This window comes from Pseudomonas sp. CCNWLW23 (genome assembly GCF_037095675.1).
Taxonomy (GTDB): domain Bacteria; phylum Pseudomonadota; class Gammaproteobacteria; order Pseudomonadales; family Pseudomonadaceae; genus Aquipseudomonas; species Aquipseudomonas atacamensis.
This window is the reverse complement of record NZ_JBAWKM010000001.1, coordinates 117,925-174,383: the sequence shown is the minus strand read 5'-3', so window position 1 is coordinate 174,383 and position 56,459 is coordinate 117,925. Positions and strand designations below refer to the sequence as shown.

Sequence of the window (56,459 nt, the reverse complement as noted above, 5' to 3'; positions counted from 1 at the left end):
GAATTGTCCCTGGAAGGCAAGATTCTGCGGCGCATCGCTCTGGTGGGGTTTGGCGATCCGGAAGCCGTCGAGTACATCAGCGCCGACACCTACGTGATCACCGACGAGCGTCAGCAACGGCTGATCAAGATCCACCTCGAGGCCGACACCACTTTTCTCGATGCCGAGGATGCCGAGCAAATGACCCTCGGCGTGCACATGTCCGGCAACAAGGGTTTCGAAGGGCTGGCTTACGATTCAGTGGGCAAGCGGCTGTTCGTGGCCAAAGAACGCGACCCGATGCTGATCTACGAGGTCCACGGTTTTCCGCACTTCAAACCGGACAAGACCTACGCGGTGCACGTGATCAACAACCCCAAGCGCGATGCCGGGATGTTCGTGCGTGATCTGTCGAGTCTGCAGTACGACGAACGCAGCGGGCACTTGCTGGCACTGTCGGACGAGTCGCGGTTGATTATCGAGCTGGATGTCGACGGGCGCCCCTTGAGCACCATGTCGATCAGCGGCGGGCGTCAGGGTTTGCAGAAAACCGTGCCGCAGGCGGAGGGAATTGCGATGGATGATGACGGCACGTTGTACCTGGTGAGCGAGCCGAATCTGTTCTACGTCTTCAAGAAGCCCACACAAAACTGACCAACACCACAAAACACTGTGGGAGCGAGCCTGCTCGCGAGTGCGGTTGGCCAGTCAATGAAGATGTTGGCTGAACAGGCGCATTCGCGAGCAGGCTCGCTCCCACAGGTTTATTTGTCTGCCCATGATTCGGGCAGTCTGTTACTCAGCCTTCAGGGTTTTCACGCCTTCACTGGTGCCCAGCAACAGCAGATCCGCCGGGCGCGCGGCGAACAGGCCGTTGGTGACCACGCCGACGATGGCATTGATCTGCGCTTCCAGCTCCACCGGGTTGGTGATCTGCAGGTTGAACACGTCGAGGATGATGTTGCCGTTGTCGGTCAACACGCCTTCGCGGTACACCGGGTCGCCACCGAGTTTGACCAGTTGGCGGGCTACGTGGCTGCGGGCCATCGGGATTACTTCCACCGGCAGCGGGAACTCGCCGAGTACCGGCACCAGTTTGCTGGCGTCGGCGATGCAGATGAAGGTCTTGGCCACAGCGGCGACAATCTTCTCGCGGGTCAGAGCGGCGCCGCCGCCCTTGATCAGGTTCAGGTGCGCATCGCTTTCATCGGCGCCGTCGACGTAGAACTCCAGATCGCTGACCGTGTTCAGCTCATACACCGGAATGCCGTGGCCCTTGAGGCGCGCGGCGGTGGCTTCGGAGCTGGCGACCGCGCCATCGAACGCGCCCTTGTGCTGGGCCAGTGCATCGATGAAGCAATTGGCGGTGGAGCCGGTGCCGACGCCGACGATGCTCTTGTCGTCGAGTTTCGGCAGGATGAAGTCGACGGCGGCCTGGGCCACGGCCTGTTTGAGTTGATCCTGGGTCATGCGGGCTCCGGAAGCGGGCAAGGGTTGGGCAGAAAGGCCGGCATTATAGGCCTCGCGGTGGTACAGGGGGAAACAAGCTGTGGTGAGGGGATTTATCCCGTTCGGCAGCGCAGTCGTCATAAAACCTTGGAACGCGGTGTAACTGAAAAAATGCAGGGGAGCGCTTCGCACTCCAGCGGGGATAAATCCCCTCGCCACGACAGTGCTCACTCAAGAATGGGTTTCCAGACCTTAAAACCACCTGTTTAGTGTGGTCGCCTCGGCAAAAGGCGGGTTAGACTCGCTGGTCCCGCCCAATCGCCAGTGATGCTTTCCGATGCTCGAACAGTACGTCAAAAAGATCCTCACCTCGCGCGTTTATGACGTTGCCGTAGAAACCCCGCTGCAGAACGCCCGCCAGCTCTCCGAGCGGCTGGGCAACGACATCTGGCTCAAGCGTGAAGACTTGCAGCCGGTGTTCTCGTTCAAGATTCGCGGCGCCTACAACAAGCTGACCCAGCTGAGCGACGAAGAGCGCGCCCGAGGCGTGGTCACCGCGTCGGCGGGCAATCATGCGCAGGGTCTGGCCCTGGCGGCGAAAGTGTTGGGCGTCAAAGCCACCATCGTCATGCCCAAGACCACCCCGGAAATCAAGGTCGAAGGCGTGCGTTCGCGCGGCGGCAAAGTGGTGCTGCACGGTGACTCGTTTCCGGAAGCGCTGGCCTACTCGCTGAAACTGGTCGATGAAAAAGGCTACGTCTACATCCACCCGTACGACGATCCGCACACCATTGCCGGGCAGGGCACCGTGGCGATGGAAATCCTGCGTCAGCACCCGCAGCCGCTGGATGCGATTTTCGTCCCGGTCGGCGGCGGCGGCCTGATCGCCGGTATCGCGGCTTACGTGAAGTATCTGCGCCCGGACATAAAAGTGATCGGCGTCGAACCGGACGATTCCAATTGCCTGCAAGCAGCGATGGCAGCGGGCGAGCGCGTGGTTCTGCCGACCGTGGGCATCTTCGCCGACGGCGTGGCGGTGGCGCAGATCGGCCAGTACACCTTTGAGATCTGCAAGGATTACGTCGATGAAGTGATTACTGTCAGCACCGACGAGATCTGCGCAGCAATCAAGGATATCTACGACGATACCCGCTCGATCACCGAGCCTGCTGGGGCGCTGGGCGTGGCCGGGATCAAGAAGTACGTCGAGCAGCGTGGCGTCAGCGGCCAGACTTTCGTCGCCATCGACTCAGGCGCCAACGTCAACTTCGACCGCCTGCGCCACGTCGCCGAACGCGCCGAACTGGGCGAAGGTCGCGAGGCGATCATCGCCGTGACCATCCCGGAAAAGGCCGGCAGCTTCAAGGCGTTCTGCGAAGCCATCGGCAAGCGCCAGATCACCGAATTCAATTACCGCTACAACACCGGCAGCGAAGCGCACATCTTCGTTGGCGTGCAGACTCACCCGGACAACGATCCGCGCAGCGCCTTGCTGGCGAGCCTGACCGAGCAGGGTTTTCCGGTTATCGACCTGACCGACAACGAACTGGCCAAGCTGCACATCCGCCACATGGTCGGCGGCCGTGCGGCGCAGGTGGTCGATGAAGTGGTGCTGCGCTTCGAATTCCCGGAGCGCCCGGGCGCGTTGTTCAACTTCCTCAACAAGCTCGGCGGGCGCTGGAATATCTCGATGTTTCACTACCGCAACCACGGCGCAGCGGACGGCCGCGTGGTCGCCGGCCTGCAAGTGCCCCATGACGAACGTCATCTGGTGCCGGCGGCACTGGCGGAAATCGGCTACCCGTATTGGGATGAAAGCGACAACCCGGCCTATCAGCTGTTTCTTGGCTGAGCGGCTACGCTGATGGGCATGGATCTACGGAAGAGAACGACATGGAAACCCTGACCACCCTGAAAGTCCTTCACGTCGCGGCGACCGTGGTCATCCTCGCGAGCGGGCTGGGGCTCGCCGCCCTGACCTGGCGAAATCGCAGCGAAGGCCCGGCCAGTACGATGCGCCGTCCCTGGCTGTTCATCTGGTGTCTGATGCTGATCGGTATGCTCAGCATGCCTTTCACCGGCTGGTGGCTGGTGCATCTGGTTGGCTGGCCGTTGGGCCAATTGTGGATTCTGGGATCCAGCGTGATCTACGCCGTGGCCACGCTCAGCGCAGTCTGGCTGCTGGTCCGGCTGGATCGGCTGTGGACCAGCGGGGTGGGCAACCGCACATTCAATCTGGCGCTGGCGATTGTCAGCGGCGTCGGGTTTGTCGCCATAGCGGCGTTGATGGGGGCCAAGCCGGTTTAAGGCTTGAGACCGAGTTGACCCCCATCGCTGGCAAGCCAGCGATAGCAATCTCAGCCGCGCAACGAAATCACCGGCCAGCCACGCTTCTCGGCCTCGGCCCGCAGATTCGGATCCGGGTCCACCGCCACCGGATTCGCCACCTGTTCCAGCAGCGGCAGATCATTCATCGAATCGCTATAGAAATAGCTGTCCTCAAGCGAATGCCCGGTCTCTTCCAGCCAACGATTCAGGCGCGTGACCTTGCCTTCACGGAAGCATGGAATGTCGGTGCTGCGCCCGCTGTAGCGGCCATCGATCATTTCGCATTCGGTGGCAATCAGGGTTTCCACGCCCAGGCGCACAGCGATCGGCGCGGTGACGAAACGGTTGGTGGCGGTGATGATCACCAGTTTGTCGCCAGCATCGCGGTGCTTTTTCAGCAGCTCCAGTGCCTTGGGCAGCACGATCGGCTCGATGCAGTCGCGCATGTAATCGCTGTGCCAGGCGTCGAGTACGGCCATTTCGGTGCGGCCGAGAATTTCCAGGCAGAAGTTCAGGTAGGCGGCGTTGTCGAGCTTGCCGGCCAGGTAATCCTGATAGAACTCGTCGTTGCGCGCTTTGTAGGCGATCGGGTCGAGGAAGCCGCGCTCGCACAGATAATCGCCCCAAGCGTGATCGCTGTCGCCGCCCAGAAGGGTGTTGTCCAAATCGAATAAAGCCAGGCGCATTGCAGTTACCCGCTGAAAAGTCAGTAAAAAGGCGACAAGAATACGGTCTTTTCACAAGAGTGCACATAAGGTAGGAACCTTCGTTGCCGCCTGATCAAGCTTTGTGGAACAATGCGGCGACATGCGTTTGCGAGGTTGTTGCCGTGATCGACCCCGATGGTTTCCGCCCCAATGTCGGGATCATTCTGACGAATGACGCCGGCCAGGTGCTATGGGCTCGCCGTATCAATCAGGACGCCTGGCAGTTTCCGCAAGGGGGGATCAACCCCGAGGAGACGCCGGAAGACGCCTTGTACCGCGAGCTGAACGAAGAAGTTGGCCTGGAACGTGAAGATGTTGAAATACTGGCCTGTACCCGAGGCTGGTTGCGCTATCGTTTGCCGCAACGCCTGGTGCGTACCCACAGCCAACCGCTGTGCATCGGCCAGAAACAGAAATGGTTTCTCCTGCGCCTGATCTCCAACGAGCAGCGGGTGCGGATGGATCTGACCGGTAAACCGGAGTTCGATGGCTGGCGCTGGGTCAGCTATTGGTATCCGTTGGGCCAGGTGGTGACATTCAAGCGCGAGGTGTATCGACGCGCTCTCAAAGAGCTTGCCCCGCGCCTTTTAGCGCGCGACTGACGACGGAGTTCGACCCCGAGCCATGCTCAATACGCTGCGCAAGATCGTCCAGGAAGTTAACTCCGCCAAGGATCTCAAGGCGGCGTTGGGGATTATTGTGTTGCGCGTCAAAGAGGCCATGGGCAGCCAGGTCTGCTCGGTCTACCTGCTTGATCCGGAAACCAATCGCTTCGTCCTGATGGCCACCGAGGGCTTGAACAAGCGCTCGATCGGCAAGGTCAGCATGGCCCCCAACGAGGGTCTGGTCGGTCTGGTCGGCACGCGTGAAGAACCCCTGAACCTGGAAAACGCTTCGGTTCACCCGCGCTATCGCTACTTCGCCGAGACCGGTGAAGAGCGTTACGCCTCGTTCCTCGGTGCACCGATCATCCACCACCGCCGCGTCGTCGGCGTGTTGGTCATCCAGCAGAAAGAACGCCGCCAGTTCGACGAAGGTGAAGAAGCCTTCCTCGTGACCATGAGCGCGCAGCTCGCCGGCGTGATCGCCCACGCCGAGGCCACCGGTTCGATCCGTGGTCTGGGCCGGCAGGGCAAGGGCATTCAGGAAGCCAAATTCGTCGGCGTGCCGGGTTCGCCGGGTGCTGCCGTCGGTACCGCCGTGGTCATGCTGCCGCCGGCGGACCTGGACGTGGTGCCGGACAAGACCATCACCGACATCAACGCTGAGCTGGCGCTGTTCAAGACTGCCATCGAAGGCGTGCGCGCCGACATGCGCGCCTTGTCCGCCAAACTCGCGACCCAGTTGCGCCCGGAAGAGCGCGCGTTGTTCGACGTCTACCTGATGATGCTCGACGATGCCTCGCTGGGCAGCGAAATCACCACCGTGATCAAGACGGGGCAGTGGGCTCAGGGCGCGCTGCGTCAGGTGGTCACTGAGCACGTCAACCGTTTCGAACTGATGGACGACGCCTACCTGCGCGAGCGCGCTTCGGACGTCAAAGACCTTGGCCGCCGTCTGCTCGCCTATCTGCAGGAAGAGCGCCAGCAGAACCTGGTCTACCCGGAAAAAACCATTCTGGTCAGCGAAGAGCTGACGCCGGCGATGCTCGGCGAGGTGCCGGAAGGCACGCTGGTCGGTCTGGTCTCGGTACTCGGTTCGGGTAACTCCCACGTTGCGATTCTCGCCCGGGCCATGGGCATTCCGACGGTGATGGGCCTGGTCGATCTGCCGTACGCCAAGGTCGACGGCATCGAAATGATCGTCGACGGCACCCGTGGCGAGGTCTACACCAACCCCAGCGAAGTGCTGCGCAAGCAGTTCGCCGAAGTCGTAGAGGAAGAGAAACAACTGGCGCTGGGCCTCGACACCCTGCGCGACCTTCCGTGCGTGACCCTCGATGGCCACCGCATGCCACTGTGGGTCAATACCGGCCTGCTCGCCGATGTGGCGCGGGCGCAGAAGCGTGGCGCCGAAGGGGTTGGTCTGTACCGCACCGAAGTGCCGTTCATGATCAACCAGCGCTTCCCGAGCGAGAAGGAACAGCTGGCGATCTACCGCGAGCAGCTCGCCGCGTTCCATCCGCAACCGGTGACCATGCGCAGCCTCGACATCGGCGGTGACAAATCGCTGTCGTACTTCCCGATCAAGGAAGACAACCCGTTCCTCGGCTGGCGCGGTATCCGCGTCACCCTCGACCACCCGGAAATCTTCCTCGTGCAGACCCGCGCGATGCTCAAGGCCAGCGAAGGCTTGAACAACCTGCGGATTCTGCTGCCGATGATCTCCGGCACCCACGAACTCGAAGAAGCCCTGCACCTGATCCACCGGGCCTGGGGCGAAGTGCGCGACGAAGGCACCGATGTGCCGATGCCGCCGATCGGCGTGATGATCGAAATCCCGGCAGCGGTGTACCAGACCAAGGAACTGGCGCGGATGGTCGACTTCCTCTCGGTTGGCTCCAACGACCTGACCCAGTACCTGCTGGCGGTAGACCGCAACAACCCGCGCGTCGCCGACCTCTACGACTATCTGCACCCTGCGGTGCTGCAAGCTCTGCAAACCGTGGTCACTGACGCCCACGCCGAAGGCAAACCGGTGAGCATCTGCGGCGAGATGGCCGGGGATCCAGCGGCGGCGGTGCTGTTGATGGCGATGGGCTTCGACAGCCTGTCGATGAACGCCACCAACCTGCCGAAGGTGAAGTGGATGTTGCGTCAGGTGAACCTGAGCAAGGCGCAGGAGATGCTGGCGGAACTGATGAAGATCGATAACCCGCAGGTTATCCACAGCTCGCTGCAACTGGCGCTGAAGAATCTCGGGTTGGCGAAGATGAATTCGCCGGTGGTGACCAAGGCTCTCTAAAGATCAAAAGCCCCTCACCCTAGCCCTCCCGAAACGTCGGACCGCCCAGAGGGAGAGGGGACTGATTGGGGGATGCTGCAGAACTCCGTCGACCTGTAAGTGCTTTGCTGAATCCATAATCGACTCGATCTTTCAGGTCGATGTATACCGCAAGACACCTCGGTCGGCCCCCTCTCCCAGAGGGAGAGGGGACTGATTGGGGATGCTGCAGAACTCCGTCGACCTGTAAGTGCTTTGCTGAATCCATAATCGACTTGATCTTTCAGGTCGATGTATACCGCAAGACACTTCGGTCGGCCCCCTCTCCCTCCGGGAGAGGGCTGGGGTGAGGGGCTGCTGTTAGACACAAACCTCAACTTCCCCGAGATGCCCGCCATACGGCCCAAAACTGCGCTCTACCATCCGCCGCGTGCCGTCCGCTCGCACGATCAACGCTGTACTCGCTCGCGTGCCATAACTCTGGCTGGCAATAAACACGCTCGACAGCAACGACTCCGTCGCCATGCCTACCCCGGTATCCGGCAACTCCGCCTCGGGTGCGGTCTGCGCATCGCTCAGCAAGGCCAGCAAGCGCTCAGGCTGCGGATCGTCCAGCACCGCGCTCAACGCCGCCCTGGCCTTGAGCAGTTTCGGCCACGGCGTATCCAGCCCCGCGTTGGATAACCCATAAACTCCAGGCTGCAACATCACCGGCTCCGACGCCCGCGCATTGAAATGCCACAGCTCATGGGCATTGCCCAGCAGCAGATTGAAGCCAGCGTATTCGCCCGCACGGCCCACCACATCGCTCAAATAATCATCAATTGACAGATCGTCAGCAAGAAAGCGCGCCACCAGATCGCCCCGGGATTTGGTCGCCGGTGGCTGTTGCGGATCGCGAATATTGGTCAGCGCGGCGAAGCGTCCGTTGGCGCCGATCCCCAGCCACGTGCCGCCAGCTTCAAGATCACGCCCGGCATGCACATGCGGCGCCTCGGGCCACGGCGCCAATGGCAGGCTGGGGCGGGCGTAGAATTCGTCGCGGTTGGCCGCGACGATCAGCGGCTGGGCATGGCCCGGGCGCCAGGCGAAAACGATCAGGCACATAAGGTGGTCCTTGTGTGTTTTTTGCCCACTCTACGCATCCGGCGTCCGTGCATCCATCGCCAGTGGAGCAGAAGGCTGCGCATCCGTTAACATGCCGCTCCTGTTTTGCCGATGCGTGCTGGAGACGGTCATGGAATTTCTGCTCTACCTGGCGCTCGGCGCCTGTGCGGGCGTGCTCGCCGGGCTGTTTGGCGTCGGCGGCGGGATCATCATCGTCCCGGTGCTGGTGTTCAGCTTCACTTTGCAGGGCTTCGATCAGTCGATTCTTACGCATTTGGCGGTGGGCACGTCGCTGGCGACGATCATATTCACCTCGGTCAACGCCGTGCGTGAACATCACCGCCGTGGCGCGGTGCGCTGGGCGATTTTTCGCTGGATGACCGTGGGCATTCTGCTCGGTGCCGGTTTCGGGGCGCTGACCGCAGAAGCTATCTCCGGGCCGAACCTGCAAAAGATCATCGGCGTGTTCGCTCTGGTGATCGCCGTGCAACTGGCGCTGGACGTCAAACCCAAGGCCAGCCGAACGGTGCCGGGCAAACTCGGTCTGACTGCCGCCGGTACGGTGATTGGCTGGGCCTCGGCGATTTTCGGCATCGGTGGCGGCTCGCTGACCGTGCCGTTTCTGACCTGGCGCAGCGTGCCGATGCAGCAGGCGGTGGCGACCTCGTCGGCCTGTGGCCTGCCGATCGCTCTGGCCAGTGCAGCAAGTTTCATGATTCTGGGGTGGCACGATCCGTTGTTGCCGGCCCATAGTCTCGGTTTTGTGTATTTGCCGGCATTGTTGGGCATCGCCCTGACCAGCATGGTCTTCGCCCGGCTCGGCGCGCGTCTGGCACACAGGTTGTCGCCGCGCTTGCTGAAAAGGCTGTTCGCCGCTTTGCTGTTCTGCGTGGGTTTGAGCTTTCTGCTCTGACCGCGTGGCAATCCTGGCTTAATCCTGAGGTGGCAGCGTCGCCCGGGAATTTCGCTTTCAACCCTAACAAGGAGTCGCAATGCTGCCTTACCCGCAGATCGACCCGGTGGCCCTGGCCATCGGTCCGCTGAAAATCCACTGGTACGGTCTGATGTACCTGATCGGCATCGGCGGCGCGTGGCTGTTGGCGTCGCGCCGGCTCAACCGCTTCGACCCGACCTGGACCAAGGAGAAACTCTCCGATCTGGTGTTCTGGCTATCGATGGGCGTGATCGTCGGCGGCCGTCTGGGTTACGTGCTGTTCTATGATCTGAGCGCGTACCTGGCCAACCCGACGCTGATTTTCGAAGTGTGGAAGGGCGGCATGTCGTTCCACGGCGGATTCATCGGCGTGATGCTCGCGGCCCTGTGGTTCGGCAAGCGCAATGGCAAGTCGTTCTTCCAGCTGATGGACTTCGTCGCGCCGATGGTGCCGATCGGTCTGGGCGCCGGGCGCATCGGCAACTTCATCAACGCCGAGCTGTGGGGCAAGGCCACCGACGTGCCATGGGCGATGGTGTTCCCGCCGTTCAGCGATCCGGCGCAGTTGCCGCGCCACCCGTCGCAGCTGTATCAGTTCGCCCTCGAAGGCGTGGCGCTGTTCCTGATCCTGTGGATCTTCTCGCGCAAACCGCGTCCGACCATGGCGGTCTCCGGCATGTTCGCGCTGTTCTACGGCATCTTCCGTTTCATCGTCGAATTCGTCCGCGTGCCTGACGCGCAGTTGGGCTACTTGGCGTGGAACTGGCTGACCATGGGTCAGGTGCTCTGCGTGCCGATGATTGTCGGCGGGCTGTTGCTGATCTGGCTGGCCTATCGTCGCGCCCCGGCAGCGCCGCTCGCGCCGACGGCTTAAACTACGAACCCCGGCGCGCGACGCCGGGGCTCCAAGGACACAGGTAACTCATGAAGCAATATCTCGAACTGGTCTCGCACGTCATTCAGAACGGCACCAAGCAGGCCAACCGCACCGGCATCAACACCATCAGTTTTCCGGGAGCGATGCTGCGTTTCGATCTGCAGGAAGGTTTCCCGGCGATCACCACGCGCAAGATGGCCTTCAAATCGGCCATCGGCGAGATGTGCGGCTTTCTGCGTGGCGTCAACAACGCCGCTGAATTCCGCGCGCTGGGCTGCAAGGTCTGGGACCAGAACGCCAACGAAAACGCGCAATGGCTGGCCAACCCGTTCCGTCAGGGCGACGACGACCTCGGTGAAATCTACGGCGTGCAATGGCGCAAATGGCCGGCGTACAAGCAGATCCCGCTGAGCAATACCGCCGCCATCGAACAAACCTTGAGCAACGGCTACAAGCAGATCGCTCAGGGCGAAGAAGACGGCCAGGCCTACGTCGTGCTGTACAAAGCGATCGATCAGGTGCGCCAGTGCGTCGACACGATCATCAAGGATCCGGGCAGCCGGCGCATTCTGTTCCACGGCTGGAACGTCGCCCAGCTCGATGAAATGGCCCTGCCGCCATGCCATCTGCTGTACCAGTTCCACCCGAACGTCGAGACCAAGGAAATCTCCCTGACTCTCTACATCCGCTCCAACGATCTGGGACTGGGCACGCCGTTCAACCTCACCGAGGGCGCCGCGCTGCTGAGCCTGATCGGTCGCCTGACCGGCTACACGCCGCGCTGGTTCACCTATTTCATCGGCGATGCGCACGTCTACGAGAACCACCTGGACATGCTCAACGAACAGCTCAAGCGCGAGCCGTTTGCCATGCCGAAACTGAAGATCTCCGACCGCGTGCCGGAGTTTGCCAAGACTGGTGTGTATCAGCCGGAGTGGCTGGAATTGGTCGAGCCGAGCGACTTCTCGCTGGAAGGCTATGAGCACCATCCTCCAATGACCGCGCCGATGGCGGTCTAGTCACCATTGATCGTTCCCACGCTCCGCGTGGGAATGAATCCCGTGACGCTCTGCGTCACTTTGGACGCGGAGCGTCCATGGCGGCATTCCCACGCGGAGCGTGGGAACGAGCTTCGCCCGTCAGTGGCCGTGGCTACGGCCGACGTGGGAATGTTCAACTTCGGTCGCGACAACCCCGCCACTCACCTCCAGCCGCTGCAAGATCCCGCATTGATCCGCCTCCGGCCCTTCGCCACAGCGTTGGCGCAGGTCGAGCAGTTGTCTCTGCAACGCCAGCAAGCCATCAATTCGCGCCTTCACGTGCTGAATATGTTCGTCGATCAGCGCATTGACGCTCTCGCACTGATCCTGCGGGCTGTCGCGCAGGGCGAGCAGGCTGCGGATTTCTTCGAGGGTCATGTCGAGGGTGCGGCAGTTGCGGATGAAGGTCAGGCGTTCGGCGTGGGCTTGAGTGTAGACGCGGTAGTTGCCATCGCTGCGCGCCGGTTCCGGCAGGAGGTTTTCGCGCTCGTAGTAGCGGATGGTTTCCACGGCGCAGTCGGTGAGTTTCGCCAGTTCGCCGATTTTCATGACGGCCATCTCCAAAAGGGTGCTTGACCCTATAGTGGCTACAGGGTCTTTACTTGGCAACAGGCACCTTCATGGACGCGACCAATGAGCGATTCCCTGCACACCCACAAGCCCGGCGACGGTCACGATCACAGTCATAAATTGCAGCCCGTGCATAAACATGCGCATGGCGGCGATGCCTGCTGCTCGTCGAAAGCCGCAGCGCCTGCCTTGGTGCAATTGAGCGAAAAGACCAGCGCCGACGCGCGCCTGAGCAGCTTCCGCATCGAGGCAATGGACTGCCCGACCGAGCAGACGCTGATCCAGAACAAACTCGGCAAACTGGCCGGTGTGCAGCAGCTGGAATTCAACCTGATCAACCGCGTGCTTGGCGTGACCCACAATCTTCCGGGCACCGAGCCGATCACCGAGGCGATCAAATCCCTCGGCATGCACGCCGAGCCGCTGGAGGCGGGTGTCGATGCGCCGGCCCCGGCTGCGGTGAAAAAACACTGGTGGCCACTGGCGCTGTCCGGCCTGACCGCGCTGGGCGCCGAAGTCATTCACTTCACCAGCGCTGCCCCCGACTGGGTGGTGGCGATTGTTGCGCTGGTGTCGATCCTCAGCGGCGGCCTCGGCACTTATAAAAAGGGCTGGATCGCCCTGAAGAACCTTAACCTCAACATCAATGCGCTGATGAGCATCGCCGTGACGGGCGCGATCCTCATCGGCCAGTGGCCGGAAGCGGCGATGGTGATGTTCCTCTTCACCGTCGCCGAGCTGATCGAAGCACGCTCGCTGGATCGTGCACGCAACGCGATCAGCGGCTTGATGCAGATGACGCCGGAGCAGGCGACGGTCTTGCAGGCTGACGGCAACTGGCGCGAACAAGAGGTGAAAAGCGTCGATCTCGGCGCCCGCGTGCGGGTGAAACCCGGCGAACGCATCGCCCTGGACGGCGCGGTGGTCAGCGGCAGCTCGACCATTGATCAGGCACCGATCACCGGTGAAAGCCTGCCGGTGGAAAAAACTGTCGGCGATAAAGTCTTCGCTGGCACCATCAACCAGGCCGGTTCGCTGGAATATACGGTGACCGCTGCGGCGAACAATTCGACCCTAGCGCGGATCATTCACGCCGTCGAACAGGCCCAGGGCGCACGGGCGCCGACCCAGCGTTTCGTTGACCAATTCTCGAAAATCTACACCCCGGCGGTGTTCGTCTTCGCCTTGGCCGTGGCGATCATCCCGCCGTTGTTCATGGGCGCGGCGTGGTTCGACTGGATCTATCGCGCGCTGGTGTTGCTGGTGGTTGCCTGCCCGTGCGCACTGGTGATTTCCACCCCGGTGACCATCGTCAGTGGCCTCGCGGCGGCGGCGCGCAAGGGCATTCTGGTCAAGGGCGGCGTGTACCTGGAAGGCGGTTTCAAGCTCGATTATCTGGCGCTGGACAAGACCGGCACGATCACCCACGGCAAACCGGTGCAGACCGATTACCTGTCACTCGACCCGACGGCCGATGCCAGCGCGACGGCCATCGCTGCCGCGCTGGCCGGGCGCTCCGATCATCCAGTGTCGCTGGCGATTGCCAACGCCGCTGTGGATAAAAACTTCGCCGCGCCGACTGTGGATAACTTCGCCGCGTTGGGCGGGCGGGGCGTCAAAGGCGACATCAACGGCCAGACTTATCACTTGGGCAACCATCGTCTGGTTGAAGAGCTTGGCCTTTGCTCGCCGCAACTGGAAGAAAAGCTGTTCGCGCTGGAAAAACAGGGCAAATCCGTGGTGCTGCTGCTCGACAGCGCAGGCCCCTTGGCGCTGTTCGCCGTCGCCGACACGGTCAAGGAAACCAGCCGCGAAGCGATTCGTCAGTTGCATGAACTCGGGGTGAAAACCCTGATGCTGACCGGCGACAACGTCCACACCGCGCAAGCGATTGCCGCCCAGGTCGGCATCGACGAGGCGCGCGGCGATTTGCTGCCGACCGACAAGCTGCAAGCCATTGAAGATCTGTACAAGCAGGGCCACCGGGTCGGCATGGTCGGCGATGGCATCAACGACGCCCCGGCACTGGCACGCGCCGAGATCGGTTTCGCCATGGCCGCCGCCGGCACCGACACCGCGATCGAAACCGCCGATGTCGCCCTGATGGACGACGATCTGCGCAAGATTCCTGCGTTCATCAGCCTGTCGCGCAACACCGCGAGCATCCTCAAACAGAACATCGCACTGGCGCTGGTGATCAAGGCGATCTTTCTTGCGGTAACCTTTGCCGGGCTTGCCACCATGTGGATGGCGGTGTTTGCCGATATGGGCGTGAGCCTGCTGGTGGTGTTCAACGGTTTGCGCCTGCTGCGCAAGTAAACGTGAGGGATGGTTGTGCTGAGTGCCGAGCTGAAAGCGTTTTACATGGTCGCCCGCCTGGGCAGCATCACGCTGGCGGCGAAAAAACTCGGCCTCAGCCAACCGACCGTGACCACGCAGATTCGTAACCTGGAAAGCCAGTATTCGGTGGAGTTGTTCTACCGTGGCGGGCGCCGACTGAGCGTTAGCGACGAAGGCGCGCGCCTGCTGCCGATGGTCAAGACCCTGTTGCAGCAAGAGGCGGACATCGAGTTTTTCCTGCGCAACAGCGGGCAGGTCCAGGGCACGCTGCGCATTGCCGCGACGGCGCCGTATTACATCCTCGATCTGGTGAAGACCTTCCGCGAGCGTTTGCCGCAGGTGGAAGTGTCGGTGGAAATCGGCAACTCGCAGCAGGTCCTGGAAGCGCTGGAGGATTACCGCGTGGATGTCGCGGCATCGTCGCAGTTGCTCGACGATGCGCGGTTGATTCGCCGGGTACTCGGCACCGATCCGCTGGTGCTGGCGGTGCATCGCAATCATCCGTTGGCCTCGCTGGAGCATGTGACGTTGAATGCGCTGGCCGGGCATACGTTGTTGATGCGCGAGCCGGGTTCGACCACGCGGCGGTTGACCGAAGAGTTGCTGGCCAGCGCCGGGGTCAGTTTCGGGCCGTTGCTGGAAATCGGCAGCCGCGAGTCCATTCGCGAGGCGGTGTTGCGCAATATCGGCATCAGCATCATTGCCCGGCAGGAGGTGCCGCATGATCCGCAGTTACGCGTGCTGACCATCGAGAATGCGCCGCAGATTCCGGAGTATCTGTATTGCCTCAAAGAGCGCAAGGGTGCGCGGTTGCCGGCGGCGTTTCTTGGCCTGGCCCAAGAGATGTCTCCGGCATGAGACCTTCAATGTCTGAGAAGGCCTCTTCGCGAGCAGGCTCGCTCCCACATTGGATTTGGGTTGTGAACACGATCCCCTGTGGGAGCGAGCCTGCTCGCGAAGGCGTCAGCCCAGGCAAAACACAATCTGAACCAAAATCCCCAAATACCACTATCAGCCGTTTTTGCCTCGCTGCCACATGACGGACGCATTACAACTCTAGGATTGGCCTCATCCGTTTGCTGAGGTCCGTCCATGAATCCTGCCATCGCAACTGCCCTGACCAACCCCGGCGCGCCGATGAAAGTGCGCGGCGTGCACAAGCGTTTCGGTGCGTTCACTGCGCTGGATAACGTCTCCCTCGATGTCGCCGCCGGCGAACTGGTGTGCCTGCTCGGCCCGTCGGGCTGTGGCAAGACCACATTGTTGCGCTGCATTGCCGGGCTGGAGCAGCAGGATAGCGGCGAGCTGTATCTGGGCGATCGTGATGTCTCGCACCTCGCCCCGCAAGCGCGGGATTACGGGATTCTGTTCCAGTCCTACGCGTTGTTTCCCAATCTGACGGTCGAGGCGAACATTGCCTACGGCCTCGCCGGCAGCGGCCGCGATGAAGTGCGCCGGCGAGTCGGTCAGATGCTGGAACTGGTCGGCCTCAGCGGCAGTGAGAAAAAGTACCCAGGCCAATTGTCCGGCGGTCAGCAACAGCGGGTGGCGCTGGCTCGGGCCCTGGCGCCGTCGCCGTCGCTGTTATTACTCGACGAACCGATGTCGGCCCTTGACGCGCGGGTGCGCGAGCATCTGTGCACTGAGCTGCGTCAGCTGCAACGCAACCTCGGCATCACCACGCTGATGGTTACGCACAATCAGGACGAAGCGATGCTGATGGCCGATCGCATCGCGGTCATGAACAACGGCAGCGTCGAGCAGTACGCCACGCCGCAGGAAATCTACAACTGCCCGGCCACGCCGTTCGTGGCCGAGTTTGTCGGCCAGGGCAACTGGCTGCCGTTCCAGCGCAGCAGCGACAGTCACGCCCGGGTCGGCGGGATGAATCTGCGCCTGGCCGAGGGCAGCGTACACGGCGCTTCGGGTCGACTGTTCTGCCGCCCGGAGGCGATCAACGTCAATCCGCTGGTGCACGAAGAGAACCTGTTCCCGGCCAAGGTTCGCGAAATCACTTTCCTCGGCAACCGCTGCCGGATGAGCTTCGAACTTGATCAATTGCCGGGCCACGCACTGCTCGCCGAACTCGCGCCAGAAGCCATGCCGCGCCTCGGCGCCCAGCAGATCATGGTCGCCTTGCCGCCGCGCAGTTTGCAGGTGTTCGCCTGATGAACAGCAACCTCGCGCTGCCGCTACCGCACAAGCAGGTGCGACAGTCCTCGAAAGCCGAGATCGGCGATCGCCTGTTCGTGCTCGGCGGCAAAATCCTCCTGCTGGTGTTGCTCGGTCTCGCGGTGCTGCTGCCGTTGCTGGCGATCTTCTGGCGCGGCTTCAGCAATGACGCCGGGCAGGGCGGTGGCTGGCTCGCGGCGAAGGAGTTGGTGACCAGCGCCAATTTCCACTGGTTGCTCGGCAACAGCCTGAAAGTGTCCCTCAGCGTGGCGGCCATTGTCGTACCGCTGGCCTACCTGTTTGCCTACGCGCTGCAACGCACGCTGATTCCGGGCAAAGGCATCTGGCGCGGGATCTCCCTGCTGCCGCTGATGGCGCCGTCGATGCTGCCGGGCATTGCGCTGGTCTATCTGTTCGGCAACCAAGGCATGCTGCGTGGGCTGCTCTCGGACAATATCTACGGGTTCTGGGGCATTGTGCTGGGTGAGGTGATCTACACCTTCCCCCATGCGTTGATGATTTTGCTCTCGGCGTTGTCGCTGGCCGATGCGCGGCTGTTCGACGCCGCATCGAGCATGGGCGCCAGCCCGGCCAAGGCGTTCCGCAGCATCACCTGGCCGGCGACCCGTCAGGCGGTATTCGCTGCGTTCTGTCTGGTGTTCACCCTGACCATCACCGATTTTGGTGTGCCGGTGGTGGTCGGTGGCGACTATCAAGTGTTGGCGCTGGAAGCCTACAAAGCCGTGGTCGGCCAGCAGCAATTCGGTCGCGGCGCATTGATCGGCATGGTGCTGTTGCTGCCGGCGCTGTTCAGTTTCGGTGTCGATGCGTGGTTGCGTCGCCGCCATGGCGACTCCATGAGCGGGCGCGCGCAAGTGTTCAAACCGCTGCCGTCGAAAATGCGCGACGGCTGCTATCTGGCGATCGTTTTGCTGATTTGCGCCGCGCTGCTGCTGGTGTTCGGCATGGCGGTGTTCTCGTCGCTGGTGAAGTTCTGGCCGTACAACCTGTCGCTGTCGCTCAACCACTATCAGTTCAACGAGACCGCCGGCGGTGGCTGGCTCGCCTACGGCAACAGTCTGAAAATGGCGCTGGGCACCGCGCTGATTGGCAGCGTGCTGATTTTCACTGGCGCCTATCTGATGGAGAAAACCCGCACCCAGCGCGGCTTGAACCTGGCTTTGCGCATGCTCAGCTTCGTGCCGATGGCGGTGCCGGGGCTGGTGCTGGGCCTGGGTTACGTCTTCTTCTTCAACCTCAGCGGCAATCCGCTGCACATGCTCTACGGGACGATGACGCTGCTGATCGTCTGCACCATTGCGCACTATCTGACCACCGCACAAATGACCGCGACCACCGCGCTGCGCCAGCTCGATGCTGAGTTCGAGGCTGCGGCGCTGTCGCTGAAGGCGCCGCTGTACCGGCATTACCTGCGCGTGACCGTGCCGATCTGCCTGCCGGCGCTGCTGGACATCGTGCGCTACCTGTTCGTCTCGGCAATGACCACGGTTTCCGCCGCGATCTTCCTCTACAGCCCCGACACCATCCTCGCGGCGGTGGCGGTGCTGAACATGGACGACGCCGGCAACGTCGGCGGTGCGGCGGCAATGTCGACCCTGATTCTGTTCACTTCGGCCGGCGTGTCGCTGCTGCTGGCGTGGGCTTCGCGCGGCCTGTTGCGCCGTTCCCAGGCCTGGCGGCAAACCGCGCCCGGTCACTGATTGCAAACCCGTTCAACTCATCTACAGGAAAACGCTCATGTTCAAGCCTATGGCCCTGGCCGCTGCTGTGCTCGCGACTTTCAGCCTGAATGCCTTCGCGGCAAAAACCGAGTTGACGGTGTACACCGCCCTCGAAGCCGAGCAACTGAAGTCCTACAAGGAGGCCTTTGAGAAGGCCAACCCGGACGTCGAGATCAAATGGGTGCGCGATTCCACCGGGATCATCACCGCCAAACTGCTCGCCGAAAAAGCCCGCCCGCAGGCCGACGCGGTGTGGGGCCTTGCCGCGTCGAGCCTGGCGATTCTCGATCAGCAAGGCATGCTGCAAAGCTATGCACCGGAAGATCTGGGCAAGATCGGCGCGAACTACCGCGACGCCGCCAACCCGCCAGCCTGGGTCGGCATGGACGTGTGGGCCGCGACCATTTGCTTCAACACTGTCGAGGCCGAGAAGCAGGGTCTGACCAAGCCCGTGAGCTGGCAGGACCTGACCAAGCCTGAGTACAAAGGCAAGATCGTCATGCCCAACCCGGCGTCGTCCGGCACCGGTTTCCTCGACGTCAGCGCCTGGCTGCAAACCTTCGGCGAGAAGCAGGGCTGGGCGTATATGGACGGCCTGCACCAGAACATCGGCCAGTACGTCCACTCCGGTTCCAAGCCGTGCAAGCTGGCGGCGGCGGGGGAGTTTCCGATCGGGATTTCCTTTGAATATCCAGCCGTACAGTTGAAACGCCAGGGCGCGCCACTGGATATCATCCTGCCGAAGGAAGGTCTGGGCTGGGAGATCGAAGCGACGGCGGTGATCAAAGGCACACCGCATGAAGAAGCGGCGAAGAAACTCGCCGACTTCTCCGCCAGCGCCGAGGCGATGGATCTGTACAAAGAGAACTTCGCCGTGCTCGCCCAGCCGGGGATCGCCAAGCCGCAGACCGAATTGCCGGCCGACTATGAGCAGCGTCTGATCAAGAACGACTTTGCCTGGGCCTCGAAGAATCGCGACGAGATCCTGGCCGAATGGCGCAAGCGGTATGACGGCAAGTCCGAGAAAGTTGTCGCCAAGTAAGATCTTTATCGACTGACAAGGCCCCTTCGCGAGCAGGCTCGCTCCCACAGTTGCAATGCTGTCCCCTGTGGGAGCGAGCCTGCTCGCGAAAGCGGTTTCTCATTCAGAGCACCTCTACATGACACAACCCAAAGACCTGCTCATCATCGGCGCCGGCATCCTCGGTCTGTCCCACGCCTATGCCGCCGCCAAACGCGGCCTGAAAGTCGCGGTATTCGAACGCACCGCCACGCCCCTCGGCGCTTCGGTGCGCAACTTCGGCCAGGCGCTGGTTACCGGTCAGCCGCCCGGCATCATGCTCGAACTGGCCAAGGCCAGCCGCGAGATCTGGGGCGACTGGGCGCAACTTGCCGGCCTGCAGATCAAGCGCAACGGCTCATACCTGTTCGCCCGTAACGAGGCCGAAGAACACCTGCTCGAAGCCTTCTGCGCCGGCCGCGCGGTCGAGCATGGCTACAACGTCGAGCTGCTGCGCGGCGCGGCGTTGCGTGATTTGTATGGCAGCCAGTTCAGCCATCACCGCGCCGCGCTGCACGGTATCGATGATCAGCAGTTGTACTCACGCGAAGCGATTCCCGCGCTGATCGACTACTTGCGCCGTGACCTCGGCGTCGAGTTTCACTTTTCCACGCTGGTGCGCGACGTCGAACCGGGGCGTCTGCACAGCACCGCCGGCAGTTTTACCGGCAAGCAGATCATCGTCTGCTCCGGCCACGATTATCAGACCCTGCTGGCCGAGCCGATTGCTGCGCTCGAGCCGCAGATCTGTCGTTTGCAAATGCTGCGGGCCAGACCAAGCATCGAGTTGAATCTGCAACACGCCGTGCTCACCGGCCTGAGCTGCGTGCACTACGGCGCCTTCGCCGATTTGCCGCAAGCCGCAGCGGTGCAGGCGCAGATCCTCCGTGAGCAACCGCACCTGCACGCCAACGGCATTCACTTGCTGATCAGCCCGACGCCGTACGGTGAGTTGATCATCGGCGATTCGCATCATTACGGCAGCGATGCGTCACCGTTCAACGCCGAGCAGATTGACAACTGGATGCTCGAACTCGCCGAGCAGACGCTGGGCTGCAAGGTGCAAGTGGTCGAACGCTGGCAGGGCGTCTATGGTGCTCGTGGGCCTGGTCCGTTTTCTTTCCTGCGCCCGGCACCGGGCCTGAGCGTGGCGCTGATGCACACCGGCGTCGGCATGAGCGTCGGCCCGGCGCTGGCCGAACGCAACATCGCGCAGTTACTGGAGGAAGCATGAATCACGAACAGGTGATCGCCCGGGTGTTCGGCCTGTATGAACGCTTCGGCGCCAGCGATTACATCGGCGAACCGGTGTCGCAGCTCGAGCACATGTCCCAGGCCGCAGAACTGGCCATGGCTGAAGGCTGTGACGATGAAGTGGTGCTGGCGGCGTTCTTTCATGACATCGGCCATTTGTGTGCCGAGGGCGCGGAAAACATGGGCGGTTATGGCGTGGTCAGCCATGAACGGCTCGGTGCGGATTATCTGCGTGAGGCAGGTTTCAGCGAGCGGCTGGCGCGACTGGTGGAATATCACGTCCAGGCCAAACGCTATCTGACCTTGCGCGAGCCGGGGTACTACGCGCGGTTGAGTGAGGCGAGTCGCAGGACGCTGGAATATCAGGGCGGGGTAATGAGCGCGGCTGAGGCGGATGCGTTCGAGGCTGATCCGTTGTGTGCGCTGAGTTTGCGCATGCGGCGCTGGGATGAGTTGGCGAAGGAGGTTGCGGTGCCGCTGGTGGATCTGAGTGTGTTAAAGCGCAAGGCTGGGAAATTGTTGTCGGCTGAGTGATTGCAGCCCTCACCCCAGCCCTCTCCCGGAGGGAGAGGGAGCTGATCTCCGTGCTTTTCAAACCTGAGTTCGACTGGATATCTCAGGTCGGTGTATGACCCAAGAGCAACACAGTCGGCCCCCTCTCCCTCCGGGAGAGGGCTGGGGTGAGGGCAAAGGCCTACAGCTCAAGCACTTTCCCCTCCAACGCCACAACCTGCTCCTGCCTTTCCGCCTGATTCAACTTCGCCTGCGGATTGAGCGACGACCACTGCGGATGCGCGCGCGCCTTGTTCAGCGCTTCCGGCAACTTGCCTTCGCGCCAGGTTTTATCCACAGGCGTGGCCACCTGAATGCTGTCCATCGCCGCATGCCCACGCTGATCCAGCGCCAGCAACAACTGGCGTTGGCGCAACGCCAACAGGCGCAGCACGGCGTCATCCACCGTCAATTCCCGCTGGCCTTTGATCTTGCCGAGCAGGCGACTGCCATAACTGCGCGCGGTTTGCAGCGCACCGCCGGCAATCGCGCCGGCCAATGCTGCTGCGCCGAGGGTAATCCCGCCGACCAGCAAATCCACACCAGCCCCGGCCGCTGCACCGGCAGCAATGCCGCCGCCGACGCGCACGCCGAGTTGCTTCAGGGTTTCCGGGTTGAACAGATCATCGCCCCAACGCCCGTCGAGCAGCGGCAAGTCGCTGGCCGCCGCGTCCTGCGGGCGAAACGCGTAGAGCTTGAGCAACGCCTCGACGCACTTCTGCTCACGCTGGCGTACGGCTTTGCGCAGCTCGCTGATCGCCTGCTGTTCCTGCTCGGCTTCGCTGACCACACTGCGCCGGCACGCGGCGCAGTCGATCAGCAATTCGGCAATCAGGCGTGCGGCGCTTTGCTGACGGGCGAGGCGCTGCGCCTGCTGGTCGGCGATCAACCGCTCCAGTTGCGGCCGGGCGTTTTCCAATAGCAGGGCGAGGCTCTCGTACAAGCGCCGCTCGCCATCCTCGGGCGGTGCGACGCTGTCGAAACGTACCAGCGCATGCAGGCCCAACCGCGCCAGCGCCTCGCGCCAATCCGGCTCACGATGGTTGGCGCTGCTGACGAAATTCAGTACCGGCAGTAGCGGTTTGCCGCAACTGGCGAGCACTTCCAGCTCGTCGCGATACTTGGCCAGCACCGGTTCGCGGGCGTCGATCACATACAGACCGGCATCGGAGGCCAGCAATTGCCGCAGCACCTTGGCCTCCTGCTCGAAACGCTGGCGCGCTTCGCTGCCGTCGAGAAACCGCGCCAGTCGCGCCGGGCCGTCGAGGCGTTCGCCGGGGCGTTCCAGGCGTTCGAGAAAATCCAGCAGGGCGATGGCATCTTCCAGCCCCGGCGTGTCGTACAGATCGAGCAACGGCTCGCCATCCACCGACAACCGCGCGCCTTCGACATGCCGGGTGGTGCTCGGCCGATGCGAGACTTCGCCGAAGCCGACGTCACGGGTCAGCGTGCGCAGCAGCGAGGTCTTGCCGACGTTGGTGTGGCCGACCACCGCGAGTTTCAGCGGGGCCTTGCGTGCATCAGTCATGTCCGCTCTCCAGCCAGTTCATCGGCGCGCAATCGGCAAACGGCAGGTCCAGTTGTTGCAGCGCCGCGTGCCAGTCACCCAGACGTTGCCCGTCCAGCGCTTCGCCAGGCGGCGCTTGCAGCAGCCAGATGCGAGTGGCGCCGGCGTTGCGCGCGAGTTCGGCGATCAGCGCGAGGCTGCCGCGATCCGGCGAGCGTCGCGGATCGCAGGCGATGGCCAGCCGCGCCGGCGGGAAGCGACTGAGTTGTTCGAGCAGTTTGTGCCGCGATTCGCGACTATCGAGGATGCCCGCGTTGCTGACGTTTTTCGGCAGCGCGGGTGGCCACGGACGCTGTTCGTCCAACTCGATCGCCACCAGCAGCGCGCCTTCACTGGCGCGTTCGCCGACGTTGCTTTCGATGCGATGCAGTTGCGCCGGCTCCGGGTCGTTGACACCAAGGCGCTCGCTGGTCGGCATCAGCCTTTCACGCAGTTGCGCGTAGCCGGGCAGATTCAGATCCAGACGCAGCGCGGCTTTGCCGCTGTTCCAGCGCCACAGGCAGAACAGCGCGAGCAGCAGGCGCGGCAGCACGCCGTAGACCACCAGCACACCGACCAGCCACGTCGCCCAGGCCTGTCGCGCGCTTTCAATATCCAGTGCGCCGGCTCCGCTGGCGCGGATCATTTCCTCGGTCGGTACGTTGAAGCCGAGCAGCGACGGCAGATAGCCAAGGGCCTGGGTGACATGGATAAAGGTGTCGGCACCGAGGATCGTGGTTTCCCAGACAAAGCCGTAGCGCCGGGTGGCCATCAGCGTCAGCAGCAGGATCAGCGCGCTGAGCATTGCCAGCAGCCACAGGCCATTGACCAACGCGCCGAGTGCCCAGCGGTTGAGTTTCTTGCGCTGCAGCAGCAACAGCAGGGCCGGCGCCAGTTGCGCGGCTTTGGCGTCGCGGGCGAATTTTTCGCTGAGCCACAGCCACAAGCGCCCGAGGGTGGCGCCGTGTTCGCCAGCGAAAATCAAGCCCAGCGCCCAGCTCAGCAGCAAAATCAAATTGATCCCGAGCAGACTGCCCAGCGCCCAGAACACATTCACCGGCGTCTGGCCAAGTGCGGCGAAGGCCAGACCGGCGCCGCTGAGCACGGCGAAAATCATCAACAACACCAGCGCCAGGCGCGCGCCTTGCAGCCAGTGCTTGAGGGCGGCGGTCAGCCCGTCACGCTCGGCCAGCCATAGCGCCCGGCGCGCAATGCGGCTCGGCAGATCGCCGCCAGCGGCGCGGGCCAGACGATTGGCTTCCAGATCGTCCAGCGGCCCCGCGTGTTCTTCGCGCAGGCGGATGGTTTCGGTGAGCCAGAGGTTTTGCAGTGGAGTCAGTTCAGTCACGCGGCGTCCCGTCGCTAAATCGAGCGCTGAGCATAACCGCTGTGGCGCTTATCGGGGTAAGCGCGGCTCTGGTATCCTCGCCGGCATGACTAAATCACTGCCCCTCAGCCTGATCGCAGCCCTCGGTGAAAACCGCGTGATCGGCGTCGACAACAGCATGCCCTGGCACCTGCCGGGGGACTTCAAATACTTCAAGGCGACCACGCTCGGCAAGCCGATCATCATGGGTCGCAAGACCTGGGATTCGCTCGGCCGGCCGCTGCCGGGGCGCTTGAACATCGTGGTCAGCCGCCAGACCGATCTGCAACTCGAAGGCGCCGAGGTCTATCCGTCGCTGGAAGCCGCCGTGGCCCGCGCCGAGGAATGGGCGAAAGCCCAGGGCGTTGATGAGCTGATGCTGATTGGCGGCGCGCAGTTGTATGCGCAGGGACTGGCGCAGGCCGATCGGCTGTACCTGACCCGCGTGGCGCTGAGCCCGGAAGGGGATGCGTGGTTTCCGGAGTTTGACTTGAGCGAGTGGAAACTGGTCTCGAACGTGCCGAATCCGGCAGAGGGCGATAAACCTGCATATAGCTTTGAGGTCTGGGAGAAAGCCTAACAGCTTCGCGAGCAGGCTCGCTCCCACAGGGGAACGCATTTCAGTGTGGGAGCGAGCCTGCTCGCGAAGAGGCCCGCTCAGTCGCTGAGAAGCTTAAGCCTGGGCCAACTCTGCGTGCTCATCGGCATCCAGCAGCGCTTTATCCGTCTGCTGCATGACCTGACTGGTAATCGCCCCTGCGGTAATCGAGCCACTCACGTTCAACGCCGTGCGACCCATATCGATCAGCGGCTCGACTGAAATCAGCAGTGCCACCAGTGACACCGGCAAGCCCATCGCCGGCAGTACGATCAGGGCGGCGAACGTCGCGCCGCCACCGACTCCGGCCACGCCGGCCGAACTCAACGTGACAATCGCCACCAGCGTCGCGATCCACAACGGATCCAGCGGGTTGATGCCGACCGTTGGTGCGACCATCACCGCCAACATCGCCGGGTACAGGCCGGCACACCCGTTCTGGCCGATGGTCGCACCGAACGAGGCAGCGAAACTGGCGACCGACGACGGAATACCCAGGCGGCGTGTCTGCGCTTCAATGCTCAGCGGAATGGTCGCCGCGCTGGAGCGACTGGTGAAAGCAAACGTCAGCACCGGCCAGATCTTGCGGAAGAAGCGCAGCGGGTTGATCCCGGCGGCCGACACCAGCACGCCGTGCACGACGAACATCAGGCCCAGGCCGATATACGAGACCACGACAAAACTGCCGAGCTTGATGATGTCCTGCAGGTTGGAACCGGCGACCACTTTGGTCATCAGCGCCAGCACGCCGTAGGGGGTCAGCTTCATCACCAGACGCACCAGACGCATCACCCAGGCTTGCAGGGTGTCGATGGCGTTGATCACTTTCTGACCTTTCTCGACGTCGTCCTTGAGCAGTTGTAGTGCAGCAACCCCAAGGAACGCGGCAAAAATCACCACACTGATGATCGAAGTCGGCTTGGCCCGGGCCAGGTCGGCGAACGGGTTCTGCGGAATGAACGACAGCAGCAATTGCGGCACATTGAGGTCGGCAACCTTGCCGGCGTAGTCGTTCTGAATGGTTTGCAGGCGCGCCATTTCCTGAGTGCCGGCGACCAGACCTTCAGCGGTAAGGCCGAACAGGTTGGTCAGGCCGATGCCGATCAACGCCGCGATGGCGGTGGTGAACAGCAGCGTGCCGATGGTCAGGAAACTGATTTTGCCCAGCGACGAAGCGTTGTGCAGGCGTGCCACGGCGCTGAGGATCGAAGCAAACACCAGCGGGATCACGATCATTTGCAGCAACTGCACGTAACCGTTACCCACCAGATCGAACCAGCCGATCGAGGCTTTCAGCACCGGGTTGCCGGCACCGTAAATCGTGTGCAGCGCAACGCCGAACGCCACGCCGAGGACCAGTGCAAGCAGGACTTTTTTCGCCAGGCTCCAAGTGGTGTGGCGGGTTTGCGCCAGACCGAAGAGCAGGGCGAGGAACACCAGCAGGTTGAGAATCAGCGGTAGATTCATGAGAACTCCAGTAAAGACTGTGCCAACAGCCGTCCGGGGCTGCTGCGAACCGGCAAGCCTAACAGCTTGATTTGCAATGATTTAATACCAAAATGGCTGGGCAACCGTCGTTTTTGGAATAAGCGCGTGTCGCTGTCGGCAATGCAACTGACGCGCAGGGGACGCAAGCGGTCGCTGACAGGCGAGGGTTGTCACACTGATTTGTTAGCGTCGAATTCTTTGCATCGGGGAGTAGCGCTATGAAAATTGCACGCACGTTGTTGGCTGTGGCACTGGCGGCTGGCCTCGCCGGCCAGGCATTGGCCACGGACCTCAAGCATTGGCCGGCAGATCAGGCCAAGGCGCTGGACGCGATGATCGCTGCCAACGCCAACAAGGGTAATTACGCGGTGTTCGACATGGACAACACCAGTTACCGCTACGACCTCGAAGAATCCTTGCTGCCGTTCATGGAAAACAAGGGCCTTATTACCCGCGACAAGCTCGACCCCTCGTTGAAACTGATGCCCTTCAAGGACACCGCCGAGCACAAGGAAAGCCTGTTCAGTTATTACTACCGGCTCTGCGAAGTCGACGACATGGTCTGCTACCCGTGGGTGGCGCAGGTGTTCTCCGGCTTCACCCTCAAGGAGCTCAAGGGCTACGTTGACGAGTTGATGGCTTCGGGCAAACCGGTGCCGGCGACGTATTACGAAGGCGATGTGGTGAAGAAGCTCGACGTCAATCCGCCGAAGATCTTCACTGGCCAGCAGGAGCTGTATAACAAGCTGATGGAGAACGGCATCGAGGTTTACGTGATGACCGCCGCTTCAGAGGAACTGGTGCGTATGGTCGCGGCGGATCCCAAGTATGGCTACAACGTCAAACCGCAGAACGTCATTGGCGTTTCACTGCTGCTCAAGGATCAGAAGACCGGCGAGCTGACCACTGCGCGCAAACAGATCACTGCCGGCAAATATGACGAGAAGGCCAACCTGGGCCTGGAGCTGACGCCGTACCTGTGGACCCCGGCAACCTGGATGGCCGGCAAGCACGCGGCGATCCTCACCTACATCGATGAATGGAAAAAACCGGTACTGGTCGGCGGCGATACCCCGACGAGCGACGGTTACATGCTGTTCCACGATGTCGATGTGGCCAAGGGCGGCATTCACTTGTGGATCAACCGCAAGGACAAGTACATGACGCAAATCAACGGCATGATGGCCAGGCACGCAGCGGCGCAGGCCAAGGAAGGCTTGCCGGTGACAGCGGACAAGAACTGGGTGATCGTCAAGCCGGAAGAAATTCAATAAAAGCAGCTGCAAGCTACAAGCTACAAGCGGCAAGAAAAAGCAACTCGGCTCTTGCTTGAAGCTTGCAGCTTGAAGCTTTTGATCGTTCCCACGCTCTGCGTGGGAATGCAGCCCGTGACGCTCCGCGTCACTGGACGCGGAGCGTCCCTTGAGGCGTTCCCACGCAGAGCGTGGGAACGATCACCTTTGCTTGCAGCTTGCAGCTTGCAGCTGTAGCTGCCTCAAATCCCGTCGAGCATCGCTTTGTTACGCACAGCGCCCTTGTCGGCACTGGTCGCCAGCAGGGCGTAGGCCTTGAGGGCGGTGGTCACCTTGCGTGGGCGCACCTCGACCGGTTTCCAGCCTTTCTTATCCTGCTCGGCGCGGCGTGCCGCCAGTTCTTCGTCGCTGACCAACAGGTTGATCGAGCGGTTCGGAATGTCGATCAGCACCTTGTCGCCATCCTGCACCAGACCGATCGCGCCACCGGCCGCAGCCTCTGGCGAAGCGTGACCGATCGACAGGCCGGAAGTGCCGCCGGAGAAACGCCCGTCGGTGAGCAGCGCGCAGGCTTTGCCCAGACCTTTGGATTTCAGGTAGGACGTCGGGTAGAGCATTTCCTGCATGCCCGGGCCGCCTTTCGGGCCTTCGTAGCGAATGATGACGATGTCGCCTTCCTTCACTTCGTCAGCGAGGATGCCGCGCACGGCGCTGTCCTGGCTTTCGAAAATCTTCGCGTTGCCTTCGAAGACGTGGATCGACTCATCAACCCCGGCGGTTTTCACCACGCAGCCGTCCTGTGCGATGTTGCCGTACAGCACGGCGAGGCCGCCTTCTTTCGAATAGGCGTGCTCGAAGCTGCGGATGCAGCCGTTTTCACGGTCGTCGTCGAGGGTTTCCCAACGGGTCGACTGGCTGAACGCGGTCTGGGTCGGAATGCCCGCCGGACCTGCCTTGAAGAAGTGATGCACGGCTTCGTCGCTGGTCTGGGTGATGTCCCACTTGGCGATGGCTTCTTCCATGCTGCGGCTGTGCACGGTCGGCAGGTCGGTGTGCAGCAGGCCGCCACGGGCCAGCGAACCGAGGATGCTGAAAATGCCGCCGGCGCGGTGCACGTCTTCCATGTGGTACTTCTGGATGTTAGGTGCAACTTTGCACAGCTGCGGCACGCTGCGCGAGAGACGGTCGATGTCGCGCAGGTCGAAATCGATCTCGGCTTCCTGGGCAGCTGCGAGCAAGTGCAGGATGGTGTTGGTCGAACCGCCCATGGCGATGTCGAGCATCATCGCGTTCTCGAACGCCTTGAAGTTGGCGATGTTGCGCGGCAGCACGGAGTCATCGTTCTCGCCGTAGTAACGCTTGCACAGCTCGACGATGGTGCGACCGGCCTGGAGGAACAGCTGTTCGCGGTCGCTGTGGGTGGCCAGAGTCGAACCGTTGCCCGGCAAGGCCAGACCCAGTGCTTCGGTCAGGCAGTTCATCGAGTTGGCGGTGAACATGCCGGAGCACGAACCGCAGGTCGGGCACGCGCTACGCTCGTACTCGGCGACTTTCTCGTCAGAAGCGCTGGAGTCGGCGGCGATTACCATGGCGTCGACGAGGTCGAGGCCGTGGGAAGCGAGTTTGGTCTTGCCGGCTTCCATCGGGCCACCGGAAACGAAGATCACCGGGATGTTCAGGCGCAGCGCGGCCATCAGCATGCCCGGGGTGATCTTGTCGCAGTTGGAAATGCACACGATGGCGTCGGCGCAGTGGGCGTTGACCATGTACTCGACGGAGTCGGCGATGATCTCGCGACTCGGCAGCGAATACAGCATGCCGTCGTGGCCCATGGCGATGCCGTCATCGACAGCAATGGTGTTGAATTCCTTGGCCACGCCACCGGCGCGTTCGATTTCGCGGGCGACCAGTTGACCCAGGTCCTTCAGGTGCACATGCCCCGGGACGAACTGGGTGAACGAGTTGGCGATGGCAATGATCGGCTTCTTGAAGTCGTCATCTTTCATGCCGGTGGCGCGCCACAGTGCGCGGGCGCCGGCCATGTTGCGGCCGTGGGTGGATGTTTTCGAGCGGTAATCTGGCATGGAGCACTCCGGGCGGCTAATCACGTACTAAAGGGGAGTGAGCTTCTGTTGACCTCTGAAACACCCGAAAAATGGCCGTGTGTCCGGAAGCTGCCGATGACGTTGCGGGATCGCCGCTGGTCTCAGCCTGAGCTCATAAACCCGCCGGGGATGAATGGCGATGAATGAGGCGATTCTACACCGCTGGCGTCGCGAGGGAATGGCGCAAAGCGTTGTTCCCCCGTTGAAGAGGCACGCGGGATGACGACTGGCAGGATCAGTGGTCGCCTCCCGGCATCACCGGATTGCTGCGCAGGTTGCTGACGCGACGGCCAATCACGCTGTTGAGCAACAGCGATACGCCGCTCAGCACCACGAAGCCGTAACCCAGCGTCGCTTGCAGGTTGGCCGGGCCGAGGCTGATCAAGGCGCTGACCAGCCCGCCACAGATAAAGATGATGGTGCTGCCGGCGGACGCCGATGCGCCGGCATTTTCGGCGAACAGGCTCATGGCGCGGGAGGTAGCCGGTGGTCGTGAAATGGTCGTGCCCACCGTGCAGATCAGCATCGGAATCAGCACAGTCGCCGCTGACAGATCATGATTGGCCGCCAGATAGAGCATCACCAGCCCCGAGAGCAGGATCAGACTCAGCCCGGTGAAAATCTGCTGTTGCGCATTGATATGCCGATTCAGCACGCTGGCGAACAGGCCGCCAAAGACATAGGCGGCGCCGTAGATCAGCAGGATCAAGGCGAAATCGTAAGGTGCCATCTGCAGCTGCTCCATGAAGATCAGCGGGGAAATGACAATGAAGGAAAAGTGGCAGGCGAAAGCGAATGCAGAAATCAGCCAGCAGCCGACGAATTCGAAATTGCTCAGCACCAATCTGTAGGGCTTTATGAAACCCCCGTGTGGCCCATTCTGAACGGGCCGGCTGTTATCGAGCAGCCGCCACGTCTTCACTAGAACCACGGCGGTCAAGGCGATGAACACCCAGAAGCTGCCGCGCCAGCCGAGCGTGGCCTGCAGAAACGTGCCCGCCAATGGTGATACCGAAATGAAGATGCCCGTGGCGGTGACCATCAGGATCCGCAGGCGATCACGCTCGTTGCCTTCGAACAGATCCTGCACCAGTGCCTGGGACAACACGAAGCAACCGCATCCCAGCGCCTGCATCACCCGGAAAATCAGGAACAGCGTGTAGTCATTGCTCAGCACGCAGCCCAGTGCGCCGAGCAGCGACACGCTCATGCCGGCGAGCAGCAGACCTTTGCGCCCGATCACATCGGACAACGGGCCGATCAATAACTGGGCAAATGCGATGCCCACGGCAAACAGACTGATCGACAGCGCGATGTCGTTTGCCGATCGGCCAAAGTGGGCTGCCAATGCCGGAAAGGAAGGCAGCAGCACATCCAGCGGAAACACGCCTAGCAGGATCATCGCCAGCAGCAGGCTGATTGCTCCGCGCTGCTGTCGGCGGGTGGTTGCACGGCTGTGTTTATCCATCGATCAATCCTGCTTTGGCGAAGAGTGTCTGGTTATGGGGCAATGCAAAGAAGCCTGCCTTGTGCAGGGCCTCCACAGTAGGTTTGCAGCCAGCGCGTGCACGGGCGCGGTTGGCCTGCACCGTTACCGTGCTGCCGACAATCTCCATCACGTCGATCTCGGCAATACCGGCCGAACGCAGGCTTTGTTGCAGCCAGCTTTCATCTGCTTCGAAGAAAATGGAAATGATCTCCACGAGGGTCTTGCTGGCGAACAGGCGCTGACGACTGTTCATCGCAATCCAGAAGTAATGGAAGGCTTCGGCGAAATAACGGCTGTGCCGGGCTTCGTCGGCAAGGTGATCACGCAGCATGTCGTTCACGCTGGACACCAGCGTGTCGCGGCAGACCTCCAGCAACTCGCGGGCAATGATCGTTTCCGAGACAAATCCCAGCAGGAACCACGCCAGTGCACGGTTTTTCTCCGGCGTGCGCGCGATCAAGGCGTTCATGCGGCTGATTCGCTTCGGAATGACCGGACGCCGGGTGATGCTGTAATACGCAGCGATCTGCTCGGCAATCTGGTTGGAAAACAGCGCGTGGTAGCCCTCGTCGGTATACAGCTGCAGTGCTGCATGCTTCATCGGCAGCGGTATGTAGATGGGCAGTTCGCGGTGCGCGATGACTTCCACCGCGCGGTTGACGATGCGGTGTTCGAGCAGGGTGGTGTAGTCGAGGAAATACACCAGATGATTAGCGGTAAGGCGGTGCAGGGTTTCGCGCCCCTTGGCCTGGATGGCCGGATGCGCCAGATAGGGCACAAAGGCCGGGGGGAACCAGTAGCGGGTTTGCAATTGCTGCTCGACATCGCCCGGTAACCGGTAGTCATGGGTACTGCTGCGTACCGATGCACGGCTCTCCCAGTCTGGAAGCGTGAATTTCAGCGACCATGACACCGGGGCTTCGCTCTCGTCCATCGCCGTGGAAATCATGACTGTGCTCCGCTGAGCAGATCACGCATTTCCTGGCACATGGTGTGACCATCGCTTTCGCCGCAACCGACAAAGAACAGCGGTTGCTCGGCGCTGCCGGCGATGCCGAGCAGGGTTTCAACCTGTGCATCGGCAAATGCGCCGGTCAGCCAGGTGTTCAGCCCCAGCGTTGTTGCTACCAGTTGAAAGGTTTGCGATAGATGACCGGCCTCGATGAATGCCATGCGATAGGCGCGCGAGTGTTCGTACTTCCACCAGAGACGATCAAACCTGGCGGTGATGAACACGCCCAGCGGCAGGTTGTTGATGAAGTGCTGGCCGCCGAGCAATTGGCCCAGTTCCGGATCCGGCAGCGCATTGATCCGACTCAGAGCGTGTTCGGCAGGGTGGTAGGCGTAGATGCCGGGTTCCAGCCCGCTGACATTTTGCGCCAGGACAAATCCCTCACAGGCGTTCAATCCGCCGCCGGACGGGCAGCTCCGGCGGGCCTCGAGACCCGGCGCGACCGGATCGGCGTGGGCGTCTTCGCGCGGGGGAAGATAGCCGAGGGTCAGATACAGCAGCGTGCCGACCTCGTTCAGTGTCACCGCCGCACCGGTGTAGGAACGACAGGTTTTGCGCCTCATCAGGGCCTGAGTCAGGCTGTCATCATTAATGGCGCCCGGTACGGGCAGGGTAATCAAGGGCTGCACTGATCGCGGCGCCGGGGTGTTCGCAGGTTCCGGCTTCGCCAGCACTTCGCTGCAGTGCGCCAGATATTGCCTGGACCACTCGTGAATATTCCGAGGCGTATGTGCGCAAGGTATATTTTGTGTGCCGATGTGATAGATCTTCGATAGTTCATCCCAGCCCCAATCCGGGCTGTCTATTTTTGAAGTTGTTAGAATGCCTGCGTTCAGAAGTTGACTGTCTATTACGTTGTTGGGGTCAAATATATCAGGGTTGTGTATAAGGCTGGCGAGGCGATGGGAGTATTCAAGATCAAGTTCGTGTTGAGTGTGGTTCTTGTAGTTCCAGTCTACTTGTCCGGGCGGGCGCGGCAATATAAAAAGAAAAGGATTGATATACATGGGTTCAGATCACTCAGGAAAAGTCTGATGGACGCCAGAGTGCCGGCACTCTCCGGCGTCCAGGCTACTTAGCGGCCGGTGGCTGCAACCAGAAAGGCCAGGTTGGCGAGTTTGTCTGTTTCGAGATAAATGGTTTTCATGATGTGAACTCCTTGTTCGTTGGTAGTTGGAGTCGCTTCGTTGCGACAACTTCATATTAGTTTGTAATCGAATATTGGCAAGCAGATATTAAGTAGGAATATTCCAGTAATTTTGTCGGAGTGATCTTTTGCAAGCGGCTTGTTGTGTAGGTTTAATTTCCATGATTGACAGGCGTGACGAAACTTCCTGCAAGGCAGCGAGAAAGAAGTTGTAGGAAGAGGGCAGGGCACTCATGTCGAGTGTAAAAAACTGGGGGAGGGAGGGCGCAAAAAAACGGGGAGCTCAGTGGCTCCCCGGTGTTCAAGCGCAATCAGCTGTTGGGCAGCAGACGGCAGGTGATGCTTTTGATGTAGCGGGTTTCAGCGATGGCCGGATGCACCGGATGATCCGGGCCCTGACCGCCACGTTCGAGCATCTGGATGTTGCGGTCCAGGTGACGGGCGCTGGTCAGCAGGATGTTCTGCAGATCGTCTTCCGGCAGGTGCATCGAGCACGAAGCGCTGACCAGAATGCCGTCCTTGGTCAGCAGGCGCATGGCCTGCTCGTTGAGACGACGGTAGGCGCCTTCGCCGTTCTTCATGTCTTTCTTGCGTTTGATGAAGGCCGGCGGATCGGCAACGATCACGTCGAAGCGCTCTTCGCTGGCTTTGAGTTCCTTCAACGCTTCGAAGACGTCGCCTTCGATGCAGGTCATCTTGTCAGCGAAGCCGTTCAGTGCAGCGTTGCGCTCGACACCGTCGAGGGCGAATGCAGAGGCGTCGACGCAGAACACTTCGCTGGCGCCGAACGCAGCGGCCTGCACGCCCCAGCCACCGATGTAGCTATAGAGATCAAGTACGCGTTTGCCCTTGGCGTAAGGTGCCAGGCGCGCGCGATTCATGCGGTGATCGTAGAACCAGCCGGTTTTCTGCCCTTGGATGACCGGCGCTTCGAACTTCACGCCGTTTTCTTCCAGCGCGACCCATTCCGGCACCAGACCGAATACGGTTTCGACGTAGCGGTTGAGGCCTTCGGCATCGCGGGCGGCGGAGTCGTTCTTGAACAGGATGCCGCTTGGCTTGAGCACCTGGGTCAACGCGGCGATCACGTCGTCTTTATGCGCTTCCATGGTCGCCGAGGCGATCTGCACCACGAGGATGTCGCCGAAGCGATCGACCACCAGACCCGGCAGCAGGTCGGCGTCGCCGTAGACCAGACGATAGAACGGCTTGTCGAACAGACGCTCGCGCAACGACAGTGCGACATTCAGGCGATGCACCAGCAGCGACTTGTCGAGTGCCAGTTTGATGTCGCGTGACAGCAGACGCGCGCAGATCAGATTGTTCGGGCTCATGGCGACGATGCCCAACGGCTTGCCGCCAGCGGCTTCGAGCACCGCCTGATCGCCGGCCTTGAAGCCGTGCAGAGGCGTGGCGGCAACGTCGATTTCGTTGCTGTAGACCCACAAGTGGCCGTTGCGCAGGCGACGGTCGGCGTTGGCTTTGAGGCGCAGGCTAGGCAGGGACATGACGTCGCTCCGGAAAAAAGAGCGGGAGTATAGCGTGTTGACGCGTGCTCCGGTCTGGCCTGCGATGAAAAGCGGAGGGCCCCTTCGCGAGCAGGCTCGCTCCCACACTTGGAATGCATTCACCTGTGGGAGCGAGCCTGCTCGCGAAAGCGATTTCAGCTCTTATGCAGCCAGTGCGTCAATCAGGGCCTGACTGAACGCCGGCACATCATCCGGCTGGCGGCTGCTGATCAGGTTGCCGTCCTTGACCACTTCCTGGTCGACCCAGTTGACCCCGGCATTGACCAGATCGTCCTTGACCGTTTTGTAGCTGGTCATGGTCTTGCCGTTGACCAGTCCCGCCGAGATCAGCAACCAGCTGCCGTGGCAGATCACGGCAATCGGCTTGCCCGCCGAAGCGGCAGTCTTGACCAGATGCTGAGCATCCTGATCGATACGGATGGTGTCGGAATTTTGCACACCACCCGGCAGCAGCACGGCATCGTATTGATCGACGCTCACAGCCTGGAAAGTGTTGCTGACGGGGAAGTCGTCCGCCGGTTTGTCATGGTTCCAGCCTTTGACGGTGCCGGCCTCGGCCGAGAGGATATCGACCTGCACGCCGGCCTGCTCCAGGGCATCCTTGGGGCCGGTCATTTCGACCTGTTCGAAACCATCGGTAACCAAAATAGCGACGCGTTTGCCATTGAGGGAAGTTGCCATCGGTAAGCTCCTGAGTCTGTGGAGATTTTGCCTTCGCAGCGGACCGATGAGGTCCGATGCGCCCTACAGATTCCGAAGCCTGGGCACAGATGAAAGTTCCGGCGATGTGCCCATCGGTGTGTCGCCCTGCGGTTTCAGCGGTTAGAATCGCCGCCTGCCCCGGAGTGTGTACTTATGTCCCAAGAGCTGACCACCGAACAGATTCAACAATCGCTGCAAGGCATCAGTGTGCCGGCGCAACCGCAGATCATGGTGGATCTGCAAATGGAGCAGTACATGCCCGACCCGGACCTGGAGGTGATCGCCAAACTGATCTCCCAGGACCCCGGTCTGTCCGGCGCGCTGCTGAAAATCGTCAACTCGCCGTATTACGGCCTGAGCAACAAGATCACCTCGATCCAGCGTGCGGTGAACCTGTTGGGCAGCCGCTCGATCATCAACCTGATCAACGCGCAGTCGATCAAGGGCGAGATGAACGATGACACCATCGTCACCCTCAACCGTTTCTGGGACACCGCGCAGGATGTGGCGATGACCTGCCTGACTCTGGCCAAGCGCATCGGCACCCAGGCCGGTGACGAAGCCTATGCGTTGGGCCTGTTCCACGATTGCGGCGTGCCATTGATGCTGCAGCGTTTCCCCAATTACATGACCGTGCTGGAAGAGGCCTACGCCAGCGCCAGCCCGGAATGCCGCGTGGTCGATACGGAAAACCGTGTGTTCAACACCAACCACGCCGTGGTCGGTTACTACACCGCCAAGTCCTGGCGCCTGCCGGAGCATGTCAGCGCCGCCATCGCCAACCACCATAATGCGCTGGCAATTTTCAGCGACGAATCGTCGAAGAACAGCCAGCTGAAAAACTTGCTGGCGATTCTGAAAATGGCCGAGCACATCTGCGCCTCTTATCGCGTGCTGGGCAACCAGAGCGAGGATTTCGAGTGGAGCGCGGTCGGCCCGCTGGTGCTCGATTACGTCGGTCTGTCGGACTACGACTTCGAAACACTCAAACAAACGATTCGCGACCTCGGCGCGCATTGATCCGAGGACACCATGCCTGAACTGCCGGAAGTCGAAACCACCCGTCGCGGGATCGCCCCGCACCTGGAAGGCCAGCGGGTCAGCCGGGTCATCGTCCGCGACCGGCGCCTGCGCTGGCCGATCCCCGAAGACCTCGATGTGCGCCTGTCCGGGCAGCGCATCGTGCTGGTCGAGCGGCGCGCCAAATACCTGTTGATCAACGCCGAGATCGGCACGCTGATCAGCCATTTGGGCATGTCCGGCAATCTGCGTCTGGTCGAGGCGGGGTTGCCGGCGTTGAAGCACGAGCACGTCGATATCGAACTGGAGTCGGGACTGGCCCTGCGCTACACCGACCCGCGACGCTTCGGTGCGATGCTCTGGAGCAACGACCCGCTCAATCACGAACTGCTGATTCGCCTCGGGCCGGAGCCGCTGACCGATCTGTTCGATGGCGAGCGCCTGTTCCAGCTGTCACGCGGGCGCTCGATGGCGGTCAAGCCGTTCATCATGGACAACGCGGTGGTGGTCGGGGTCGGCAATATCTACGCGACCGAAGCGCTGTTCGCCGCCGGCATCGATCCGCGCCGCGAAGCCGGGGGCATCTCCCGCGGGCGTTACTTGAAACTGGCAATCGAGATCAAGCGCATCCTCGCCGCCGCCATCGAGCGTGGCGGCACGACGTTGCGCGATTTCATTGGCGGAGACGGTCAGCCGGGCTATTTCCAGCAGGAACTGTTTGTCTACGGCCGCGGTGGTCAGCACTGCAAGGTCTGCGGTAGCGGCCTGCGCGAAGTGAAGCTGGGCCAGCGCGCCAGCGTGTTTTGCCCGCGCTGCCAGACCTGAAAAAATCCTTCGGTCTATAGTGAGAAGTCTTACTGCGCAGCCCGAAGGATCGTGCCATGAAAGTCCTGCAAGTCTTCTTCGTCACGCTGCTGTTGTGTTCCAGCCTGGCCGTTTAGGCCTCGGAAACCGGCAGCGGTGATCCGCGTTACACCATCCAGAATCCCCCGGCCTACGCCATGCTTGGCGACCTGCTGATTGCCCGACCTTTGCTGGTGGTGGCCACGGTGATCGGTGCGGGAGCATTTGTGGTGTCGTTGCCTTTTACCGCACTGGGCGGCGGTGTTGGCGATGCCGGTCAGGCGCTGGTGGTCGACCCGGCGAAAGCGGCGTTTGTGCGGTGTCTGGGGTGTACAGGGGAGGGGTTTGAGCAGCGCGAGTGAGCTGATCGGGTTTCAGTGGTGTGGCTGATGGCCCATTCGCGAGCAGGCTCGCTCCCACATGGGTTTTGGTGTTCACACAAATTTGTGTTTCACCACAGACTCTGTGGGAGCGGGCTTGCCCGCGATGGCTTCGGTACTGGCGCTGATGTGATCAGGCCTTGCCGGTGATCTTGCGGTACTTCTCCATCAACTGTTCTTCAGTCTCCGGATGGGCTTCGTCCAGTGGAATGCAATCCACCGGGCAGACCTGCTGGCACTGCGGCTCGTCGTAGTGGCCGACGCACTGGGTGCACAGGTTCGGGTCGATCACGTAGATCTCTTCGCCTTGGGAAATGGCGGCGTTCGGGCACTCGGGTTCGCAGACGTCGCAGTTGATGCAATCGTCGGTGATGATCAGGGACATGCTAACTCCAGCCGGGGCGGCAGGCCCGGGCGCTATAAATCAATGCGCGCAATTGTGCCGCATTGGCGAGCGCAGTGCACGCGGGGGCGATCAAGGGCACGAGACTGCAATCTTCAAAAGCAAAGATCGCAGCCTGCGGCAGCTCCTACTTTTTAAAGCGCAGGGTCAGCGCGTCGGCCACGGCCGGGTGGACGAACTTGCTGATATCGCCGCCCAGCGCGGCAATCTCCCGCACCAGCGTCGAGGAAATGAACGAATAACGCTCCGACGGCGTGAGAAACAGGCTCTCCACATCCGGCGCCAGTTGGCGGTTCATGTTGGCCAGCTGGAATTCGTATTCGAAGTCCGACACCGCGCGCAGACCACGCAGGAACACATTAGCGTTCTGCTCTTTGGCGAAATGCGCGAGCAGCGTCGAGAAACCGACCACTTCCACGTTCGGCAGGTGTTTGGTGACCTCGCGAGCCAGTTCGACCCGTTGTTCCAGCGGGAACAGCGGGTTCTTTTTCGGGCTGGCGGCGACCGCAATGATCACGTGATCGAACAGGCGCGAGGCGCGTTCGACCAGATCGCCATGGCCCTTGGTAATAGGGTCGAAGGTACCTGGGTACAACACTCGGTTCATCGCGTCGTCCTGGCGGGAGTCCGTTGGGGAGTCGGATGGTATCGCAGCATTCCCGGTCGGCCAAGTCGCCTGTTGGGTAAGAAAGCACTATAGACGATAGGAATATTCTGCTTTTTCATGGATTTTTCAGTCGGTCAGCCAAGGCTGTCGCCAGTTGCGCGGTCAGGCCATACACCGACAGCTGGGGGTTGGCGCCGATGCTGGTGGGGAACAGCGAGCCGTCGTGAATCGACAGATTGCGCAGTTGATGATGGCGGCCGAGGCTGTCAGCGACCGCGCTTTGCGGATCTTCACCCATCGCACAACCACCCATCACATGAGCGCTGCCGAGTCGCGTGCGGTACAGCTCCAGGCTCAGTCCATCGATCATTGAGCGCGCCTCGGCCAGTGTCTTCACATAGCGGCCGTCGGCGTGCATCGGCATCACCGATTGCGCGCCGCCGGCGAACTGGATTTCGGCCATGACGTGAAAGGCCCGGCGCAAACCGTCCCATGCGTATTGCGAAACCTGATAGTCGAGCACCGGCGAGCCATCACCGCGCAGCTCCACCGAGCCACCGCTGCTGTCCGGGTGGAAGCCATCGCGTAGCAGCGCCAGCATCGCGTGGGTGTGCGGCAGGTCGGCCATATGCTGGGCGTTTTCCTTGCCGAAACCACCGAGCAGTGTGGCGGCCAGCGCCGGATGCAGCGGTGGCACTTCAAGTTTGAATGCCATCGGCCCGGTGGTGCCGTCCTTCCATTGAAAATGGTCGGAATAAATCGACTGCGGCGCGCCGTAGAACGGATTGACCACCTCGGCGAAACGCGCGGCGGACATGTTCACCGGGTGCAGAAAGGTGCGCTTGCCCACGCGCTCATGCGGATCCGGCACGTCGGAGCGCAGCAACAGCGCCGGGCTGTTGATGCCGCCGCCGGCCAGCACGTAATGCCGCGCCTTGACGTTGATGCTGCGCCCGGTCGGCTCGACGCAGCGTTGGTCCATCGCCACGCAATGCAGGCCGGTGACCTTGTCGCCACTGATCAGCAGTTTCTCCACCCGCGCCAGATACAGCAGCTCGCCGCCCTTTTCCAGCGTCGCCGGGATGGTCGTGACCATCATCGATTGCTTGGCGTTGCTCGGACAGCCCATGCCGCAATAGCCGAGATTCCAGCAACCGCGAACGTTGCGCGGGATCACGTGCCAGCTGTAGCCGAGTTGCTCGCAGCCTTTGCGGATCACATCGTTGTTGGCATTGGGCGGCACCATCCACGGCGCGACCCCGAGGCGCTGCTCCATTTTTTCGAACCACGGCGCCATCTCTGCCGGACTATGGCCTTTGACGTTGTGCTCGCTGGCCCAGTGTTCGAGGGTCGGCTCTGGTGTGCGGAAGCTCGAGGTCCAGTTGATCAGCGTCGTGCCGCCGACTGCGCGGCCCTGCAGGATCGTGATCGCGCCGTCCTTGCTCATGCGCCCGATGCCTTCCTGATAGAGGCTGCTGTAGGCCTCGTCTTCGAGCAGTTTGAAATCCGAACTGGTCTTCAGCGGGCCTTCTTCGATCAGCAGGACTTTGTAGCCGGCCGCGCTGAGGATCTCCGCCGTGGTGCCGCCGCCGGCGCCACTGCCGATGATCGCCACGTCGGCTTCGAGGGTGAGGTCGTCGCTCAGTTGCGCGCCGTTGTAGGTTTTCCAGCCTCGGGCGAGGCCTTCGCGGAAGGGATCGGGTATGGGCATCGGTCAGGTTCTCTTTATTATTCTGGATGCGGGTGTGTGTGGCGGCTGGCCCCTTCGCGAGCAGGCTCGCTCCCACAGGGACATGCATTTCAAATATGGGAGCGAGCCTGCTCGCGAAGGCCGCGCCCCGGTTTCAGACCTTAGGCGGCCCGGGATAACCGCAATGCGCCCAGGATTCGGCGCGGGTGTACCACGCCATCATCACCATCTGCTGCAATGAGCTATGGCCCATGCGCAGCAAGCTCAATGAACTGTTCTCCCAGCGTTCGAGGAAATGCCGCATCGCTTCAGGGCTGGCGTTTTCCCAACTGCCCCAGATGCCGGTGAGCGGGCCACGGGTCACGGCCATGCCCAGCACGTCGAACAGTTGCCGAGTGAGCTTGAGCATTTCCGGCGACACGTGATCGAGGCTGTAGTCCAGCGACTTCAGCGTGCCGTCGACCGCTGCGGGCATTTCCCCAGCGGCGACGGCGCCGTCGAGCATCACCGGGATCAGCGCGCGCAGGAACAGTAGGTCGCCGTCGCGCAAAACCACAAAGCCGTTGGCGCTGACGCTCGACGAGCAGCCAGTGAGGCTGGCGCCAAGGCCGGCGGTGGCGAGAAACGCGCTGGCGCCGAGGCTGAATTTCAGCAGGCCACGGCGCGACAGGGCGGGTGTTTCGGTCAGGCTTGGGTGCATTGTTGTTATTACCCGGCGTCGACGAACGTTTAGCGAATGAACAGTTTCTGAATCAGTTTCTGAATCGATCTGCCGTAGGGCGGGTAGATCAGCCGGGCCGCGTTGAAGCGCTGTTTGATCAGCACGCCCTTGGCCTTGCTGAAGGTCAGGAAACCTTCGTGGCCGTGGTAATGGCCCATGCCCGAGGGGCCGATGCCACCGAAGGGCATGTCGTCCTGAGCCACATGCAACAAGGTGTCGTTCAGGCACACACCGCCGGAATGGGTCTCGTGCAGTACGCGATGCTGCTCGCGTTTGTCGTAGCCAAAGTAGTAAAGAGCCAGAGGACGAGGCCGCTGATTGATGTAAGCGAATGCCTGCTCCAGATCGCGATAAGGCACGATTGGCAGCAACGGGCCGAAGATTTCGTCCTGCATCACGGTCATTTCATCGCTGACATTGAGCAGCACGCTGTGCGGCATGCGTCGGCCCTGGCCTTGTTCGAACAGCGGGATCAGCAGCGCGCCCTTGCTGGTCGCGTCGCTGACGTAACCGTTCAGTCGGGCCAACTGGCGTTCGTTGATGATCGCGGTGTAGTCGGCGTTGTCGGCCAAGGTCGGGTAGAAGCCTTGCACAGCCTGACGATAGGCCTCGACGAAAGCGCCGACGCGGTCTTCCGGCACCAGCACATAGTCGGGCGCGACGCAGGTCTGCCCGGCGTTCAGGGTCTTGCCGAAGGCGATGCGTTCGGCGGCGTCCTTGAGCGGTACGTCTCTGGAGACGATGGCCGGCGACTTGCCGCCCAGTTCCAAGGTGACCGGCGTGAGGTTTTCCGCGGCAGCGCGCATGACGTGCTTGCCGACGCTGGTGGAGCCGGTGAACAGCAGATGATCGAAAGGCAGACGCGAGAACGCCACGCCGACATCCGCTTCGCCCAGCACCACGCAAACCAAGTCTTCGGGAAAGATCCGCGCCAGCAGTTCTTTGAGCAGCAGGCCGGTAGCCGGGGTCGATTCGCTGAGCTTGAGCATCACCCGATTGCCGGCAGCCAGGGCGCCGACCATCGGCCCCACGGCCAGATACAGCGGGTAGTTCCACGGCACGATCACGCCGACCACGCCCAGCGGCTGATAAACCACCTTCGCCGAAGCAGGCTGGAACGCCATGCCTACCTTGCGCCGCGAGGGCTTCATCCAGTTTTTCAGGTGACGACTGGCGTAGTGAATGCCGTGCAGGCTCGGCATCAGCTCGGCGAGCAGGGTTTCGTCGGCGCTGCGGTGACTGAAATCGGCGCTGATCGCGTCGATCAATGCCTGCCGCTCAGCGCTGAGCAGATCGCGCAAAGCCTTGAGCCATTGCTGACGTTGCGCGGCCGGCGGCATCGGGTTGGCGGCGTACGCGGCCCGTTGTGCCTGGAACTGCCGATCGAGGGTTTCAAGAGGCTGTTGCAGCGTTTGCAGGTAGGCAATGTCGGCAGTCATCGCGGGCTCCGGATTTTATTGTAGTGGGCACTTTTTAGAGTCTAAGCTCTAGAAAGTCAAACGACTTCCGCGCACGTCAGTGTTTTATCCATTTCCGGTTAGGTCGTAAGATGCGCCGTCTACGCACTCTGAATTAAAGCTCAAGCCATGGCCCCACGAATAAAAACCAGCGAGCGCATCGTTCAGAACAGCCTGGAGCTGTTCAATCAGCAGGGCGAGCGCAGCGTCAGCACCAACCACATCGCCGCGCACATGGAGATTTCTCCGGGCAACCTGTACTACCACTTCCCCAACAAGCAGGCGATCATCGCCGTGTTGTTCAGTGAGTACGAAGCCCTGGTGGACAGCTTTCTGCGTCCGCCTCAGGGCCGCCCGGCGACCGTCGAGGACAAGCGTTTCTATCTCAAGGAACTGCTTTCGGCCATGTGGCGCTACCGCTTTCTGCACCGCGACCTCGAGCATCTGCTCGACAGCGATGCGGAACTGGCCGCGCGTTATCGGCGTTTCTCCCAGCGCTGCGTGATCCAGGGGGCCGCAATCTACGAAGGTTTTGTCGCCGCCGGCATTCTGAAAATGGATCGCGTGCAGATCGAATCGCTGACCCTCAATGCGTGGATCATCCTGACCTCGTGGGTGCGTTTTCTGTGCACCACCCGGGAAAACTCCAACCACCTCAGCGAACAGGCCGTGAAGCGTGGCGTGTATCAGGTGCTGGTGCTGGAAGCAGGGTTTGTTACCGATCAGGCGCGGGATGAAGTCAACGCATTGTTCGACGAGTTCTACGTGCCGCTGGCGCAGGCCCTTGAAGACGTGAAATAAACCGTTCAGCCGAATTCCACAGGAGCCCGTTATGTCGATTGCGCAGTTGATCAGCCCACAAGCACTGGACGCTCGCAAAGAGCAGCCGGGGCTGGTGATTCTCGATTGTCGTTTTGCCCTCGAAGATCCGGATTACGGCCAGCGCAGCTACGCCGAAGGGCACATTGCCGGGGCGAGTTTCGCCGATCTGGAACGGGATCTGAGCGGCAAAGTCGAGAAGGGCGTGACCGGGCGTCATCCGTTGCCCGAGCCGGCGGCGCTGATCGAACGCCTGCAAGCCTGGGGCATCAGCAACGACAGCGATGTGGTTCTGTATGACGACGGCCCGGGTGCATACGCGGCGCGGGCGTGGTGGTTGCTGGCATGGCTGGGCAAGCGCGACGGCGTATTCATTCTCGATGGCGGGCTCAAAGCCTGGCACGCCGCCGGCCTGCCGCTGAGCCTGGATCCGCCGAGCGTGACGCCGGGCAGCTTCAGTGGTCAGCCGGACATGAGCCTGTTGCTCAGCGCCGAACAATTGCAGCAGCGCCTCGGCCAGCCAACCCTGACCCTGCTCGACGCCCGCGCCTTGCCGCGCTTCAAGGGCGAAATGGAACCCATCGATCCGGTCGCCGGGCACATTCCCGGCGCACAGTGTGCGGCGTTCACCGACAACCTCGGCAGTGATGGACGGTTTTTGCCGGCCGAGCAGCTCAAGCAGCGCTTTGCCGCGAAACTGGGCGATCGCTCACCGTCGGAACTGGTCGCCTACTGCGGCTCCGGGGTGACGGCGTGTCACAACCTGTTTGCACTGTGCCTGGCCGGCTATCCGCTGGGTGCGCTGTATGCCGGATCGTGGAGCGAGTGGATCAACGAACCGTCGCGCGGCATTGCCACCGGCGAATAACATCGCTGATCGCATGTGGGAGCGAGCCTGCTCGCGAAGGCGTCCTGTCAGGCATTGAATTTCCAGACTGACCCACCGCCTTCGCGAGCAGGCTCACTCCTACAGGGGATATGCGGTGTTCACACACTGGTCTCGGCCAGCCATTGCGGGATACGCCGCTCCAGGTAATACCCGGGCCGGCGCACCGAGCCGTCGACGAAGCCGACATGACCGCCACGCGCCTGCAATTCGAACCGGGTGCAGGCTGACAACTCGTCGGCTTGCGGCAGGCTGTGTGGAAATACAAACGGATCGTCCGCCGCCTGAATGATCAGCGTCGGCGTGCGGATCTCGCCGAGGTAGTAGCGGCTCGAGGCGCGGCGGTAATAATCCTCGGCATCATTGAAGCCATGCAGCGGCGCGGTAACCCGGCCGTCGAAATCCCAAAACGTACGCATGTTCTCCAGCGAGCCGAGCGCGGCCAGTTTCGCCAGGCCGTCTTCGCGCCCGTCATGCTGGAACTGACGCTGCTTGTTCCTGATGTAGGCGACCATCTCTCGCATGAAGTGCGCCTGATACACCCGCGAAAACCCTTGGCCGATACGATCGGCACATTGATCGAGACGGAACGGTACCGACACCGCCACCGCGCCGAGCACGCCGCTGTCGCTGCCGGTTTCACCCAGATGCTTGAGCAGCACATTACCCCCCAGCGAATAGCCGACCGCGTACAACGGCGCCAACGGGCGTTTCGCGTGCAGGTGCTGGATGGCTTCGGCAAGGTCTTCGCTGGCGCCGGAGTGGTAGCTGCGCGGCAACAGATTCGGCTCGCCGGAACAACCGCGCCAGTTCAGCGCGACGCTGGCCCAGCCCTGCTCGGCCAAGGCCTTTTGAATGCCCGCCACGTAGGGCGAATTGGAAGAGCCGGTCAAACCGTGCAGCACCAGTACCAACGGCGCCTCGGCGCTGTGCGGGCCGTGCCAGTCGAGGTCGAGGAAGTCGCCGTCCTCGAGCCACAGGCGCTCGCGTTCTCGCTCGATGTGCACGGTCTTGCGCCACAGCGGCCCCCACAGCGTTTGCAGATGCGGATTGCCGAGGCCGAAGGCGGGGATGAAGCGTTCTGGCGAAGGGGGCACGATGATTCTCGATGGGCTTGTGGCGAGGAAGCTTGCCCCCTCGCCGCAGGTTGCTTGCGACCTTGTCAGCCGGCGATGTCCGCCGTGCGCTGCCACAGCGCGTAAAAAACCCGACCGGATTTCTGTTCACGATGCAGACGCCAGTTGCCCGGCAGGCCCAGCGTCGATGGCGCTGTTTCGCTTTCAGTGTAGATCCACGAATCGGCCGCCAGCCATTGGCGTTCTTCCAGCAAGGTACAAACCGCTGGCAGCAGGTTCTGGTTGAACGGCGGGTCGAGGAACACCAGGTCGAACGGCGTCGCGGTCTGGGTTTCCAGGTAGCGCAGCGCATCGGCGGTTTGCACCTGGCCGTTGCTGCAACGCAGGGTGCCGAGATGTTCTTTCAGGCTGGAAACCGCAACGTTGCTGGCGTCCAGCGCCTGGGCCGTGGCCGCGCCACGGGACAGGGCTTCGAGAAACAGCGCGCCGCTGCCGGCGAACGGGTCGAGCACTTTCGCCCCTTCGACATACGGCGCGAGCCAGTTGAACAGGGTTTCACGCACGCGATCCGGGGTCGGGCGCAGGCCCGGTGCGTCGGGAAAGCTCAGCTTGCGGCTGCGCCACTGGCCGCCAATGATGCGCAGCTGGTTCACGCCGTTGTGCACGTTTTGCACAGGTTTTTTCGGTGCTCGAGTCGCCATTAATGCTCCGGAACCCCGAGCGGTTGCTCGGCAGGTTTATCAGATGGGGCCGGTAACGGCTTTTGCGGCACGGTCGGGCCAGCGGTGACGATGACCATTTTCTCCGTGCTCAGGTGTTTGTTCAGGGCGTCGCGGACTTGCTCTACGGTCAGGCTCTGCGACTGACGCATGAAATCGTCGAGATAGCTCAGCGGCAGATTATAGAAGCCCATCGCGCCGAGCTGGCCAACGATGTCGGCGTTGCTCGCGGTGGACAGCGGGAAGCTGCCGGCCAGCTCGCGCTTGGCATCGTCGAGTTCTTTCTGTGTCGGCCCGGTTTTCAGGTAGTCGGCGAGCACGTCCTGCACCAGTTTCAGGGTGCCTTCGCTCATCTCGGCGCGGGTCTGCAGATTGATCATGAACGGCCCACGGGCCTGCATCGGGCTGAACGCCGAATACACGCCGTAAGTCAGGCCGCGCTTCTCGCGCACTTCGCTCATCAGACGCGTTCCGAAACCACCGCCGCCGAGGATCTGGTTGCCCAGCGACAGCGCGGCGTAATCCGGATCGTCGCGATCGATGCCCAGTTGCGCGAGCATCAGGTTGGTCTGTTTCGACGGAAACTCGATGTGGTTGACGCTGGCCTGCGGTTCCTGCGGTGCGGCGATTTTCGCCAGTGCCGGGCCTTTCGGCAGGGCAGAGGAGACCTGATTGGCGATCGCCTCGGCTTCGGCTCGCGACAGGTCGCCGACCAGTGCAATCACAGCGTTGCCGGCGGCGTAGGCCTTGGCGTGGAACTCGCGCAATTGCTCGACCGTGATCTTCGGCACGCTTTGGGCATTGCCATCGCTGGAATGCGCGTACGGGTGCTCGCCGTACAGACGCTTCATCAGCTCCAGGCTGGCGAGTTTGCCGGGGTTCTGTTTCTGGTATTCGAAACCGGCGAGCAACTGGTTCTTGATGCGCGCGAAGGAGTCGGCGGGGAAGGTCGGTTTGCCGACCACATCGGCGAACAGCTTCAACGCCGGTTCACGCTGCTCAGGTGCGCTCAGACTGCGCAGCGAAGCCAGCGCCATGTCCTTGAACGCACCGTTGCCGAAGTCGGCGCCGAGGCCTTCAAAGCCTTGAGCGATGGCGCCGACGTCTTTGCCAGCAATGCCTTCGTTGAGCATGGCGTTGGTCAGCACCGCGAGGCCGGGGACGTTGCCATCCTGGCTGCTGCCAGCGGCGAAGATCAGGCGCATGTCGAACATCGGCAACTCATGGGCTTCGACGAACAGCACTTTCGCGCCTTCAGCGGTGTTCCAGGTCTGTACGTCGAGCTTGCGGCTGGCCGGGGCCTTGCCGTCGAGTTCGGCCAGCGATTGCAGTTTCTGGCTGGACTTGGCGTTATCCAGTGCTCCGCTGGCCTTGCTGTCAGCGCTTGGCGACAAATAAACCGCTGCCGAGCCGATCACCGCGACAGCAATCAGGCCAAGCAGCATCAGGCGTGGGGTTTTGCGCTCACTCATGAGTCGTCTCCAAAGGCAGGACGTGGGCGACGCTGAGACGTTCGCGGGTGAAATACTTTTTCGCGGCGTTCTGGATGTCTTGCGGGGTCACGCTCTCCAGATCGGCCAGTTCGGTGTCCATCAGCTTCCACGACAGGCCGACCGTTTCCAGTTGACCGATCGCGGTGGCCTGGCTGGTGATCGAGTCACGCTCGTAGACCAGGCCGGCGATGACTTGAGCGCGGACGCGTTCGAGCTCTTCGGCAGACGGCGCGGTGGTTTTCAGTTGCTCAAGCAGTTTCCACAAGCCGGCTTCGGCCTGGGCGATGGTCTTTTTCTTCTGCGTATTTGGCGTGGCCGACAGGGTGAACAGGCTGTCGCCACGGGTGTAGGCGTCATAGTCCGACGAGCCGCCGGAGACCAGCTCTTCGCCGCGTTCCAGCTGCGTCGGGATGCGTCCGCTGTAGCCGCCGTCGAGCAGCGCCGAGATCAAGCGCAAGGCGTTGACCGAGCGTTTGTCTTCAGCGGTAGCAATGCTCGGCACGTTGAAGCCAAGCATCAGGCTCGGCAGTTGGGTCTGCACGCGCAGGGTGATCTGGCGTTCGCCGGGCTCGGCCAGTTCCAGCGGTTTTTTCGCCGGTGGCACGTCGCGTTTGGCGACCGGGCCGAAATAACGCTGGGCGAGGGTTTTCACTTCGTCCGGAGTGACGTCACCGACCACCACCAGCGTGGCGTTGTTCGGCGCGTACCAGGATTGGTACCAGTGGCGCAGTTCCTCGACTTTCATACGGTCGAGGTCAGCCATCCAGCCGATGGTCGGCGTGTGGTATCCGCTGGCCGGGTAGGCCATGGCCTTGTAGCGCTCGTAAGCCTTGGACATCGGCTTGTCATCGGTGCGCAGGCGGCGCTCTTCCTTGATGACTTCGATTTCCTTGGCGAACTCGTCGGCCGGCAGGCGCAGGTTGGCCATGCGGTCGGCTTCCAGCTCGAAGGCCACGCCGAGACGATCACGGGCCAGCACCTGGTAATAAGCCGTGAAGTCGTCGCTGGTAAAGGCGTTTTCTTCGGCGCCGAGGTCGCGCAGGATCAGCGAAGCTTCGCCGGGGCCGACCTTTTCGCTGCCCTTGAACATCATGTGCTCGAGCGCGTGGGACAGACCGGTCTGGCCCGGAGTCTCGTAGCTGGAGCCGACCTTGTACCAGATCTGCGAAACGACCACCGGTGCGCGATGGTCTTCGCGCACGACGACCTTGAGGCCGTTGTCGAGGGTGAATTCATGGGTCGGTTGCGGGTCGGCCGCCAGGGCCGAAAGGGGCAGGCAGACTGCGCTGAGCAGCAGGCCAGCAGCGCGGCGGGCAAGAGCATTCATTCGTTTTTCAACCTGTTGGGCTGCCCGCTTGGTCTTAGCGTCGGCGGGCGAGAGGGTGCTAGGATACTGATCCGTTTTACCGGCGACCACGTCTATCAGGCCTGAGGGTGTGATAAGGCTGATTAGGTTAGCGGCGCAATGCTGTGTTTTTCCCACTAAACTCCGCGTTTTCGCCGATCTTTGCCGGTTTAGACCAACGTTAATACGATCCTTGAGGTGCTTTCGGTGCCTCGACAAAATGTTGCGCGTGAACAAGCTGGGTGAAACACAGTCTGTTCTGCATCGAATATTTATTTGCCGGGGCGCCCTGTTGGCGCGTCGCTACCGTGAGATAGCCGTCCTCCATGTTTGGTTCCAACGACGACAAGAAGAGCCCAGCTGCGGCTGGCGAGAAGAAAAGCCTGTTCGGATGGCTGCGGAAGAAACCGCAGGAACCCGTCGTCGAACAGCCGCCCGCGATTCCTGAACCGGCCCCCGCGCCTGCACCTGTAATAGAAGAAGAGCCGGCACCGATTGTGCTGCCTATCGCCGAGCCGGTGCTGCAACCGGAGGCTGAAGCCGAGCCGGAAGCGCCCGCCGCTCCCGAACTGCCGCTGACGCCCGCCGCCGAGCCGTGGCTGACCTTGCCAGTGGCAGAAGAGCCGGTCGCGCTGGTTGAAGAAGCAGCGCCGCATGTGACGCCAGTGATTCCTGCGCCGGTTGCCGAAGTGGCTGCGCAGCCTGTGCCTGAGCCGGTTGTCGAGCCAGCGCCGATCATTTCTGAACCCGCCGCCCCGGTTGTTCCGCCGTCCGAGCCTGAGCCCGCACCGCTTGCCGCTGCGCCGGTTGTCGCTCCGGTCGTGCCGGTCGAAGCGCCTGTAGAAACGCCCGTCGAAACCCCGCGCACCGAAGAAACCAAAGCCGGTTTCTTCGCCCGCCTCAAGCAAGGCCTGTCGAAGACCAGCGCCAGCATCGGCGAGGGCATGGCCAGCCTGTTCCTCGGGCGCAAGACCATCGACGATGACCTGCTCGATGACCTCGAAACCCGTCTGCTCACCGCCGACGTCGGCGTTGAAGCCACTACGCAGATCATCCAGCGCCTGACCCAGAAGGTCGCACGTAAGGAGCTGGCCGACGCCGACGCCCTGTACAAATCTCTGCAGGCCGAATTGGCCGCGATGCTCAAACCGGTTGAACAGCCACTGAAAATCGCCTCGCAGAACAAGCCTTTCGTGATCCTGGTGGTCGGCGTCAACGGCGCCGGCAAAACCACCACCATCGGCAAACTGGCGAAGAAGCTGCAACTGGAAGGCAAGAAAGTCATGCTCGCCGCTGGTGACACCTTCCGTGCTGCGGCGGTAGAACAATTGCAGGTATGGGGCGAGCGCAACAAGATTCCGGTGATCGCCCAGCACACCGGCGCTGATTCCGCTTCGGTGATCTTCGACGCAGTGCAAGCGGCCAAGGCCCGTGGCATCGATGTGCTGATTGCTGACACCGCCGGTCGCCTGCATACCAAAGACAACCTGATGGAAGAGCTGAAAAAGGTTCGCCGGGTGATCGGCAAGCTCGACGCCGACGCGCCGCACGAAGTGCTGCTGGTGCTTGACGCCGGCACTGGCCAGAACGCCATCAACCAGGCCAAGCAGTTCAACCAGACCGTCGAACTGACCGGCCTGGCCCTGACCAAACTCGACGGCACCGCCAAGGGCGGGGTGATTTTCGCCCTGGCCAAGCAGTTCGGCCTGCCGATCCGCTACATCGGCGTCGGTGAAGGCATCGACGATTTGCGCACCTTTGAAGCCGAACCCTTTGTCCAGGCACTGTTTGCCGAGCGGGAGCGTTCATGATTCGTTTCGAACAGGTCGGTAAACGCTACCCGAACGGTCACGTCGGCTTGCATGAGCTGAGCTTTCGAGTCCGTCGTGGCGAGTTCTTGTTTGTCACCGGTCACTCCGGTGCCGGTAAATCCACGCTGTTGCGCCTGTTGCTGGCAATGGAACGGCCGACCAGCGGCAAACTGCTGCTCGCCGGGCAGGACCTGAGCACCATCAGCAACGCGCAGATTCCGTTCCTGCGCCGACAGATCGGCGTGGTGTTCCAGAATCACCAGTTGCTGTTCGATCGTACGGTGTTCAACAACGTCGCCTTGCCGCTGCAGATCCTCGGCCTGTCCAAGGTCGAGATCGCCAAGCGCGTCGATTCGGCGCTGGAACGCGTGGCACTGTCGGACAAATCCGATCTGTACCCGGGCGATCTGTCCACCGGTCAGCAACAGCGCGTCGGCATTGCCCGCGCCATCGTCCATCGCCCGGCCTTGCTGCTGGCAGACGAACCGACCGGTAACCTCGACCCGCGTCTGGCGGCGGAGATCATGGGCGTGTTCGAAGACATCAACCGTTTGGGCACCAGCGTGCTGATCGCCAGTCACGACCTGGCACTGATCGCGCGCATGCGTCATCGCATGCTGACCCTGCAACGCGGCCGCCTGATCGGCGACGGGGAGGCCGGGGTATGAGTGCGACACGCAGTCCGAAGGTTTCCGAGCGCGTGGCCCCGAAGGCCGCCGACCCGCAACCGCAGAAGAAGAAAAAACACGACGATGACGACGGCCCGGACTTCGCCACGCTGTTTCACGCCTGGATCGAAAGCCATCGCGCCAGCCTGCTCGATAGCCTGCGCCGCCTCGGCAAACAGCCGATCGGCAGCTTCTTCACCTGCATGGTGATGGCCGTGGCGTTGAGTCTGCCGATGGGGCTGTCGCTGTTGCTCAACAACGTTGAGCGTCTTGGCGGTTCCTGGCAGCGCGCGGCGCAGATTTCCCTGTACCTGCAACTCGACGCCAGCCCGGAGCAGGGTGAAGCGCTGCGTGAGCAGATCAAAGGCATGCCCGGCGTCGCTGATGCCGAATATGTCGGCCGCGATCAGGCGCTGGAAGAATTCCAGCAGCAGTCCGGCCTGGGCGAAGCCCTGCGTGAGCTGCCCGACAACCCTTTGCCGGGTGTGGTGCTGGTGACCCCGAACGAAGTCGACAAGCCGACACTCGAAGCATTAAGACAAAAACTTTCCGAGCTGCCGAAGGTACAACAGGCGCAACTTGATCTAGTCTGGGTCGAGCGTCTGGCCGCCATCCTCAAGCTTGGCGACCGCTTTGTCTTCGGTCTGACGGTATTGTTGGTGTCTGCATTACTTTTGGTGATAGGCAATACCATTCGTCTTCATATTGAAAACCGCCGCACCGAGATAGAAGTGATTAAACTCGTCGGCGGCACTGACAGTTATGTGCGCCGCCCTTTCCTGTATATGGGCGCGTTGTATGGCTTCGGTGCAGGGCTGTTGTCCTGGGGCGTATTGGCGTTCGGCCTCAATTGGCTGAACGATGCGGTGGTCGGACTGGCCGGTTTGTACGGCAGTGATTTCGCCCTGGCCGGCGTGCCAGTGGCCGACGGTCTGTCGCTCTTGCTTGGCGCGGTGCTGTTGGGTTATATCGGTGCATGGATTGCAGTCGCACGTCATCTCAGGGAGCTGGCGCCGAAGTAGAATCTTTTTTGCGCGTGATTGACCTTGCGGTTTTTATGGGAACTTGTACCTGAGTTCCCGGTCAATTTTTCGCAGTGCCGAGAGGCACGAGTATGTGAGTGGGAGGTTTTTTCGTATGACCAATTCTTTGCAACCTGCGTATGCGCTGGTTCCGGGTGCGAACCTGGAAGCCTATGTGCACACCGTCAACAGCATTCCATTGCTGACGCCGGAGCAGGAGCGTGAACTGGCCGAGAGTCTCTACTATGAGCAGGATTTGGGGGCGGCTCGGCAGATGGTGCTCGCCCACCTGCGTTTTGTCGTACACATTGCCCGTAGCTATTCCGGCTACGGTCTGGCTCAGGCTGACCTGATACAGGAAGGCAACGTCGGCCTGATGAAGGCCGTCAAGCGCTTCAACCCGGAAATGGGCGTGCGTCTGGTGTCGTTCGCCGTGCACTGGATCAAGGCGGAAATTCACGAGTTCATCCTGCGCAACTGGCGCATTGTGAAAGTCGCGACCACCAAGGCCCAGCGCAAGCTGTTCTTCAACCTGCGCAGCCAGAAGAAGCGTCTGGCGTGGCTGAACAACGAGGAAGTCCACCGTGTGGCGGAAAGCCTTGGCGTCGAACCACGTGAAGTGCGCGAGATGGAAAGCCGCCTGACCGGCCACGACATGGCCTTCGACCCGGCTGCCGAAGCCGACGACGACAGCGCTTTCCAGTCGCCGGCCAACTACCTGGAAGACCACCGGTACGACCCGGCGCGTCAACTGGAAGATGCCGACTGGAGCGACAACTCCAACACCAACCTGCACGAAGCACTGGAAGTGCTGGACGAGCGCAGCCGTGACATCCTCTACCAGCGCTGGCTGGCGGAAGAGAAAGCCACACTGCACGATCTGGCGCAGAAGTACAACGTGTCGGCCGAGCGAATCCGTCAGCTCGAAAAGAGCGCGATGAACAAGCTCAAGTTGTCGATCGCCGCGTAACCGGCGCATCAGCAATAAAAAACGCCCCGATCAGCGATGATCGGGGCGTTTTCATTTCTGGCTTTACGCAAAACCCATGTGGGAGCGAGCTTGCTCGCGAAAGCGGAGTGTCAGTCACCGCCACTGCTGAATGATCCACCGCATTCGCGAGCAAGCTCGCTCCCACATTGGAATTTCGGTGTTATTCAGCCCAAGGCGCCCGTCGCGAATCATTCAGCCCGAGCAAGTAACTGTCCCCGCCCAGCTGACTCATCTGCTGCCGAATCCACCCGGCGCGTCGCGATACATAACCGGTCGGATGACTCGCGCTCCACACCCGTGGATTGGGCAGTACGGCAGCCAGATAACTCGCCTGCTGGCGCGACAATGACTTCGCGCTCACGCCAAAGTGATGCCGCGCCGCCGCTTCAGCGCCAAACACGCCGTCATCCCACTCGACACTGTTCAGGTACACTTCAAGAATCCGCTGCTTGGGCCAGAACACCTCGATCAGCGCGGTAAACCACGCTTCCAGGCCTTTGCGTAGATAGCTGCGGCCGGACCAGAGAAAGAGATTTTTCGACACCTGCTGGCTCAAGGTGCTGGCACCGCGAATCGAACCGCCCAGTTCGTTGTGGGCCAGAGCGGCCTGAATCGCGCGCAGATCGAAGCCCCAGTGCTCGGGGAATTTCTGGTCTTCGCCAGCAATTACCGCCACTTTCAGGTCATCGGAGATCTCGTTCCACGGTTTCCAGGTGCGCTGCAGGTCAATCGGCTCGCCGTCGACCCAGGATTCGACCTTGCGCTCGACCATCAACGCCGTACCCGGCGGTGGCACGAAGCGGAACACCAGCACCAGCAAGACGCTGCCGCCGGCGAACCAGAGCAGAGCCTTCGTGAGACGACGGAAAATTGAACGCAGCATAGAGATGGCTTGGCCGAACCCGTGGAGCGGGCCATTATACAGACCCTGCCGATGGCGTCTGACTGGAGTTCCCCATGCTGCGTGGCTTTTTGATGCTGGCCGCTTTTTTCGGATTCACCGGTGTTGCGCTCGGTGCGTTTGCCGCCCACGGCCTGAAAAACCGTCTGACGCCGGAATACCTGACGATTTTCCACACGGGCGTCACCTACCAACTGGTGCACACACTCGCGCTGTTCGGCGTTGCGCTGCTGGCCACGCAGATTCAAGGGCGCCTGATTACTTGGGCCGGCCTGTCCTTCACCGTCGGCATTGTGTTGTTCTCCGGCAGCCTGTATCTGCTGACCATGACCGGCATCAGCAAACTCGGCATCATCACGCCGTTCGGAGGCCTGGCGTTTCTCATCGGTTGGGTTTGCCTCGGCCTCGCCGCCTGGCGCTTGCAGCCAACCGCTTGACGCTTGGTACTGACCTTTAGGTCATGATCGGGCTAGAATGCCAGCCCCTAAAAATGATGGCGGCGTTGTGCATGCGCATTCAGTTGAACGGCGAGTCCTTTGAATTGCCCGACGGTGAAACCGTTGCGGGCCTGATCACCCGTCTGGATCTGGCCGGACGTCGCGTGGCGGTCGAGCTCAATCTGGACATCGTCCCGCGCAGCCAGCATGCCGACACCACGTTGAACGACGGCGACAACGTCGAAGTGGTCCACGCCATCGGCGGCGGCTGATTGTCCCGGCCCGCAAGGGCACAGAATTCTGCAAGACCCTCACCCTTAAAGAGGATTCCCCATGAGCATCGTTCGTAGCGACAAGCCTTTTGTGCTGGCCGGTCGTACTTACCAGTCGCGTTTGCTGGTCGGTACCGGCAAGTACCGTGACATGGAAGAAACCCGCCAGGCCATCGAAGCCTCGGGTGCCGAGATCGTCACTTTCGCCGTGCGCCGCACCAACCTGGGCCAGATCGAAGGCGAGCCGAACCTGCTCGAAGTGCTGTCGCCGGATCGCTACACCTTCCTGCCGAACACTGCCGGTTGCTACGACGCCATCGAAGCCGTGCGCACCTGCCGCCTGGCGCGTGAACTGCTCGACGGCCACAACCTGGTGAAGCTGGAAGTGCTGGCCGACCAGAAAACCCTGTTTCCCAACGTGATCGAAACCCTCAAGGCCGCCGAAACCCTGGTCAAGGAAGGCTTCGACGTGATGGTCTACACCAGCGATGACCCGATCATCGCTCGCCAGTTGGCCGAAATCGGTTGCATCGCCGTGATGCCGCTGGCGGGTCTGATCGGCTCCGGTCTGGGCATCTGCAATCCGTACAACCTGCAGATCATCCTCGAAGAAGCCAAGATCCCGGTGCTGGTGGATGCCGGTGTCGGTACCGCTTCCGACGCGACCATCGCCATGGAACTGGGTTGCGACGCCGTACTGATGAACTCGGCCATCGCCCACGCCCAGCAACCGGTCATGATGGCGCAAGCCATGCAGCACGCCATCGTCGCTGGTCGCCTGGCGTACCTCGCCGGCCGCATGCCGAAAAAACTCTATGCCAGCGCCTCTTCGCCGCTGGATGGTCTGATCAAGTAAGAGCCATTGATGACTGAATCGAACGACACGCCTGTCCAGCCGGACGAAGGCGACGAGCGCCAACACCGCCGCATCAAGAGTTTCGTGATGCGCGCCGGGCGCATGACCGAAGGCCAGCAACGCGGCTTGGACCAGGGCGCGCCGCTGTACGTGCTGCCGCTGGCCGATGCGCCGGTCGATTACGACCAGGTGTTCGGCCGCTCAGCACCGCGCTCGCTGGAAATCGGTTTCGGCATGGGCCACTCGCTGCTGGAAATGGCCGCAGCTGCCCCAGAGCAGGATTTCATCGGTGTGGAAGTGCACCGCCCGGGTGTCGGCGCGCTGCTCAATGGCGTGCTGACCCAAGGGCTGACCAACCTGCGGGTCTACGATTGCGACGCGATCGAAGTGCTCAACCGCTGCATCGCCGACAACAGCCTCGATCGCCTGATGCTGTTTTTCCCGGATCCGTGGCACAAGAGCCGCCACCACAAGCGCCGCATCGTCCAGGCCTCGTTCGCCGAACTGGTGCGCAGCAAGCTCAAGGTCGGCGGCATTCTGCACATGGCCACCGACTGGGAACCGTACGCCGAGTACATGCTGGAAGTGATGAACGTCGCCCCGGGCTACCGCAACCTCGCCGAAGACGGCAGATGCGTCCCGCGCCCGGCCGAACGCCCGATCACCAAGTTCGAACGCCGCGGCGAACGTCTTGGCCATGGCGTGTGGGATCTGAAGTTCGAAAAGATCGCTTAAGCATCACGCAATAAAAACTGTGGGAGCGAGCCTGCTCGCGAAAGCGGTCTGACAATCAACGATGATGTTGGATGTTAA

The 56,459-nt window shown here is 61.7% G+C and carries 52 protein-coding genes and 1 pseudogene (1 of these 53 running past the window's edge); 30 read left to right on the top strand and 23 right to left on the bottom strand.

Going from position 1 to position 56,459, the window contains the following annotated elements; translation table 11 throughout:
- On the top strand, positions 1-633 hold the 3' portion of the coding sequence (locus V8J63_RS00795; RefSeq protein WP_130889107.1) for an SdiA-regulated domain-containing protein. Its footprint begins 285 nt before the window's first position; only the last 633 of its 918 coding nucleotides appear in the window; its start codon lies off the left edge, out of view; its stop codon occupies positions 631-633.
- A gap of 141 nt (positions 634-774) precedes the next feature.
- Here the strand turns inward: V8J63_RS00795 and rpiA are convergent, their stop codons facing one another.
- Positions 775-1,449, bottom strand: a complete 675-nt coding sequence (gene rpiA / locus V8J63_RS00790) for a ribose-5-phosphate isomerase RpiA (protein WP_007913886.1) — start codon at positions 1,447-1,449, stop codon at positions 775-777.
- A gap of 316 nt (positions 1,450-1,765) precedes the next feature.
- Between rpiA and ilvA the strand changes: the two genes are divergently transcribed.
- Together ilvA and V8J63_RS00780 are read left to right on the top strand one after the other, a co-directional pair.
- Entirely contained in the window at positions 1,766-3,280 is a 1,515-nt protein-coding gene (gene ilvA, locus V8J63_RS00785) for a threonine ammonia-lyase, biosynthetic (RefSeq protein WP_071172186.1), read from the top strand.
- A 41-nt stretch (positions 3,281-3,321) separates the two neighbouring features.
- Complete coding sequence (locus tag V8J63_RS00780; RefSeq protein ID WP_024014701.1) at positions 3,322-3,735, top strand: DUF2269 family protein; 414 nt, start codon at positions 3,322-3,324, stop codon at positions 3,733-3,735.
- Between the two features lie 50 nt (positions 3,736-3,785).
- Here V8J63_RS00780 and V8J63_RS00775 read toward each other — a convergent pair whose 3' ends face one another.
- On the bottom strand, positions 3,786-4,442 hold the full coding sequence (locus V8J63_RS00775; protein WP_281879727.1) for an HAD family hydrolase: 657 nt from the start codon (positions 4,440-4,442) through the stop codon (positions 3,786-3,788).
- A gap of 143 nt (positions 4,443-4,585) precedes the next feature.
- Here V8J63_RS00775 and V8J63_RS00770 point away from each other — a divergent pair, with 143 nt between their 5' ends.
- Both V8J63_RS00770 and ptsP read left to right on the top strand, forming a co-directional pair.
- Entirely contained in the window at positions 4,586-5,065 is a 480-nt protein-coding gene (locus V8J63_RS00770; RefSeq protein ID WP_003229203.1) for an RNA pyrophosphohydrolase, read from the top strand.
- 22 nt (positions 5,066-5,087) lie between these two features.
- Positions 5,088-7,367 (top strand): phosphoenolpyruvate--protein phosphotransferase, encoded by a 2,280-nt coding sequence (gene ptsP, locus V8J63_RS00765; protein ID WP_024014698.1) that lies wholly within the window; start codon positions 5,088-5,090, stop codon positions 7,365-7,367.
- A 339-nt stretch (positions 7,368-7,706) separates the two neighbouring features.
- Here the strand turns inward: ptsP and V8J63_RS00760 are convergent, their stop codons facing one another.
- A complete protein-coding gene (locus tag V8J63_RS00760) occupies positions 7,707-8,453 on the bottom strand; it encodes an NRDE family protein (RefSeq protein WP_336463440.1) in 747 nt (248 codons plus the stop codon).
- Positions 8,454-8,583: 130 nt separating this feature from the next.
- On the opposite strand from V8J63_RS00760, the gene V8J63_RS00755 reads away from it, so the two are divergent.
- The 3 genes from V8J63_RS00755 (at position 8,584) to V8J63_RS00745 (ending at position 11,283) form a co-directional block, all read left to right on the top strand.
- Positions 8,584-9,366 carry a sulfite exporter TauE/SafE family protein gene (locus V8J63_RS00755; protein ID WP_016772682.1) on the top strand — a complete coding sequence of 261 codons (783 nt, stop codon included), beginning with the start codon at positions 8,584-8,586 and terminating at the stop codon, positions 9,364-9,366.
- A 79-nt stretch (positions 9,367-9,445) separates the two neighbouring features.
- On the top strand, positions 9,446-10,261 hold the full coding sequence (gene lgt / locus V8J63_RS00750; protein ID WP_016772683.1) for a prolipoprotein diacylglyceryl transferase: 816 nt from the start codon (positions 9,446-9,448) through the stop codon (positions 10,259-10,261).
- Positions 10,262-10,311: 50 nt separating this feature from the next.
- Positions 10,312-11,283: a thymidylate synthase gene (locus tag V8J63_RS00745; RefSeq protein ID WP_076564469.1), complete on the top strand. Its 972-nt coding sequence runs from the start codon at positions 10,312-10,314 to the stop codon at positions 11,281-11,283.
- Positions 11,284-11,403: 120 nt separating this feature from the next.
- Here V8J63_RS00745 and cadR read toward each other — a convergent pair whose 3' ends face one another.
- Positions 11,404-11,853 (bottom strand): Cd(II)/Pb(II)-responsive transcriptional regulator, encoded by a 450-nt coding sequence (gene cadR / locus V8J63_RS00740; protein ID WP_125916722.1) that lies wholly within the window; start codon positions 11,851-11,853, stop codon positions 11,404-11,406.
- Positions 11,854-11,937: 84 nt separating this feature from the next.
- On the opposite strand from cadR, the gene V8J63_RS00735 reads away from it, so the two are divergent.
- From V8J63_RS00735 to V8J63_RS00705, 7 genes are all read left to right on the top strand, one after another.
- Positions 11,938-14,193 carry a heavy metal translocating P-type ATPase gene (locus V8J63_RS00735; protein ID WP_336463439.1) on the top strand — a complete coding sequence of 752 codons (2,256 nt, stop codon included), beginning with the start codon at positions 11,938-11,940 and terminating at the stop codon, positions 14,191-14,193.
- 15 nt (positions 14,194-14,208) lie between these two features.
- Positions 14,209-15,072: a LysR family transcriptional regulator gene (locus V8J63_RS00730; protein WP_024014693.1), complete on the top strand. Its 864-nt coding sequence runs from the start codon at positions 14,209-14,211 to the stop codon at positions 15,070-15,072.
- Positions 15,073-15,306: 234 nt separating this feature from the next.
- On the top strand, positions 15,307-16,383 hold the full coding sequence (locus V8J63_RS00725) for a putative 2-aminoethylphosphonate ABC transporter ATP-binding protein (RefSeq protein WP_336463438.1): 1,077 nt from the start codon (positions 15,307-15,309) through the stop codon (positions 16,381-16,383).
- Complete coding sequence (locus tag V8J63_RS00720; protein ID WP_336353233.1) at positions 16,383-18,107, top strand: putative 2-aminoethylphosphonate ABC transporter permease subunit; 1,725 nt, start codon at positions 16,383-16,385, stop codon at positions 18,105-18,107. The genes V8J63_RS00725 and V8J63_RS00720 overlap by 1 nt, the downstream gene beginning before the upstream one ends.
- Positions 18,108-18,144: 37 nt before the next feature.
- A complete protein-coding gene (locus V8J63_RS00715; RefSeq protein ID WP_024014691.1) occupies positions 18,145-19,170 on the top strand; it encodes a putative 2-aminoethylphosphonate ABC transporter substrate-binding protein in 1,026 nt (341 codons plus the stop codon).
- Positions 19,171-19,288: 118 nt separating this feature from the next.
- Complete coding sequence (locus V8J63_RS00710) at positions 19,289-20,422, top strand: TIGR03364 family FAD-dependent oxidoreductase (RefSeq protein WP_336463437.1); 1,134 nt, start codon at positions 19,289-19,291, stop codon at positions 20,420-20,422.
- On the top strand, positions 20,419-20,976 hold the full coding sequence (locus V8J63_RS00705) for a phosphonate degradation HD-domain oxygenase (RefSeq protein ID WP_125925420.1): 558 nt from the start codon (positions 20,419-20,421) through the stop codon (positions 20,974-20,976). The genes V8J63_RS00710 and V8J63_RS00705 overlap by 4 nt, the downstream gene beginning before the upstream one ends.
- Positions 20,977-21,136: 160 nt before the next feature.
- On the opposite strand, the gene V8J63_RS00700 is transcribed toward V8J63_RS00705, so the two are convergent.
- Positions 21,137-22,522 (bottom strand): GTPase/DUF3482 domain-containing protein, encoded by a 1,386-nt coding sequence (locus V8J63_RS00700; protein WP_130926529.1) that lies wholly within the window; start codon positions 22,520-22,522, stop codon positions 21,137-21,139.
- Positions 22,515-23,888 carry a DUF2868 domain-containing protein gene (locus V8J63_RS00695; RefSeq protein WP_336463436.1) on the bottom strand — a complete coding sequence of 458 codons (1,374 nt, stop codon included), beginning with the start codon at positions 23,886-23,888 and terminating at the stop codon, positions 22,515-22,517. Before V8J63_RS00695 ends, V8J63_RS00700 begins: the two co-directional genes overlap by 8 nt.
- 85 nt (positions 23,889-23,973) lie before the next feature.
- Here V8J63_RS00695 and V8J63_RS00690 point away from each other — a divergent pair, with 85 nt between their 5' ends.
- Positions 23,974-24,486 carry a dihydrofolate reductase gene (locus V8J63_RS00690; RefSeq protein ID WP_125925423.1) on the top strand — a complete coding sequence of 171 codons (513 nt, stop codon included), beginning with the start codon at positions 23,974-23,976 and terminating at the stop codon, positions 24,484-24,486.
- A gap of 93 nt (positions 24,487-24,579) precedes the next feature.
- Here V8J63_RS00690 and V8J63_RS00685 read toward each other — a convergent pair whose 3' ends face one another.
- Positions 24,580-25,971, bottom strand: coding sequence for an L-cystine transporter (locus tag V8J63_RS00685; protein ID WP_042606536.1), 1,392 nt, complete (start codon positions 25,969-25,971; stop codon positions 24,580-24,582).
- Positions 25,972-26,210: 239 nt separating this feature from the next.
- Here V8J63_RS00685 and V8J63_RS00680 point away from each other — a divergent pair, with 239 nt between their 5' ends.
- A complete protein-coding gene (locus V8J63_RS00680) occupies positions 26,211-27,266 on the top strand; it encodes a haloacid dehalogenase-like hydrolase (protein ID WP_336463435.1) in 1,056 nt (351 codons plus the stop codon).
- A gap of 221 nt (positions 27,267-27,487) precedes the next feature.
- On the opposite strand, the gene ilvD is transcribed toward V8J63_RS00680, so the two are convergent.
- The 6 genes from ilvD to V8J63_RS00650 all read right to left on the bottom strand — a co-directional run bounded on the left by ilvD (position 27,488) and on the right by V8J63_RS00650 (position 35,208).
- Complete coding sequence (ilvD, locus tag V8J63_RS00675) at positions 27,488-29,329, bottom strand: dihydroxy-acid dehydratase (RefSeq protein ID WP_016772696.1); 1,842 nt, start codon at positions 29,327-29,329, stop codon at positions 27,488-27,490.
- A gap of 256 nt (positions 29,330-29,585) precedes the next feature.
- Positions 29,586-30,818: an MFS transporter gene (locus V8J63_RS00670; RefSeq protein WP_336463434.1), complete on the bottom strand. Its 1,233-nt coding sequence runs from the start codon at positions 30,816-30,818 to the stop codon at positions 29,586-29,588.
- On the bottom strand, positions 30,811-31,788 hold the full coding sequence (locus V8J63_RS00665) for a diiron oxygenase (RefSeq protein ID WP_122751171.1): 978 nt from the start codon (positions 31,786-31,788) through the stop codon (positions 30,811-30,813). The genes V8J63_RS00670 and V8J63_RS00665 overlap by 8 nt, the downstream gene beginning before the upstream one ends.
- Complete coding sequence (locus V8J63_RS00660; protein WP_336463433.1) at positions 31,785-32,858, bottom strand: SagB family peptide dehydrogenase; 1,074 nt, start codon at positions 32,856-32,858, stop codon at positions 31,785-31,787. Before V8J63_RS00660 ends, V8J63_RS00665 begins: the two co-directional genes overlap by 4 nt.
- Before the next feature lie 451 nt (positions 32,859-33,309).
- A complete protein-coding gene (locus tag V8J63_RS00655) occupies positions 33,310-34,506 on the bottom strand; it encodes a class I SAM-dependent rRNA methyltransferase (RefSeq protein WP_125925428.1) in 1,197 nt (398 codons plus the stop codon).
- A gap of 162 nt (positions 34,507-34,668) precedes the next feature.
- On the bottom strand, positions 34,669-35,208 hold the full coding sequence (locus tag V8J63_RS00650) for a type 1 glutamine amidotransferase domain-containing protein (RefSeq protein ID WP_016772701.1): 540 nt from the start codon (positions 35,206-35,208) through the stop codon (positions 34,669-34,671).
- Positions 35,209-35,436: 228 nt separating this feature from the next.
- Here V8J63_RS00650 and V8J63_RS00645 point away from each other — a divergent pair, with 228 nt between their 5' ends.
- The 3 genes and pseudogenes from V8J63_RS00645 to V8J63_RS00635 form a co-directional block, all read left to right on the top strand.
- Positions 35,437-36,249 (top strand): HDOD domain-containing protein, encoded by an 813-nt coding sequence (locus V8J63_RS00645; RefSeq protein ID WP_160769650.1) that lies wholly within the window; start codon positions 35,437-35,439, stop codon positions 36,247-36,249.
- Positions 36,250-36,261: 12 nt separating this feature from the next.
- Entirely contained in the window at positions 36,262-37,074 is an 813-nt protein-coding gene (mutM, locus tag V8J63_RS00640; protein WP_122698599.1) for a bifunctional DNA-formamidopyrimidine glycosylase/DNA-(apurinic or apyrimidinic site) lyase, read from the top strand.
- A 125-nt stretch (positions 37,075-37,199) separates the two neighbouring features.
- A pseudogene (locus tag V8J63_RS00635) lies at positions 37,200-37,454 on the top strand (multidrug transporter); the annotation flags it as partial.
- Between the two features lie 151 nt (positions 37,455-37,605).
- Here the strand turns inward: V8J63_RS00635 and V8J63_RS00630 are convergent.
- The 5 genes from V8J63_RS00630 to V8J63_RS00610 all read right to left on the bottom strand — a co-directional run bounded on the left by V8J63_RS00630 (position 37,606) and on the right by V8J63_RS00610 (position 42,332).
- On the bottom strand, positions 37,606-37,857 hold the full coding sequence (locus tag V8J63_RS00630) for a YfhL family 4Fe-4S dicluster ferredoxin (RefSeq protein ID WP_003195146.1): 252 nt from the start codon (positions 37,855-37,857) through the stop codon (positions 37,606-37,608).
- A 145-nt stretch (positions 37,858-38,002) separates the two neighbouring features.
- Positions 38,003-38,482, bottom strand: coding sequence for a pantetheine-phosphate adenylyltransferase (gene coaD / locus V8J63_RS00625; RefSeq protein ID WP_003229157.1), 480 nt, complete (start codon positions 38,480-38,482; stop codon positions 38,003-38,005).
- Between the two features lie 115 nt (positions 38,483-38,597).
- Entirely contained in the window at positions 38,598-40,193 is a 1,596-nt protein-coding gene (locus V8J63_RS00620; protein WP_336463432.1) for a GMC family oxidoreductase, read from the bottom strand.
- 133 nt (positions 40,194-40,326) lie between these two features.
- Positions 40,327-40,872 (bottom strand): twin-arginine translocation pathway signal protein, encoded by a 546-nt coding sequence (locus tag V8J63_RS00615; RefSeq protein WP_197891247.1) that lies wholly within the window; start codon positions 40,870-40,872, stop codon positions 40,327-40,329.
- 29 nt (positions 40,873-40,901) lie between these two features.
- Positions 40,902-42,332, bottom strand: coding sequence for a coniferyl aldehyde dehydrogenase (locus V8J63_RS00610; RefSeq protein WP_281891756.1), 1,431 nt, complete (start codon positions 42,330-42,332; stop codon positions 40,902-40,904).
- A 147-nt stretch (positions 42,333-42,479) separates the two neighbouring features.
- Here V8J63_RS00610 and V8J63_RS00605 point away from each other — a divergent pair, with 147 nt between their 5' ends.
- The gene (locus V8J63_RS00605) at positions 42,480-43,151 is read left to right on the top strand and encodes a TetR/AcrR family transcriptional regulator (protein ID WP_016772708.1); all 672 of its coding nucleotides are present in this window, start codon (positions 42,480-42,482) and stop codon (positions 43,149-43,151) included.
- A gap of 31 nt (positions 43,152-43,182) precedes the next feature.
- Positions 43,183-44,037, top strand: coding sequence for a sulfurtransferase (locus tag V8J63_RS00600; RefSeq protein WP_024014673.1), 855 nt, complete (start codon positions 43,183-43,185; stop codon positions 44,035-44,037).
- A 119-nt stretch (positions 44,038-44,156) separates the two neighbouring features.
- On the opposite strand, the gene V8J63_RS00595 is transcribed toward V8J63_RS00600, so the two are convergent.
- From V8J63_RS00595 to V8J63_RS00580, 4 genes are all read right to left on the bottom strand, one after another.
- A complete protein-coding gene (locus tag V8J63_RS00595; protein ID WP_130902726.1) occupies positions 44,157-45,152 on the bottom strand; it encodes a hydrolase in 996 nt (331 codons plus the stop codon).
- 65 nt (positions 45,153-45,217) lie between these two features.
- Complete coding sequence (gene rsmD / locus V8J63_RS00590) at positions 45,218-45,832, bottom strand: 16S rRNA (guanine(966)-N(2))-methyltransferase RsmD (RefSeq protein WP_016772711.1); 615 nt, start codon at positions 45,830-45,832, stop codon at positions 45,218-45,220.
- Positions 45,832-47,322, bottom strand: a complete 1,491-nt coding sequence (locus V8J63_RS00585) for a M16 family metallopeptidase (protein ID WP_336463431.1) — start codon at positions 47,320-47,322, stop codon at positions 45,832-45,834. The genes rsmD and V8J63_RS00585 overlap by 1 nt, the downstream gene beginning before the upstream one ends.
- Positions 47,315-48,670 (bottom strand): M16 family metallopeptidase, encoded by a 1,356-nt coding sequence (locus tag V8J63_RS00580; RefSeq protein ID WP_041476824.1) that lies wholly within the window; start codon positions 48,668-48,670, stop codon positions 47,315-47,317. The genes V8J63_RS00585 and V8J63_RS00580 overlap by 8 nt, the downstream gene beginning before the upstream one ends.
- 344 nt (positions 48,671-49,014) lie before the next feature.
- On the opposite strand from V8J63_RS00580, the gene ftsY reads away from it, so the two are divergent.
- The 4 genes from ftsY to rpoH all read left to right on the top strand — a co-directional run bounded on the left by ftsY (position 49,015) and on the right by rpoH (position 53,159).
- On the top strand, positions 49,015-50,499 hold the full coding sequence (ftsY, locus tag V8J63_RS00575; protein ID WP_125925434.1) for a signal recognition particle-docking protein FtsY: 1,485 nt from the start codon (positions 49,015-49,017) through the stop codon (positions 50,497-50,499).
- Positions 50,496-51,167 (top strand): cell division ATP-binding protein FtsE, encoded by a 672-nt coding sequence (gene ftsE, locus V8J63_RS00570; protein ID WP_016772715.1) that lies wholly within the window; start codon positions 50,496-50,498, stop codon positions 51,165-51,167. The genes ftsY and ftsE overlap by 4 nt, the downstream gene beginning before the upstream one ends.
- Positions 51,164-52,189, top strand: a complete 1,026-nt coding sequence (gene ftsX, locus V8J63_RS00565) for a permease-like cell division protein FtsX (protein ID WP_122612362.1) — start codon at positions 51,164-51,166, stop codon at positions 52,187-52,189. Before ftsE ends, ftsX begins: the two co-directional genes overlap by 4 nt.
- Positions 52,190-52,304: 115 nt before the next feature.
- The gene (gene rpoH, locus V8J63_RS00560; RefSeq protein WP_016772717.1) at positions 52,305-53,159 is read left to right on the top strand and encodes an RNA polymerase sigma factor RpoH; all 855 of its coding nucleotides are present in this window, start codon (positions 52,305-52,307) and stop codon (positions 53,157-53,159) included.
- 181 nt (positions 53,160-53,340) lie between these two features.
- On the opposite strand, the gene mtgA is transcribed toward rpoH, so the two are convergent.
- Positions 53,341-54,063, bottom strand: coding sequence for a monofunctional biosynthetic peptidoglycan transglycosylase (gene mtgA, locus V8J63_RS00555; RefSeq protein WP_095181330.1), 723 nt, complete (start codon positions 54,061-54,063; stop codon positions 53,341-53,343).
- Positions 54,064-54,137: 74 nt separating this feature from the next.
- On the opposite strand from mtgA, the gene V8J63_RS00550 reads away from it, so the two are divergent.
- The 4 genes from V8J63_RS00550 to trmB all read left to right on the top strand — a co-directional run bounded on the left by V8J63_RS00550 (position 54,138) and on the right by trmB (position 56,381).
- The gene (locus tag V8J63_RS00550; protein WP_123441739.1) at positions 54,138-54,518 is read left to right on the top strand and encodes a DUF423 domain-containing protein; all 381 of its coding nucleotides are present in this window, start codon (positions 54,138-54,140) and stop codon (positions 54,516-54,518) included.
- Positions 54,519-54,589: 71 nt separating this feature from the next.
- A complete protein-coding gene (gene thiS, locus V8J63_RS00545) occupies positions 54,590-54,790 on the top strand; it encodes a sulfur carrier protein ThiS (RefSeq protein ID WP_038861193.1) in 201 nt (66 codons plus the stop codon).
- A 61-nt stretch (positions 54,791-54,851) separates the two neighbouring features.
- Positions 54,852-55,646 carry a thiazole synthase gene (locus tag V8J63_RS00540; RefSeq protein ID WP_007964131.1) on the top strand — a complete coding sequence of 265 codons (795 nt, stop codon included), beginning with the start codon at positions 54,852-54,854 and terminating at the stop codon, positions 55,644-55,646.
- A 9-nt stretch (positions 55,647-55,655) separates the two neighbouring features.
- On the top strand, positions 55,656-56,381 hold the full coding sequence (trmB, locus tag V8J63_RS00535; RefSeq protein ID WP_110603636.1) for a tRNA (guanosine(46)-N7)-methyltransferase TrmB: 726 nt from the start codon (positions 55,656-55,658) through the stop codon (positions 56,379-56,381).
- Positions 56,382-56,459: the final 78 nt, after the last annotated feature.

Coding starts and splice junctions, on each gene's coding strand:
- rpiA (WP_007913886.1), bottom strand. CDS start 1,449: ATGACCCAGGATCAACTCAAACAGGCCGTGGCCCAGGCCGCCGTCGAC.
- ilvA (WP_071172186.1), top strand. CDS start 1,766: ATGCTCGAACAGTACGTCAAAAAGATCCTCACCTCGCGCGTTTATGAC.
- V8J63_RS00780 (WP_024014701.1), top strand. CDS start 3,322: ATGGAAACCCTGACCACCCTGAAAGTCCTTCACGTCGCGGCGACCGTG.
- V8J63_RS00775 (WP_281879727.1), bottom strand. CDS start 4,442: ATGCGCCTGGCTTTATTCGATTTGGACAACACCCTTCTGGGCGGCGAC.
- ptsP (WP_024014698.1), top strand. CDS start 5,088: ATGCTCAATACGCTGCGCAAGATCGTCCAGGAAGTTAACTCCGCCAAG.
- V8J63_RS00760 (WP_336463440.1), bottom strand. CDS start 8,453: ATGTGCCTGATCGTTTTCGCCTGGCGCCCGGGCCATGCCCAGCCGCTG.
- V8J63_RS00755 (WP_016772682.1), top strand. CDS start 8,584: ATGGAATTTCTGCTCTACCTGGCGCTCGGCGCCTGTGCGGGCGTGCTC.
- lgt (WP_016772683.1), top strand. CDS start 9,446: ATGCTGCCTTACCCGCAGATCGACCCGGTGGCCCTGGCCATCGGTCCG.
- V8J63_RS00745 (WP_076564469.1), top strand. CDS start 10,312: ATGAAGCAATATCTCGAACTGGTCTCGCACGTCATTCAGAACGGCACC.
- cadR (WP_125916722.1), bottom strand. CDS start 11,853: ATGAAAATCGGCGAACTGGCGAAACTCACCGACTGCGCCGTGGAAACC.
- V8J63_RS00735 (WP_336463439.1), top strand. CDS start 11,938: ATGAGCGATTCCCTGCACACCCACAAGCCCGGCGACGGTCACGATCAC.
- V8J63_RS00725 (WP_336463438.1), top strand. CDS start 15,307: ATGAATCCTGCCATCGCAACTGCCCTGACCAACCCCGGCGCGCCGATG.
- V8J63_RS00720 (WP_336353233.1), top strand. CDS start 16,383: ATGAACAGCAACCTCGCGCTGCCGCTACCGCACAAGCAGGTGCGACAG.
- V8J63_RS00715 (WP_024014691.1), top strand. CDS start 18,145: ATGTTCAAGCCTATGGCCCTGGCCGCTGCTGTGCTCGCGACTTTCAGC.
- V8J63_RS00710 (WP_336463437.1), top strand. CDS start 19,289: ATGACACAACCCAAAGACCTGCTCATCATCGGCGCCGGCATCCTCGGT.
- V8J63_RS00705 (WP_125925420.1), top strand. CDS start 20,419: ATGAATCACGAACAGGTGATCGCCCGGGTGTTCGGCCTGTATGAACGC.
- V8J63_RS00700 (WP_130926529.1), bottom strand. CDS start 22,522: ATGACTGATGCACGCAAGGCCCCGCTGAAACTCGCGGTGGTCGGCCAC.
- V8J63_RS00690 (WP_125925423.1), top strand. CDS start 23,974: ATGACTAAATCACTGCCCCTCAGCCTGATCGCAGCCCTCGGTGAAAAC.
- V8J63_RS00685 (WP_042606536.1), bottom strand. CDS start 25,971: ATGAATCTACCGCTGATTCTCAACCTGCTGGTGTTCCTCGCCCTGCTC.
- V8J63_RS00680 (WP_336463435.1), top strand. CDS start 26,211: ATGAAAATTGCACGCACGTTGTTGGCTGTGGCACTGGCGGCTGGCCTC.
- ilvD (WP_016772696.1), bottom strand. CDS start 29,329: ATGCCAGATTACCGCTCGAAAACATCCACCCACGGCCGCAACATGGCC.
- V8J63_RS00670 (WP_336463434.1), bottom strand. CDS start 30,818: ATGGATAAACACAGCCGTGCAACCACCCGCCGACAGCAGCGCGGAGCA.
- V8J63_RS00665 (WP_122751171.1), bottom strand. CDS start 31,788: ATGATTTCCACGGCGATGGACGAGAGCGAAGCCCCGGTGTCATGGTCG.
- V8J63_RS00660 (WP_336463433.1), bottom strand. CDS start 32,858: ATGTATATCAATCCTTTTCTTTTTATATTGCCGCGCCCGCCCGGACAA.
- V8J63_RS00655 (WP_125925428.1), bottom strand. CDS start 34,506: ATGTCCCTGCCTAGCCTGCGCCTCAAAGCCAACGCCGACCGTCGCCTG.
- V8J63_RS00650 (WP_016772701.1), bottom strand. CDS start 35,208: ATGGCAACTTCCCTCAATGGCAAACGCGTCGCTATTTTGGTTACCGAT.
- mutM (WP_122698599.1), top strand. CDS start 36,262: ATGCCTGAACTGCCGGAAGTCGAAACCACCCGTCGCGGGATCGCCCCG.
- V8J63_RS00630 (WP_003195146.1), bottom strand. CDS start 37,857: ATGTCCCTGATCATCACCGACGATTGCATCAACTGCGACGTCTGCGAA.
- coaD (WP_003229157.1), bottom strand. CDS start 38,482: ATGAACCGAGTGTTGTACCCAGGTACCTTCGACCCTATTACCAAGGGC.
- V8J63_RS00620 (WP_336463432.1), bottom strand. CDS start 40,193: ATGCCCATACCCGATCCCTTCCGCGAAGGCCTCGCCCGAGGCTGGAAA.
- V8J63_RS00615 (WP_197891247.1), bottom strand. CDS start 40,872: ATGCACCCAAGCCTGACCGAAACACCCGCCCTGTCGCGCCGTGGCCTG.
- V8J63_RS00610 (WP_281891756.1), bottom strand. CDS start 42,332: ATGACTGCCGACATTGCCTACCTGCAAACGCTGCAACAGCCTCTTGAA.
- V8J63_RS00605 (WP_016772708.1), top strand. CDS start 42,480: ATGGCCCCACGAATAAAAACCAGCGAGCGCATCGTTCAGAACAGCCTG.
- V8J63_RS00600 (WP_024014673.1), top strand. CDS start 43,183: ATGTCGATTGCGCAGTTGATCAGCCCACAAGCACTGGACGCTCGCAAA.
- rsmD (WP_016772711.1), bottom strand. CDS start 45,832: ATGGCGACTCGAGCACCGAAAAAACCTGTGCAAAACGTGCACAACGGC.
- V8J63_RS00585 (WP_336463431.1), bottom strand. CDS start 47,322: ATGAGTGAGCGCAAAACCCCACGCCTGATGCTGCTTGGCCTGATTGCT.
- V8J63_RS00580 (WP_041476824.1), bottom strand. CDS start 48,670: ATGAATGCTCTTGCCCGCCGCGCTGCTGGCCTGCTGCTCAGCGCAGTC.
- ftsY (WP_125925434.1), top strand. CDS start 49,015: ATGTTTGGTTCCAACGACGACAAGAAGAGCCCAGCTGCGGCTGGCGAG.
- ftsE (WP_016772715.1), top strand. CDS start 50,496: ATGATTCGTTTCGAACAGGTCGGTAAACGCTACCCGAACGGTCACGTC.
- ftsX (WP_122612362.1), top strand. CDS start 51,164: ATGAGTGCGACACGCAGTCCGAAGGTTTCCGAGCGCGTGGCCCCGAAG.
- rpoH (WP_016772717.1), top strand. CDS start 52,305: ATGACCAATTCTTTGCAACCTGCGTATGCGCTGGTTCCGGGTGCGAAC.
- mtgA (WP_095181330.1), bottom strand. CDS start 54,063: ATGCTGCGTTCAATTTTCCGTCGTCTCACGAAGGCTCTGCTCTGGTTC.
- V8J63_RS00550 (WP_123441739.1), top strand. CDS start 54,138: ATGCTGCGTGGCTTTTTGATGCTGGCCGCTTTTTTCGGATTCACCGGT.
- thiS (WP_038861193.1), top strand. CDS start 54,590: ATGCGCATTCAGTTGAACGGCGAGTCCTTTGAATTGCCCGACGGTGAA.
- V8J63_RS00540 (WP_007964131.1), top strand. CDS start 54,852: ATGAGCATCGTTCGTAGCGACAAGCCTTTTGTGCTGGCCGGTCGTACT.
- trmB (WP_110603636.1), top strand. CDS start 55,656: ATGACTGAATCGAACGACACGCCTGTCCAGCCGGACGAAGGCGACGAG.